Annotated in this window: 51 protein-coding genes, 7 tRNA genes and 1 pseudogene (1 of these 59 running past the window's edge); 40 read left to right on the plus strand and 19 right to left on the minus strand. The window is 73.0% G+C overall.

Annotated features, from left to right (window positions below; genetic code table 11):
- Positions 1-346: the 3' portion of an arginine repressor gene (locus tag ACIBW6_RS18450; RefSeq protein ID WP_399060744.1), read on the plus strand. The gene continues 227 nt to the left of window position 1, outside the view; 346 of the gene's 573 nt are visible here — the last part of the coding sequence; the start codon falls outside the window, past its left edge; the stop codon is at positions 344-346.
- A 74-nt stretch (positions 347-420) separates the two neighbouring features.
- Here the strand turns inward: ACIBW6_RS18450 and ACIBW6_RS18455 are convergent, their stop codons facing one another.
- Positions 421-1,449, minus strand: a complete 1,029-nt coding sequence (locus ACIBW6_RS18455; protein WP_399060746.1) for a bile acid:sodium symporter family protein — start codon at positions 1,447-1,449, stop codon at positions 421-423.
- 91 nt (positions 1,450-1,540) lie between these two features.
- A complete protein-coding gene (locus tag ACIBW6_RS18460) occupies positions 1,541-2,275 on the minus strand; it encodes a L,D-transpeptidase (RefSeq protein WP_399060748.1) in 735 nt (244 codons plus the stop codon).
- A 165-nt stretch (positions 2,276-2,440) separates the two neighbouring features.
- Between ACIBW6_RS18460 and argH the strand changes: the two genes are divergently transcribed.
- Positions 2,441-3,868, plus strand: a complete 1,428-nt coding sequence (gene argH, locus ACIBW6_RS18465) for an argininosuccinate lyase (RefSeq protein WP_399060749.1) — start codon at positions 2,441-2,443, stop codon at positions 3,866-3,868.
- Positions 3,869-3,941: 73 nt separating this feature from the next.
- Here the strand turns inward: argH and ACIBW6_RS18470 are convergent, their stop codons facing one another.
- On the minus strand, positions 3,942-4,211 hold the full coding sequence (locus tag ACIBW6_RS18470) for a hypothetical protein (RefSeq protein WP_399060751.1): 270 nt from the start codon (positions 4,209-4,211) through the stop codon (positions 3,942-3,944).
- A gap of 124 nt (positions 4,212-4,335) precedes the next feature.
- Between ACIBW6_RS18470 and ACIBW6_RS18475 the strand changes: the two genes are divergently transcribed.
- Positions 4,336-4,887, plus strand: coding sequence for a TetR/AcrR family transcriptional regulator (locus ACIBW6_RS18475; RefSeq protein ID WP_399060753.1), 552 nt, complete (start codon positions 4,336-4,338; stop codon positions 4,885-4,887).
- The gene (locus ACIBW6_RS18480; protein ID WP_399060755.1) at positions 4,884-6,413 is read left to right on the plus strand and encodes an MFS transporter; all 1,530 of its coding nucleotides are present in this window, start codon (positions 4,884-4,886) and stop codon (positions 6,411-6,413) included. The genes ACIBW6_RS18475 and ACIBW6_RS18480 overlap by 4 nt, the downstream gene beginning before the upstream one ends.
- A gap of 75 nt (positions 6,414-6,488) precedes the next feature.
- Here the strand turns inward: ACIBW6_RS18480 and ACIBW6_RS18485 are convergent, their stop codons facing one another.
- Complete coding sequence (locus ACIBW6_RS18485; protein WP_399061070.1) at positions 6,489-7,241, minus strand: lysophospholipid acyltransferase family protein; 753 nt, start codon at positions 7,239-7,241, stop codon at positions 6,489-6,491.
- A 186-nt stretch (positions 7,242-7,427) separates the two neighbouring features.
- On the opposite strand from ACIBW6_RS18485, the gene ACIBW6_RS18490 reads away from it, so the two are divergent.
- From ACIBW6_RS18490 to ACIBW6_RS18500, 3 genes are all read left to right on the plus strand, one after another.
- Entirely contained in the window at positions 7,428-8,630 is a 1,203-nt protein-coding gene (locus ACIBW6_RS18490; RefSeq protein WP_399060757.1) for a glycerophosphodiester phosphodiesterase, read from the plus strand.
- Between the two features lie 74 nt (positions 8,631-8,704).
- Entirely contained in the window at positions 8,705-9,220 is a 516-nt protein-coding gene (locus ACIBW6_RS18495; protein WP_399060759.1) for an RNA polymerase sigma factor, read from the plus strand.
- 39 nt (positions 9,221-9,259) lie between these two features.
- On the plus strand, positions 9,260-9,790 hold the full coding sequence (locus tag ACIBW6_RS18500) for a GNAT family N-acetyltransferase (RefSeq protein ID WP_399060761.1): 531 nt from the start codon (positions 9,260-9,262) through the stop codon (positions 9,788-9,790).
- Here ACIBW6_RS18500 and ACIBW6_RS18505 read toward each other — a convergent pair.
- Together ACIBW6_RS18505 and ACIBW6_RS18510 are read right to left on the minus strand one after the other, a co-directional pair.
- The gene (locus tag ACIBW6_RS18505; protein WP_399061071.1) at positions 9,780-10,205 is read right to left on the minus strand and encodes a hypothetical protein; all 426 of its coding nucleotides are present in this window, start codon (positions 10,203-10,205) and stop codon (positions 9,780-9,782) included. The two genes, ACIBW6_RS18500 and ACIBW6_RS18505, sit on opposite strands and share 11 nt — an antisense overlap.
- Before the next feature lie 70 nt (positions 10,206-10,275).
- Positions 10,276-10,635 carry a hypothetical protein gene (locus ACIBW6_RS18510; protein WP_399060763.1) on the minus strand — a complete coding sequence of 120 codons (360 nt, stop codon included), beginning with the start codon at positions 10,633-10,635 and terminating at the stop codon, positions 10,276-10,278.
- Between the two features lie 70 nt (positions 10,636-10,705).
- Here ACIBW6_RS18510 and ACIBW6_RS18515 point away from each other — a divergent pair, with 70 nt between their 5' ends.
- From ACIBW6_RS18515 to ACIBW6_RS18555, 9 genes are all read left to right on the plus strand, one after another.
- Complete coding sequence (locus ACIBW6_RS18515) at positions 10,706-11,356, plus strand: HAD-IA family hydrolase (RefSeq protein WP_399060765.1); 651 nt, start codon at positions 10,706-10,708, stop codon at positions 11,354-11,356.
- Positions 11,357-11,784: 428 nt separating this feature from the next.
- A complete protein-coding gene (locus tag ACIBW6_RS18520; protein WP_399060767.1) occupies positions 11,785-12,840 on the plus strand; it encodes a methionine ABC transporter ATP-binding protein in 1,056 nt (351 codons plus the stop codon).
- Positions 12,837-13,604: a methionine ABC transporter permease gene (locus tag ACIBW6_RS18525; RefSeq protein WP_399060769.1), complete on the plus strand. Its 768-nt coding sequence runs from the start codon at positions 12,837-12,839 to the stop codon at positions 13,602-13,604. Before ACIBW6_RS18520 ends, ACIBW6_RS18525 begins: the two co-directional genes overlap by 4 nt.
- A gap of 77 nt (positions 13,605-13,681) precedes the next feature.
- Entirely contained in the window at positions 13,682-14,512 is an 831-nt protein-coding gene (locus ACIBW6_RS18530) for a MetQ/NlpA family ABC transporter substrate-binding protein (protein ID WP_399060771.1), read from the plus strand.
- Positions 14,513-14,664: 152 nt separating this feature from the next.
- The gene (locus ACIBW6_RS18535) at positions 14,665-15,303 is read left to right on the plus strand and encodes a GNAT family N-acetyltransferase (protein ID WP_399060775.1); all 639 of its coding nucleotides are present in this window, start codon (positions 14,665-14,667) and stop codon (positions 15,301-15,303) included.
- Between the two features lie 139 nt (positions 15,304-15,442).
- Positions 15,443-16,687, plus strand: coding sequence for a precorrin-6y C5,15-methyltransferase (decarboxylating) subunit CbiE (gene cbiE, locus ACIBW6_RS18540; RefSeq protein ID WP_399060777.1), 1,245 nt, complete (start codon positions 15,443-15,445; stop codon positions 16,685-16,687).
- A 374-nt stretch (positions 16,688-17,061) separates the two neighbouring features.
- Positions 17,062-20,400: a nicotinate-nucleotide--dimethylbenzimidazole phosphoribosyltransferase gene (gene cobT, locus ACIBW6_RS18545; protein ID WP_399060779.1), complete on the plus strand. Its 3,339-nt coding sequence runs from the start codon at positions 17,062-17,064 to the stop codon at positions 20,398-20,400.
- 218 nt (positions 20,401-20,618) lie between these two features.
- Positions 20,619-21,854: a uroporphyrinogen-III C-methyltransferase gene (cobA, locus tag ACIBW6_RS18550; protein WP_399060781.1), complete on the plus strand. Its 1,236-nt coding sequence runs from the start codon at positions 20,619-20,621 to the stop codon at positions 21,852-21,854.
- 54 nt (positions 21,855-21,908) lie between these two features.
- On the plus strand, positions 21,909-22,736 hold the full coding sequence (locus tag ACIBW6_RS18555) for a TrmH family RNA methyltransferase (protein WP_399060782.1): 828 nt from the start codon (positions 21,909-21,911) through the stop codon (positions 22,734-22,736).
- Positions 22,737-22,751: 15 nt separating this feature from the next.
- On the opposite strand, the gene ACIBW6_RS18560 is transcribed toward ACIBW6_RS18555, so the two are convergent.
- Positions 22,752-23,951 carry a serine/threonine-protein kinase gene (locus tag ACIBW6_RS18560; RefSeq protein WP_399060784.1) on the minus strand — a complete coding sequence of 400 codons (1,200 nt, stop codon included), beginning with the start codon at positions 23,949-23,951 and terminating at the stop codon, positions 22,752-22,754.
- A 589-nt stretch (positions 23,952-24,540) separates the two neighbouring features.
- Between ACIBW6_RS18560 and ACIBW6_RS18565 the strand changes: the two genes are divergently transcribed.
- From ACIBW6_RS18565 to ACIBW6_RS18575, 3 genes are all read left to right on the plus strand, one after another.
- Entirely contained in the window at positions 24,541-24,750 is a 210-nt protein-coding gene (locus ACIBW6_RS18565) for a hypothetical protein (protein ID WP_399060786.1), read from the plus strand.
- 126 nt (positions 24,751-24,876) lie between these two features.
- On the plus strand, positions 24,877-25,863 hold the full coding sequence (locus ACIBW6_RS18570; protein ID WP_399060788.1) for a phosphotransferase: 987 nt from the start codon (positions 24,877-24,879) through the stop codon (positions 25,861-25,863).
- A gap of 69 nt (positions 25,864-25,932) precedes the next feature.
- On the plus strand, positions 25,933-26,217 hold the full coding sequence (locus tag ACIBW6_RS18575; protein ID WP_356494376.1) for a zf-TFIIB domain-containing protein: 285 nt from the start codon (positions 25,933-25,935) through the stop codon (positions 26,215-26,217).
- A gap of 68 nt (positions 26,218-26,285) precedes the next feature.
- Here ACIBW6_RS18575 and ACIBW6_RS18580 read toward each other — a convergent pair.
- The 5 genes from ACIBW6_RS18580 to ACIBW6_RS18600 all read right to left on the minus strand — a co-directional run bounded on the left by ACIBW6_RS18580 (position 26,286) and on the right by ACIBW6_RS18600 (position 26,787).
- Positions 26,286-26,357: transfer RNA gene (locus ACIBW6_RS18580), tRNA-Val, on the minus strand.
- 63 nt (positions 26,358-26,420) lie between these two features.
- Positions 26,421-26,492, minus strand: a tRNA-Val gene (locus ACIBW6_RS18585).
- 38 nt (positions 26,493-26,530) lie between these two features.
- Positions 26,531-26,602: transfer RNA gene (locus tag ACIBW6_RS18590), tRNA-Val, on the minus strand.
- A gap of 1 nt (position 26,603) precedes the next feature.
- Positions 26,604-26,677: transfer RNA gene (locus ACIBW6_RS18595), tRNA-Cys, on the minus strand.
- A 37-nt stretch (positions 26,678-26,714) separates the two neighbouring features.
- Positions 26,715-26,787 (minus strand) — tRNA-Gly (locus ACIBW6_RS18600).
- A gap of 167 nt (positions 26,788-26,954) precedes the next feature.
- Here ACIBW6_RS18600 and ACIBW6_RS18605 point away from each other — a divergent pair.
- The 3 genes from ACIBW6_RS18605 (at position 26,955) to ACIBW6_RS18615 (ending at position 29,756) form a co-directional block, all read left to right on the plus strand.
- Positions 26,955-28,001, plus strand: coding sequence for a chorismate-binding protein (locus tag ACIBW6_RS18605; protein WP_399060790.1), 1,047 nt, complete (start codon positions 26,955-26,957; stop codon positions 27,999-28,001).
- Between the two features lie 44 nt (positions 28,002-28,045).
- Entirely contained in the window at positions 28,046-28,867 is an 822-nt protein-coding gene (locus tag ACIBW6_RS18610; protein WP_399060792.1) for an aminotransferase class IV, read from the plus strand.
- 64 nt (positions 28,868-28,931) lie between these two features.
- The gene (locus ACIBW6_RS18615) at positions 28,932-29,756 is read left to right on the plus strand and encodes a GNAT family N-acetyltransferase (RefSeq protein WP_399060794.1); all 825 of its coding nucleotides are present in this window, start codon (positions 28,932-28,934) and stop codon (positions 29,754-29,756) included.
- 110 nt (positions 29,757-29,866) lie between these two features.
- On the opposite strand, the gene ACIBW6_RS18620 is transcribed toward ACIBW6_RS18615, so the two are convergent.
- Complete coding sequence (locus ACIBW6_RS18620; RefSeq protein ID WP_399060796.1) at positions 29,867-30,379, minus strand: DsbA family protein; 513 nt, start codon at positions 30,377-30,379, stop codon at positions 29,867-29,869.
- Between the two features lie 180 nt (positions 30,380-30,559).
- On the opposite strand from ACIBW6_RS18620, the gene ACIBW6_RS18625 reads away from it, so the two are divergent.
- Positions 30,560-31,024, plus strand: a complete 465-nt coding sequence (locus ACIBW6_RS18625; protein ID WP_399060798.1) for a hypothetical protein — start codon at positions 30,560-30,562, stop codon at positions 31,022-31,024.
- A 170-nt stretch (positions 31,025-31,194) separates the two neighbouring features.
- Positions 31,195-31,401, plus strand: coding sequence for a hypothetical protein (locus tag ACIBW6_RS18630; RefSeq protein WP_399060800.1), 207 nt, complete (start codon positions 31,195-31,197; stop codon positions 31,399-31,401).
- 52 nt (positions 31,402-31,453) lie between these two features.
- Here the strand turns inward: ACIBW6_RS18630 and ACIBW6_RS18635 are convergent, their stop codons facing one another.
- Both ACIBW6_RS18635 and ACIBW6_RS18640 read right to left on the minus strand, forming a co-directional pair.
- Positions 31,454-32,023 (minus strand): CGNR zinc finger domain-containing protein, encoded by a 570-nt coding sequence (locus ACIBW6_RS18635; RefSeq protein ID WP_399060802.1) that lies wholly within the window; start codon positions 32,021-32,023, stop codon positions 31,454-31,456.
- A 253-nt stretch (positions 32,024-32,276) separates the two neighbouring features.
- Positions 32,277-32,690, minus strand: a complete 414-nt coding sequence (locus ACIBW6_RS18640) for an SsgA family sporulation/cell division regulator (protein WP_004002642.1) — start codon at positions 32,688-32,690, stop codon at positions 32,277-32,279.
- A gap of 190 nt (positions 32,691-32,880) precedes the next feature.
- Here ACIBW6_RS18640 and ACIBW6_RS18645 point away from each other — a divergent pair, with 190 nt between their 5' ends.
- From ACIBW6_RS18645 to ACIBW6_RS18665, 5 genes and pseudogenes are all read left to right on the plus strand, one after another.
- Complete coding sequence (locus ACIBW6_RS18645; RefSeq protein ID WP_399060804.1) at positions 32,881-33,318, plus strand: TIGR02611 family protein; 438 nt, start codon at positions 32,881-32,883, stop codon at positions 33,316-33,318.
- Between the two features lie 60 nt (positions 33,319-33,378).
- Positions 33,379-33,450 (plus strand) — tRNA-Val (locus tag ACIBW6_RS18650).
- Between the two features lie 91 nt (positions 33,451-33,541).
- Positions 33,542-33,758, plus strand: a pseudogene (locus ACIBW6_RS18655) (sugar ABC transporter substrate-binding protein); the annotation flags it as partial.
- A gap of 70 nt (positions 33,759-33,828) precedes the next feature.
- Positions 33,829-34,284 carry an SRPBCC family protein gene (locus tag ACIBW6_RS18660; RefSeq protein ID WP_399060807.1) on the plus strand — a complete coding sequence of 152 codons (456 nt, stop codon included), beginning with the start codon at positions 33,829-33,831 and terminating at the stop codon, positions 34,282-34,284.
- A gap of 39 nt (positions 34,285-34,323) precedes the next feature.
- A tRNA-Val gene (locus ACIBW6_RS18665) sits at positions 34,324-34,395 on the plus strand.
- A gap of 75 nt (positions 34,396-34,470) precedes the next feature.
- Here the strand turns inward: ACIBW6_RS18665 and ACIBW6_RS18670 are convergent.
- Positions 34,471-35,196 carry a 3'-5' exonuclease gene (locus ACIBW6_RS18670; protein WP_399060809.1) on the minus strand — a complete coding sequence of 242 codons (726 nt, stop codon included), beginning with the start codon at positions 35,194-35,196 and terminating at the stop codon, positions 34,471-34,473.
- Positions 35,197-35,409: 213 nt separating this feature from the next.
- On the opposite strand from ACIBW6_RS18670, the gene ACIBW6_RS18675 reads away from it, so the two are divergent.
- The 3 genes from ACIBW6_RS18675 (at position 35,410) to thrS (ending at position 39,351) form a co-directional block, all read left to right on the plus strand.
- Complete coding sequence (locus ACIBW6_RS18675) at positions 35,410-35,976, plus strand: DUF4365 domain-containing protein (protein ID WP_399060811.1); 567 nt, start codon at positions 35,410-35,412, stop codon at positions 35,974-35,976.
- A 50-nt stretch (positions 35,977-36,026) separates the two neighbouring features.
- Entirely contained in the window at positions 36,027-37,250 is a 1,224-nt protein-coding gene (locus ACIBW6_RS18680) for a hypothetical protein (RefSeq protein ID WP_399060813.1), read from the plus strand.
- 121 nt (positions 37,251-37,371) lie between these two features.
- Positions 37,372-39,351: a threonine--tRNA ligase gene (thrS, locus tag ACIBW6_RS18685; RefSeq protein WP_399060815.1), complete on the plus strand. Its 1,980-nt coding sequence runs from the start codon at positions 37,372-37,374 to the stop codon at positions 39,349-39,351.
- Positions 39,352-39,356: 5 nt separating this feature from the next.
- Here thrS and ACIBW6_RS18690 read toward each other — a convergent pair whose 3' ends face one another.
- Positions 39,357-40,040, minus strand: a complete 684-nt coding sequence (locus ACIBW6_RS18690; protein ID WP_399060817.1) for a potassium channel family protein — start codon at positions 40,038-40,040, stop codon at positions 39,357-39,359.
- A 66-nt stretch (positions 40,041-40,106) separates the two neighbouring features.
- Between ACIBW6_RS18690 and ACIBW6_RS18695 the strand changes: the two genes are divergently transcribed.
- Positions 40,107-40,670, plus strand: coding sequence for an HIT family protein (locus ACIBW6_RS18695; protein WP_399060819.1), 564 nt, complete (start codon positions 40,107-40,109; stop codon positions 40,668-40,670).
- 48 nt (positions 40,671-40,718) lie between these two features.
- Here the strand turns inward: ACIBW6_RS18695 and ACIBW6_RS18700 are convergent, their stop codons facing one another.
- Both ACIBW6_RS18700 and ACIBW6_RS18705 read right to left on the minus strand, forming a co-directional pair.
- On the minus strand, positions 40,719-42,467 hold the full coding sequence (locus ACIBW6_RS18700; RefSeq protein ID WP_399060820.1) for a hypothetical protein: 1,749 nt from the start codon (positions 42,465-42,467) through the stop codon (positions 40,719-40,721).
- Between the two features lie 178 nt (positions 42,468-42,645).
- Entirely contained in the window at positions 42,646-44,862 is a 2,217-nt protein-coding gene (locus ACIBW6_RS18705) for an elongation factor G-like protein EF-G2 (protein ID WP_399060822.1), read from the minus strand.
- 201 nt (positions 44,863-45,063) lie between these two features.
- On the opposite strand from ACIBW6_RS18705, the gene pgsA reads away from it, so the two are divergent.
- The 7 genes from pgsA (at position 45,064) to ACIBW6_RS18740 (ending at position 51,032) form a co-directional block, all read left to right on the plus strand.
- Positions 45,064-45,786, plus strand: a complete 723-nt coding sequence (gene pgsA / locus ACIBW6_RS18710) for a phosphatidylinositol phosphate synthase (RefSeq protein WP_399061073.1) — start codon at positions 45,064-45,066, stop codon at positions 45,784-45,786.
- On the plus strand, positions 45,783-46,697 hold the full coding sequence (locus ACIBW6_RS18715) for a phosphatidylinositol mannoside acyltransferase (protein ID WP_399060824.1): 915 nt from the start codon (positions 45,783-45,785) through the stop codon (positions 46,695-46,697). The genes pgsA and ACIBW6_RS18715 overlap by 4 nt, the downstream gene beginning before the upstream one ends.
- Positions 46,694-47,887: a glycosyltransferase family 4 protein gene (locus ACIBW6_RS18720; RefSeq protein WP_399060826.1), complete on the plus strand. Its 1,194-nt coding sequence runs from the start codon at positions 46,694-46,696 to the stop codon at positions 47,885-47,887. The genes ACIBW6_RS18715 and ACIBW6_RS18720 overlap by 4 nt, the downstream gene beginning before the upstream one ends.
- 136 nt (positions 47,888-48,023) lie before the next feature.
- A complete protein-coding gene (locus tag ACIBW6_RS18725) occupies positions 48,024-48,569 on the plus strand; it encodes a hypothetical protein (protein WP_399060828.1) in 546 nt (181 codons plus the stop codon).
- Positions 48,570-48,703: 134 nt separating this feature from the next.
- Positions 48,704-49,618, plus strand: coding sequence for a pyridoxal 5'-phosphate synthase lyase subunit PdxS (pdxS, locus tag ACIBW6_RS18730; RefSeq protein ID WP_399060830.1), 915 nt, complete (start codon positions 48,704-48,706; stop codon positions 49,616-49,618).
- 5 nt (positions 49,619-49,623) lie between these two features.
- A complete protein-coding gene (gene pdxT / locus ACIBW6_RS18735) occupies positions 49,624-50,232 on the plus strand; it encodes a pyridoxal 5'-phosphate synthase glutaminase subunit PdxT (RefSeq protein WP_399060832.1) in 609 nt (202 codons plus the stop codon).
- 47 nt (positions 50,233-50,279) lie between these two features.
- Entirely contained in the window at positions 50,280-51,032 is a 753-nt protein-coding gene (locus tag ACIBW6_RS18740; RefSeq protein ID WP_399060834.1) for a YebC/PmpR family DNA-binding transcriptional regulator, read from the plus strand.
- The last annotated feature ends 137 nt before the right edge of the window (positions 51,033-51,169 follow it).

Genomic DNA, 51,169 nt, shown 5'->3' on the forward strand with positions numbered 1-51,169 from the left:
CGCGGTCAAGATCCGCAACACCGGCGGCGAGCTGATCTACGCCGTGCCCAGCGAGGGCGGCTACCGCACTCCGCAGGCGCCCCTCGGGGAGTCCGCCAAGGAGGAGCGGATGCGCCGACTGGCGGGCGAGCTGCTCATCTCGGCGGAGGCCTCGGCCAACCTCGTGGTGCTCCGTACGCCGCCGGGCGCCGCCCAGTTCCTCGCCTCGGCCATCGACCAGGCCGAACTGCACGTCATCCTCGGCACGATCGCCGGCGACGACACGCTGATGCTGATCAGCCGGGACCCGGCGGGCGGCCAGGCCCTGGCGGAACATCTGCTGCGGCTGGCCCAGAACGACCACTGACCGCGGGGGACCGGGGGAGCAGGGCCGACGAGACGACGGCCCGACCGGTCGCGTACCGGACCGGCCGCCGGGGCTCAGGCCTCGGCGGCCCCGGCCTTCTCGGCGGCCGCGCTCTTCTCGGCGGCCCTGGCCCGATACGACATCCACGCCGCGACGAGCGCGCCCGACACGTTGTGCCACACGGAGAAGACCGCGGCGGGCAGCGCCGCCAGCGGACTGAAGTGCGCCGTCGCCAGCGACGCGGCGAGCCCCGAGTTCTGCATGCCGACCTCGAACGCCATCGCGCGCGACGCGGGCGGCCCCAGCCGCGCCACCTTGCCGGCCCCGTACCCGAGGGCGAGCCCCAGGCCGTTGTGGAGCACCACGGCCAGCAGCACCAGCGCCGCCGCCGACTTGATGGTCTCGGCGCTCCCCGCCACCACCACCGCCACGATCACCGCGATGGTCAGCGCCGACAGCCACGGCAGCACCCCGAGCAGCCGGTCCACGTAGCGGCCCAGCACCAGCCGCACCACCAGCCCGCCGATGACCGGCAGCAGCACCGTCTTGAGGATGTCCGTCATCATCGACCCGGCGTCCACCGGCAGGTACTCACCCGCGAGGAGCAGCGTCAGCGGCGGGGTGACCAGCGGGGCGAGCACGGTGGAGACCGTGGCCACGGAGACCGACAGGGCGACGTCGCCGCGCGCCAGATAGGTCACCACGTTGGACGCCGTGCCGCTCGGCGCGCAGCCGACGAGGATGACCCCGGCCGCCAGCTGCGGCGAGAGGCCGAGCGCGTGGGCGATGAGCCAGCCGAGCCCCGGCATGATCACGTAGTGCGCGACGAGCCCGAGCCCCACCGCCCACGGACGCTGGGCGACCCCCTTGAAATCGCCGAGGGTCATGGTCAGACCCATGCAGAACATGACGACGCCCAGCAGATACGGCACGTCGGTGCCCCAGCCGGCGAAGGTGTCCGGGGTGGCGAGCCCCAGGCCGCCCGCGACGAGGACGAGGACGGGGAAGACGGTGACCGCGAGCCGGGCCGCGCGGTCGGCGGACCCGGCCGGTCCTGGCTGCTCGGGCGGGTGGGAGATCGTCTGTTCGGTTTCGCTCTGCACCGGGCGATGCAACGCCGTCGCCGCAGGTGGCCGCAACCGCGTCTCGATATGTGGTCGCTACACGCGTATCGGCGCCGGCTCCGGTTCCGGCTCAGTAGCGGCTCAGTGCCGTCGCCCCGCCCGACGTCCCGATCGCCATGTGCGGGTCCCGGCCGGGCCGTACCCACGCGAGGATCCGCCGCATGTCCGCCTTCGGCACGGAGACACAGCCGGCCGTGGCCGCCCGGCCGTGCACATGGAGGAAGATCCCGGCGCCCCGGCCGCGCACCGGCCGGTGGTAGTTGAAGCCGATCACCAGCGCGTGCGCGTACTGCGCCGGGTAGTCGGCGAGGCGCTCGGACTCGGCGGCGCGGCAGTCGCGCGGACGCGGCTCGGCCCAGCGGTTGTAGGCGCGCGCGTCGTTGTCCTGGCACCACCAGGAGGCGCGGTGCACCCGGCGGTACGGCATCGTGGTGCCGCCGGGCGGCGCCTTGACGCCGAACGCGAAGGGCAGGTCGTACAGGCCGGTCGGCGTCGTGTTCGTGCCCTGCTTGCGCCGGGCCCCCTCGACCAGCCCCTTCGCGCCGAACCGCGCCGCCGCCGAGCCCGCCTTCACCCAGCGCCCGTCGGCCCGCCGGTCCCACCAGGTCACGGTGCCGCGGGTGGCGGAGGCCCGCGGGGCCTCCGCCGTGATCAGCTGACCGCCCCCGCCGGTGTCGGCCATCCGGACCGGCAGCGGGGCGGTCGCGGACGCGCCCGGCGCGGCGGTGGCGCCGAGCACGCACAGCGCGGCGGCGGACACGATGATCCCGGTGTGGCGGGGCCCTGGGCGGTGAGGAAGGCGCATGAAGCCGAACGTAGGGCCCGGCCGCGCCACCGGCAGCCCCAATGGTCCGTCCGGCGGGATTGACGATTCATGCGGAACTCTGCATAATCATGCAGAGCGATACTGTGGTCCCGGCAGGCGGTCGGTGCAGGGGCCGCACACCATCCGGCTTGAGGAGCAGAGCACGTGAGCAGCAATCCCGGCGATGTCCGCCTCTGGGGCGGCCGGTTCGCCGACGGCCCCGCCGAGGCCCTGGCGAAACTCTCCGCCTCCGTCCACTTCGACTGGCGCCTCGCCCCGTACGACATCGCGGGCTCCCGTGCCCACGCGCGCGTGCTGCACAAGGCCGGGCTGCTCACCCAGGACGAGCTGACCCGCATGACCGAGGGTCTGGACCGGCTCGAAGTCGATGTCGCGGCCGGGTCGTTCGTCGGCACGATCGCCGACGAGGACGTGCACACCGCCCTGGAGCGGGGCCTCCTGGAGCGCCTCGGCCCGGACCTGGGCGGCAAGCTGCGCGCGGGCCGCTCGCGCAACGACCAGGTGGCGACGCTCTTCCGGATGTACCTGCGCGACCACGCCCGGATCATCGGCGGCCTGATCGCCGACCTCCAGGAGGCCCTCGTCGGCCTCGCCGAGGCGCACCCGGACACCGCCATGCCGGGCCGCACCCACCTCCAGCACGCCCAGCCGGTGCTCTTCGCGCACCACGTCCTGGCCCACGTGCAGTCCCTGTCCCGGGACGCGGAGCGGCTGCGGCAGTGGGACGAGCGCACGGCGGTCTCGCCGTACGGCTCGGGCGCGCTGGCCGGCTCCTCGCTCGGCCTCGACCCGGAGGCCGTCGCGGCGGACCTGGGCTTCGAGCACGGCTCGGCGGCCAACTCCATCGACGGCACGGCCTCGCGGGACTTCGTCGCCGAGTTCGCGTTCATCACCGCGATGATCGGGGTGAACCTCTCCCGGATCGCGGAGGAGGTCATCCTCTGGAACACGAAGGAGTTCTCCTTCGTCACCCTGCACGACGCCTTCTCCACCGGCTCCTCGATCATGCCGCAGAAGAAGAACCCGGACATCGCCGAGCTGGCGCGCGGCAAGTCGGGCCGGCTCATCGGCAATCTGACGGGTCTGCTGGCGACGCTCAAGGCGCTGCCGCTCGCGTACAACCGCGACCTCCAGGAGGACAAGGAGCCGGTCTTCGACTCCTGCGACCAGCTGGAGATCCTGCTCCCCGCCTTCACCGGCATGATGGCCACGCTCACGGTGAACCGGGAGCGGATGGAGGAGCTGGCCCCGGCCGGATTCTCGCTGGCCACGGACATCGCCGAGTGGCTGGTGAAGCAGGGCGTGCCGTTCCGCGTGGCGCACGAGGTGGCCGGCGAGTGCGTGAAGGTCGCCGAGTCCGAGGACAAGGAGCTGGACGCGCTCACCGACGACCAGTTCGCGAAGATCTCCGAGCACCTCACCCCCGAGGTCCGCTCGGTGCTGAACGTGCCGGGGGCGCTGGCCTCCCGCTCCGGCCGGGGCGGCACCGCGCCGAGCGCGGTCGCGGTCCAGCTCGCCGAGGTCAAGCAGGACCTGACGGTCCAGCGCGCCTGGGCCGACGCGAAGAAGTAGCCCGGCCGGAAGAAAGGGCCCGGTTCGTCCGTACGTGGACGGGCCGGGCCCTTCGGTGTGCGCGCGGCGCGGTTCAGCGCCGGGAGCGCGCCCCGCCCCCGTAGCTCGACAGGTCGAGCAGCAGTCCGATCAGCACCACCAGCCAGCCGATGTTCTGCACCCCGACGACCGGCGCGTACGCGAAGACGTACGCCAGCGTCGTCCACGGCAGGAAGAGCAGCCCGAGGAAGGGCAGCAACCGGCCGGTGAAGGCGCGATCCACGACGTTCGTCAGCAGCCAGGCGAGGACGAGCGCGACCCGCGGCCCGATCGCCGCCATCGCCGCGACAATGCAGCACCCCATGCCCGTACCTCCCGAGAGCCGGCCGTGGACCCAGTCGTAACACTGGGTGAGTGGACGGGCCACCGGAGTGGCGACCACGGGAATGCGTGAGACATTTATGTCTCACCTGGGCTACTCTCGTCTCATGACGGTCGATCGCGAACAGGTGCTGCGCAGCGCCGCAGCCCTGCTCACCCGCAAGTCCACGGCCACGATGGACGAGGTGGCGCGGGCCGCCGGCATCAGCCGCGCGACCCTGCACCGGCAGTTCGCCGGCCGGGACGCCCTGGTGCGCGCCCTGGAGGAGCTCGGGATCCGCGAGTGCGAGACCGCGCTCGACCGGGCCCGGCTCGACGAGGGCCCGGCCGAGGACGCGCTGCGCCGGCTCATCGCCGAGACGGAAGGGGCGGCGCCGCTGCTCGCCTTCCTCGTCACCGAGAACCAGCTCTTCGAGGGCGACGGGCAGCACGCGGGCTGGGCCCGCCTGGACTCCCGGATCGCGGCGCTCTTCCGGCGCGGCCAGGAAGCGGGCGAGTTCCGGATCGACCTGACGCCCGCGTGGCTGACCGAGGCGCTCTACGGGCTCATCGGCAGCGGCGCCTGGGCCGTGCAGGACGGCCGCGTGGCGGCCAAGGACTTCTCATACATGATCGCCGAGTTGCTGCTCGGCGGCGCACGACGGAGCGTGGAACCATGATCAGCACCAAACCCGACAGCCCCGAGGCGGAGGTGGTGTCGCGCCCCGGCCGGTGGCTGGCCCTCTGCGTCCTCGTGCTCGCGGTGCTGCTCGTCGCCGTGGACGCGACGGTCCTCGGCCTCGCGACCCCCTACATCAGCGAGGACCTCGAACCCTCCGGCACCCAGCTGCTGTGGATCGGCGACGTCTACTCCTTCGTCATCGCCGGACTCCTCGTCTCCATGGGCAGCCTCGGCGACCGCATCGGCCGCAAGAAGCTGCTGCTGCTCGGCGCCGTCGCGTTCGGCGCCGTCTCGGTCCTCAACGCGTACGCGACCTCGCCCGAACTGATGATCCTGGCGCGCGCCCTGCTGGGCGTGGCGGGCGCGACGCTCATGCCCTCGACGCTGGCCCTGATCCGCAACATCTTCCACGACCCGCGCGAGCGCTCGCTCGCCGTCGGCATCTGGGGCGCCATGGCCTCGGCGGGCGCGGCGGTCGGCCCGGTGGTCGGCGGCTTCCTGCTCGAACACTTCTGGTGGGGCTCGGTCTTCCTCATCAACCTGCCCGTCATGGCGGTCCTGGTCGTGGTCGGGATCAAGCTGATCCCCGAGTCGAAGAACCCGGTCCCGGGCCCCTGGGACCTGGTCAGCGTCGGACTGTCGCTGGTCGGCATGGTCGGTGTCGTCTACGCGGTGAAGGAGGCGGCGGCCCACGGCTTCCGCTGGGACGTGGCGGTCTCCGCGGTCCTCGGCGTCGCGGCCCTCACCTGGTTCGTCCGGCGCCAGCTCACCCTGGCCTCCCCCCTGCTGGACATGCGCCTCTTCCGGCACCGGGGCTTCTCCGGCGCGGTCCTCGCCGACCTGCTGACCATCCTCGGCCTGTCCGGGCTCGTCTTCTTCCTCTCCCAGTTCCTGCAACTGGTGCAGGGGCGGCAGCCGTTCGAGGCCGGGCTCGCCGAACTGCCCGCCGCCGTGGGCGCGGTGGTCGCCGGCCTCATCGCGGGGACGGTGGCGCGCCGCTTCTCGGTCCGCTCCGTCGTCGCCGGCGGCCTCGCGGCCGTGGGGCTCGCCCTGGCCGCGCTGACCGCACTGAGCCAGAGCACGGGCTACCCGCTGCTCGGCACGGTGCTCCTGGTCGTCGGCGTCGGCGCCGGGTTCTCGTTCACGGTCACCGCCGACGTGATCCTCTCCAGCGTCCCCAAGGAGCAGGCGGGCGCCGCGTCCGCGGTCTCCGAGACGGCGTACGAACTCGGCGCGGCCCTCGGCATCGCCCTGCTCGGCTCCATCGTCACGGGCGTCTACGCGGGCTTCACCGCACCTCCGGGGACCCCGGCGGACGTGGCGTCGGCGGCGCACGAGTCGCTGGGCGGCGCGGTCGAGGCGGCCGCCGACCTGCCGGCCGCGCAGGCGCAGACGCTGTTGACCTCGGCTCAGACCGCCTTCGTGGACGGCCTCCAGGTGGCGGCGGGCATCGGCGCGGCGGTCCTGCTGGCCACGGCCGTCGCGGCCTGGTTCCTGCTCAAGGGCCAGCACCTGGAGAAGTAGCCCCCCCCGGCACATGCGTGGGCCCCGGCCACCGGAGACGTCCGGCGACCGGGGCCCACGCCCGGTTCCAGGCGCTTACGCGGCCTTCGCCTTGGTGGCGTACATGTCCACGTACTCCTGACCCGACAGGCGCATGACCTCGGCCATCACGGAGTCGGTCACGGCGCGCAGCACATAGCGGTCGCGGCCCATGCCGTCGTAGCGGGAGAACTCCATCGGCTCACCGAAGCGCACGGTCACGCGGCCGGGCCGCGGCATGCCCGAACCGCCGGGCTGCAGCTTGTCCGTGCCGATCATCGCGAAGGGGACGACGGGCGCGCCCGTCATCAGGGTGAGGCGCGCGATGCCGGTGCGGCCGCGGTAGAGCCGGCCGTCGGGGGAGCGCGTGCCCTCGGGGTAGATCCCGAAGATCCGGCCCTCCTCCAGGATCCGGCGGCCGGTCATCAGCGCCGCCACGCCGCCGTTCGCGCCGTCCCGGTCGACCGGGATCATGCCGACGCCGGTGAAGAACCACGCCATCAGGCGGCCTTTGAGGCTCTTGCCGGTGACGTACTCGTCCTTGCCGATGAAGCACACCTGCCGGTCACAGACGATCGGCAGGATCATCGAGTCGATGAACGTCAGGTGATTGCCCGCCAGGATGACGGGGCCGGTGCCCGGAATGTTCTCGGCGCCTTCCACACGCGTGGGGAACATCAGGCGCATGATCGGTCCGAGCACTGCCTTGATGAACGCGAAGCGGGACAACGGGCCCTCCGGTGTCAAGGAATGGATGGTGGGTTCTGTGCAGGTGAGGACGATACTCGCGGGCGGGTGCCCCGCGCACATCGGGTTCACGCGCCTGATACGCGGAGTTGACAGGAAGGAACACTCCCGCGGGGCCCTGACGACCCCGAGGAGTCACCCCGCCCCACCCTGACGTTCGGTCCGGGGTCTCCCTCCCGTCACTCCCGCCCACCTACGATCGACCCGCTTCGTCAGGTGCGGGGCGGGACTCGGCGGGAGGAGTGCTTCATGGGGAACGAGAAGTCACACACGGCGCAGGACGCACACGGGACACGGGCCGAGGGGGCGCTCGGCCGCCGCTCGCTGCTCGGCGCCGCGGTGCTGGGCGCGGGCGCCGCCGCCCTCGCGGCACCCGGCGCCGCCGCGGCGACCGGCCACGGCAGTGGCGGGAATCACTCCGGACGGGGGTACCGGAGCCTGCCGGTGCCGACGGTCGTCGCCCACCGCGGCACCTCCGGCTACCGCCCCGAGCACACCCTCGGCTCCTACCAGTTGGCGCTCGACATGGGAGCGCACGTCATCGAGGCGGGCGACCTCGTCCCCACCAAGGACGGCCACCTCGTCTGCCGGCACGAACCGGAGATCGGCGGCACCACGGACGTGTCCGCGCACCCCGGGTTCGCCGGCCGCAAGACCACCAAGGTGATCGACGGGGTCTCCACGACCGGCTGGTTCACCGAGGACTTCACGCTCGCCGAGCTGAAGACGCTGCGCGCCACGGAGCGCATCCCCGGCACCCGCCAGCGCAACACCCTCTACGACGGCCGCTGGGAGATCCCCACCTTCGAAGAGGTCCTCCAGTGGCGCGCCGCCCAGAGCAAGAAGCGCGGGCGCGAGGTGTGGATCCACGTCGAGACCAAGCACCCCACCTACTTCCGCAAGCTGGGCCTGGGCCTGGAGGAGCGCCTCGCCAGGCTGCTGCGCGCCTACCGGCTCGACAAGCAGGACTCACCCGCGTTCCTGCAGTCCTTCGAGCCGACGAGCATCCAGCGTCTGAACAAGCTGGTCGGCAACCCGCTGGTGGTCCTGCTCTCCACGGCCGGCTCCCGCCCGGCGGACTTCGTCGAGACCGGTGACCCGCGCACCGTCGCCGACCTGATCACGCCCAAGGGGCTCAAGGAGATCGCGTCGTACGCCCAGGGCATCGGCCCGACCCTGGACCTGGTCATCCCCAAGGACGCGGCGGGCAAGCTGCTGGAGCCGACCACCCTCGTGCGGGACGCGCACCGGGCCGGGCTGATCCTGCACCCGTACACGATGCGCAACGAGAACACCTTCCTGCCCGCCGACTTCAGGAAGGGCACCGACCCGAACGCCTACGGCGACGCGTTCGGCGCCTTCCAGGCGTACTTCGCCACCGGCATCGACGGGATCTTCTCCGACAACTGCGACACCGCCCTGCTGGCCCGCGAGGACTTCGTCAACGGCTGACCCGCGGCAGCCGGTTGGAGTGAGCCGCGGCGGCCCCGGCAACCGGCGCCCGGGGCCGCCGCGTCCCGCCGGGCATGACGTACGAGACGGTGATCGACTCCCTGCGCCCCCTCCTCGCGGCCGAGGTCCGCGCCGAGCTCCCGGCCGCCGCCGAACCGCGCGACCTCGAACAGGCCGTCTGGGTCCGGCTGCTGGAGCGGCTCGGCGCGCAGGGGCCGCCGCCGGACCCCGCGGCCTGGCTCACGGCGGCCGTGCGCGCCGAGGCGAGCCGCCAGCGGCGCGCGGACCGGCGCGAGGGGCCCTACCTCACCGAACCCGCGGCCGAGCGGGCCGCGTCCGACCCCGAGCACCTGGCGCTCGACCGCGAACGCGCCCGCGCCCTGCACGCCGCGGTCCGCCGACTCCCCGGCCGCTGCCGGCGCCTCATGAGTGCGCTGCTGTCCCCACACGACCCGACGTACCGTGAAATCGCAGGTGAGTTGGGTATCTCACAGGGCAGTCTTGGGCCAAAACGTGCCAGATGTCTGGGATGCCTGCGCAGAATCCTCGCGTCCGAGGTTGCGCCCGCACCCCGCAGGGGAAAAGGGTGAGGGACAACCAGCGGACAGGTGAGCGGGAGGCATGCACACATGGGCATGAGCGTGACCATCTCTGCGGCGACCGAAGCGGACAGCGAGCAGATCCTCAAACTGCAGTACCTCTGCTACCAGAGCGAGGCACAGCTCTACGGCGACTACTCGATCGAGCCGCTCACCCAGTCCCTGGACTCGGTCAGGGCCGACCTGACGGGCGGCACCGTCCTGGTGGCCCGCCTCGGGGACGAAGTGGTCGCGTCGGTGCGCGGCACGGTCGGCCCCGACGGGACCGCCCGGATCGGCAAGCTCATCGTGCACCCGCGCATGCAGCGGCACGGTCTGGGCGGCCGGCTGCTCGCCGCCGTGGAGTCCGCGCTCGGCGCCGGCGGCACCGCCAAGCGCTTCGAACTCCTCACGGGCCACCGCAGCGAACACAACCTGCGCCTGTACCGCAAGCACGGCTACACCGCGGTGGCGACGGAGCGGGTGGACGAGCGGCTGACCGTGGTGACGCTCGCCAAGAGCGCCGAGGCCGCCGAGGCCCCGAAGGAGGCAGCGGCGGCCGCGTTCGCGGCTAGCGCGTAGCGGTCCGCGCCCGGCGCAGCCAGAACAGCGCGGAGACGGGCAGCAGCACCGGGATGAACAGGTACTCCATCCCGTAGTCGGACCAGACGGTGGAGTCCGCGAACGCCGAGGGCTCCACCAGCGTCCAGGTCCCGACCGCGAGGACGCCCACCAGCTCGGCGGCGCAGCACACCCGCGCCGCCCGGCGCGCCGTCTCTCCGCCGCGCACCAGCGAGTACGTGATGAAGCCGTAGACGACACCGGCCACGGCGGAGAGCGTGTACGCGAGCGGGGCCTTGTCGAAGTCCGTCGCGATCTGGAAGACCGAGCGCGACACCGCGCCCACGACCATCACGCCGTACAGCCACACCAGCAGCGTGCCCGGCCCGCTCGTCAGCCGCCGGGACCCGCCGCCCGCCTCGGGCTCGGCGTTCACAGCATTCTCGGTGTTCTTGGCGTTCTCGGCGTTCTCGGCGTTCGCAGCGTTCTCTGAGGACGCGCTCACCTCAGCCTCCCCAGATGTCGTAGAGCCGCACTTCGAGCACGGCGAGGACCACGCCGCCCGCGGCGGCCGTGACCGAACCCCAGCGGGTCCGCTCCGCCAGCGACATGAAGCCGGCCGCCGGCACGCACGCGAACGCCCCGATCAGATACGCGACGAAGATCGTCGTGCCCTGCTCCGGCTGCTGCCCGCGGGCCAGCTGCACGATCCCGACGACCAGTTGGGCCAGCGCGAGGACCGACACCACGGCCATGCCGATGAAGTGCCAGTCCTTGGTCGGCTGGTCCCGCGAGGCGGCGAAGGCGCACCACACGGCGAGCGCGAGCGCGGCGATCCCCGTCACCAGGGTCAGGGCAGAGAGCATGGGCAGACTTTATTACGGCGGTCGCGACCCGCCGCGGTCGGCCCCGGCCCGCCCCGTAGCCTTGGCAGACATGAAGATCACCGCTGACGCCCTGCTGTTCGACAACGACGGGACCCTGCTCTCGTCCATGGAGTCGGTGTACCGCTGCTGGACCCGCTGGGCGCAGGAGTACGGGATCACCGCCGAGCAGTTCGCCGCCGTGGAGCTGCACGGCCGCCCGGCCGCCGAGATCGCGGCCGACCTGCTGCCCGCGGAGCAGGTCGGCGCGGCCGTCGCCCGCATCGAGCAGCTGGAGGTCGAGGACGTGCCGAACGGCGGCACCCGCCTGCTGCCCGGCACCAGGGAACTGCTCGACACGCTGCCCGCGGGCCGCTGGGCCGTCGTCACCTCCGCCACCCGCCGCCTCGCCGAGGCCCGGCTCGCCGCGGTAGGCATCGTGCCGCCGCTGCTCATCGCCGCCGACGACATCACGCGCGGCAAGCCCGACCCCGAGCCGTTCCTGCTCGCCGCGGCGAAGCTGGGCGCGGACCCGGCGCGCTGCGTGGTCTTCGAGGACGCCCCCGCCGGACTCGCCGCGGGCCGGGCGGGCGGCATGACCACCGTGGCGTTGACCACAACGCACCCGGCGCACGAGCTGACCGCGGACGTGGTGGTGCCGGACCTGTCGGCCGTGGCAGCACTGGCCACCGAGGGCGGCGTGGAGATCTCCGCCGGGGCCTGAGCGCCGCCGGGAGCCCGTCCAGCACTGTCCGCCATCCGGACAGTGCGGGCGGTCCGGCTCCTCACTTCTGCTTTACTTGCCCGCATGACCACGACGAGCAGCCGCACCCTTGCGACCGAGGCGACGATGACGCCCGGTGCTCGTTGTATGTGTCGAATGTGCGCCTTCTGAGGGCCCCCGCACCAGCCGCACCCGCGCCCCGAAGCGAGTGCCCGCGCGCCCCGTTCCGTAGGGAGTGACTCCGCCAGGAGAAGCCAGTCCGCCTACATGACCGGGCCCGCCCCGCGCACAGATTCTCCGTACCGAGCCAGTACCGCTCCGGCTCCGGAGCGAGAGCCTGCCGCGCCCGGGAACTGCGCAAGTCCCGAGATGTATGCCCCGTGCCCGGCGCCACCCGTGCCGCGCACTCGACAGTGACGGAAACCCACGTGATCACCACCCAGGGCCTCACCAAGGTCTACCGCTCGCGCGGTCGCGAGATCACCGCTCTCGACGGCGTCGATCTGCACGTGCGCGAAGGTGAGGTGTACGGCGTCATCGGCCAGTCCGGCGCCGGCAAGTCCTCGCTGATCCGCTGCGTGAACCTGCTCGAGCGTCCCACCTCCGGCACCGTGACGGTGGCCGGCCAGGACCTCACCGCCCTCGCCGGGCGCGGACCGCGCGCGGGCAAGGAGCTGCGCGAGGCGCGCAGCCGCATCGGCATGGTCTTCCAGCACTTCAACCTCCTCTCCTCGCGCACCGTCCAGGACAACATCGAGCTGCCGCTCGAAATCCTCGGCAAGTCGGGGAAGGAACGTTCCGCCAAGGCGCTCGCCCTGCTCGACCTCGTCGGCCTCGCCGACAAGGCGAAGTCCTACCCGGCCCAGCTCTCCGGCGGCCAGAAGCAGCGCGTCGGCATCGCCCGCGCCCTCGCCGGCGACCCGAAGGTGCTCCTCTCCGACGAGGCGACCAGCGCCCTCGACCCGGAGACCACCCGCTCCATCCTCCAGCTGCTGCGCGACCTCAACCGGCAGCTCGGCCTGACCGTCCTGCTCATCACGCACGAGATGGACGTCGTCAAGAGCGTCTGCGACTCCGCCGCCCTGATGGAGGGCGGCCGGATCGTCGAGTCCGGCACGGTCGGCGAACTGCTCGCGACCCCCGGCTCGGAACTGGCCGCCGCGCTCTTCCCGGTCAGCGGGGACGCCTCCGGCGCGGACCGCACGGTCATCGACGTCACCTTCCACGGGGAGTCGACGACCCAGCCGGTCATCTCCCAGCTCTCCCGCACGTACAACATCGACATCTCGATCCTCGGCGCCGCGATGGACACCATCGCGGGCCGCCAGGTCGGCCGGATGCGCATCGAGCTGCCCGGCCCCTACGAGGAGAACGTCGTCCCCGTCGGCTTCCTGCGTGAACAGGGGCTCCAGGTCGAGATCGTCGACGGCGCGGCCCCCGCCGGCCGCGCGCCCGCAACCCTGAAGGAAGGTGTCACCAAGTGACCTGGTCGGAGATGCAGCCCCTGCTGTCGCAGGCCTGTTGGGACACCTTCTACATGGTCGGCTGGTCCACGCTGATCGCCGTCGTCGCCGGACTGCCGCTCGGCGTCCTGCTGGTCCTCACCGACCGCGGCGGACTGCTCCAGAACGTCGTGGCGAACAAGGTCATCGGGCAGATCGTGAACATCGTCCGCTCGATGCCCTTCATCATCCTGATGGTCGCCCTGATGACCTTCACCCGCTGGATCGTCGGCACCACCATCGGCCGTGAGGCCGCCATCGTGCCGCTCGCCGTCGGCGCCGTCCCGTTCTTCGCGCGGCTCGTCGAGACCTCGGTGCGCGAGGTCGACGGCGGGCTCGTCGAGGCCGTGCAGGCGATGGGCGGCAACACCTGGACCGTCGTGCGCAAGGCGCTCGTCCCCGAGTCGCTGCCCTCGCTCATCTCCGCGACCACCACCACGATCGTCGCCATCATCGGCTACTCCGCGATGGCCGGCACCGTCGGCGCGGGCGGCCTCGGCGACCTCGCCATCCGCTACGGCTACCAGCGGTTCGAGACCGAGATGATGTGGATCATCGTGGCGGTCCTCGCGGTCGCCATCGCCCTCATCCAGTTCGCCGGCGACAGCGGCGCCCGCGTCCTGCACCGCCGCGCGGGCAAGGGCGGCGAACCGCTGCGCTTCCGCGCCCTCGGCGGCTTCCTGCCCGGCGGCCCGGCCGCGGCCACGTCCACGGCGCAGGACCCCGGGCCGGTGAAGAAGCTCTGAACGAGCGCCCCGCACCCGCCCCTTGACTCCCCGCCCCACCCGGCGGGTTGCACCACCCCTGGAGAAAGGCACTTTTCGTGCGTAACACCACCAAGATCACCGCAGCCGTCCTCGCCACCGGCGCCCTCACCCTGGGCCTGACCGCCTGCGGCTCCGACAAGGGCGACACCAAGGCCAAGGCCTCCGACAAGCTCGTAGTCGCTGCGACGCCCGTCCCGCACGCCGAGATCCTCGACTACATCAAGAAGAACCTGGCGAAGAAGGAAGGCCTCAACCTGGAGGTCAAGGAGTTCACCGACTACGTCACGCCGAACACGGCGACCGAGGACGGGTCCGTGGACGCCAACTACTTCCAGACCACGCCCTACCTCAAGGACTTCAACAAGAAGCAGGGCACGCACCTGACCTCGGTCGCCACGGTCCACCTGGAGCCGCTCGGCCTCTACTCCGAGAAGGCCGACAAGCTCGACGGCATCAAGAAGGGCGGCACCATCGCCCTGCCCAACGACGCCGACAACGAGAGCCGCGCCCTGCGCTTCCTCGCCAAGAGCGGTCTCATCACGCTCAAGCCTGGCTCCGAGGCCACCGCGACGCCGCAGGACGTCGCGAAGAACCCCAAGGACCTGGAGTTCAAGGAGGTCGAGGCGGCCCAGACGCCGCGCTCCCTCAAGGACGTCGACGGCGCGGTCATCAACGGCAACTACGCGATCGGCGCGGGCCTCAACCCCGCCAAGGACACGCTCGCCCTGGAGTCCACCAAGAACAACGAGTACAACAACGTGCTCGCGGTCAAGGAGGGCAACGAGGACGACCCGCGCGTCAAGAAGCTCGCCAAGCTGCTGACGTCGCCCGAGGTCAAGAAGTTCATCCAGGACAAGTACAAGGGCTCGGTCCTGCCATCCTTCTGACGGTTTCCGACCCCGCTCCACTCGGGGGGCCGCACCCGGCAACGGGAGCGGCCCCCATGTGCAGTTACGTGCCTGCATGCTGCATGCTGGGCACTTCACCCGACGGCCGGCGCGACGTTGTGCGGGCCGCCACGAAGGTTACGGAGCGGCGTATGACGAACACCTTCCCCGACATCTCCATCAGTACGGAGCGACTGGTGCTGCGTCCGCTCGAGGACGACGACGCCCCCGCCCTCGCCGAGATGATGAACGACGAACTCGTCGCCGCCTGGACGTCCGTACCGCAGCCCTTCACCGAGGACGGTGCCCGCACCTGGATCACCCGGTACGCGCCCGAGGAGCGGGCCGCCGGCACCGGACTCGACCTCGCCGTCACCGAGTTCCTCACCCAGCGGCTCGTCGGCGTCATCCAGCTGACCAAGACCAACTGGCACGTCCGCGCCACCGAACTGTCGTACATCATCGCCCCCTGGGCCCGCGGCGAGGGCTACGCCTCCGAGGCCGCGCTCGCCATGGCCCAGTGGCTCTTCCGCGACCAGGGCATGGAGCGCATCGAACTGCGCACCGCCGCCGACAACACCGCCTCCCAGCAGGTCGCCCAGAAGATCGGCTGCATCAGCGAGGGCGTCCTGCGGGGCGCCTGCATAGCGCGTACGCGCACCGAGGACGGCTCCCTGGCCGAGGTCCGCACCGACTTCATCGTGTGGAGCCTGCTGCCCGAGGACATCGAGGGCGTCACCGAGCAGCTCGCCGAGGCCGGGGGCTTCACCGCCTTCTCGGACTGGAACTGACCGCTCGCGCGGCCTCCCCCGACCCAGCAGGTACGCTCTCGGTGCCCCGCCCGGCCCCGCGCCGCACGGCGGTTCCCCTGACCCGTGTACGCGGCACGCCCCGCGCACGCACCCGAGCCCACTTGGGAGACTGACGACGATGGCCGACCGGGTCACGGTGATCGGCTGGGACGGCTCCGCGCCGACCGCGGCGGCCCGCTCCGCGCTCGCCGCGGCCACGCTCGTGGCCGGCGCCGCCCACCACCTGGCGCTCCCCGAGGTACCCGAGCGCGCCGAGCGCATCCGCCTGGGCAGCGTGGCCCTCGCCGCCCGCCGCATCGCCGGACACCGCGGCACCGCCGTGGTCCTCGCCGACGGCGACCCCGGTTTCTTCGGCGTCGTCCGCACCCTGCGCGCCCCCCAGTACGGCCTGGAGGTCGAGGTCGTGCCCGCCGTCTCCGCCGTCGCCCAGGCCTTCGCCCGCGCCGGCATGCCCTGGGACGACGCCCAGGTCACCGTCGCCCACCGCCGCACCCTGCGCCGCGCCGTCAACGTCTGCCGCGCCCACACCAAGGTCGCCGTCCTCACCTCGCCCGGCGCGGGCCCCGCCGAACTCGGCCTGCTCCTCGACGGCGTCCACCGCACCTTCGTCATCTGCGAGGAGCTCGGCACCGCGCGCGAGCAGGTCTCCGTCGTCACCTCCGACAAGGCCGCCGACCACACCTGGCGCGACCCGAACGTCGTCATCGTCATCGGCGGCCCGGTCACCGCCCGCGCCCCGGAGGGCGGCGGCCCGCACTCCCCGCCCGAGGCCGGCGGCTGGCTGGCCGGCGGCGACCCAGACGCGGGGCCCCGCGGCTGGGCCCTGCCCGCCACCGCGTACGCGGGCCCGCTCGGCGAGGGCGAGAGCGAGCAACTGCGCGCCGCCCAACTCGCCCGGCTGGGGCCGCGCACCGGCGACCTGGTGTGGGACATCGGCTGCGGCAGCGGCGCGTTCACCGCGGAGGCGGGCCGCTTCGGCGCGGCCGTCATCGCCGTCGACCGCGACGCCGACGCCTGCGCCCGCACCCTCGCCACCGCCCGCCACTTCGGCGTCCAGACCCAGATCGTGCACGGCACCGCCCCGCACGTCCTGGAGGACCTGCCCGAACCCGACGTCGTGCGGGTGGGCGGCGGGGGAGCGGCGGTCGTCTCCGCCGTCGCCGACCGGCGGCCCGCCCGCATCGTCACGCACGCCGCGACCCGCGACGCCGCCGAACTCGTCGGCCGGGACCTCACCGAACACGGGTACGACGTCGAGTGCGCCCTGCTGCAATCCGTCGAACTGGACACGCGGGCCTGGACGGAGAAGGAGCGGACCGTGGGGTTCCTGCTCTCCGGGCGGCTCCAGGACCGCCACCCATGACCCGTTCGGCCCAACGCGCGCGGTAGGCTGGCCGATCGTTGTACCGCATCCGGACGTGCGCCGATACGTCGGCCAATGCCCGGGAAACGCACCACTTTTGGAGCGCGTGTGGTACGGCAGCGACCGCGGGACGCGCAACGTGGCGCAGTCCACAGCAGGCCGTGGCGGATCCGGGTGCCACGGGCGCCGTTCGCCCGGGACAATACCTGTGGTCGGGGGCGGTTCGTGCCGCGCGGCGCGTGTGCTCGTTCTTCATGACGACATGAAGAGCGGACGACGTGTGCCACTCCGGTCAGCGGCTTGAAGGGGCTCGTTATCTCCGGCGGACGGCCGGGAGCGGCCAGGAAGTTCTCATCGATGGGCGAGGGGTAGGCATGACCGACACCGGTCAGGTTCCGGGCGAAGGGCTGCCGGAGAACGCAGGCGCGGTGGGACAGCCGGGCGCTGGAGCCCCGGGGGCCTACACCTACCTCGGTCCCGCCGACGGCGCAGACGGCGCCGTTGAGGACGACGAGATGCTCCTCATGCCCGGTTCGCAGGGCGCGTGGGGCGAGCCGCCGCAGGCCCCGGCGCCCGCGCCGCAGCAGTACCAGGAGTACGGGCAGGAGTACCCGCAGCAGCCCGCCGTCCACGAGCCGGGCCCGCACGAGATGGCCGGCCGCGACAGCGGCCACCACGACCTCGGCGCGATGCAGGCGCCCGGCCCGGCCCAGGCCGGCCAGGCCCCCGGGACCGGCGCCCGCCGCCCGCTGCACCTGGGCCCGCCCACCCCCGACACCGGCGCGGGCCCCGTGCGCTCGCTGGCCGACCGCGGCCCCGCGCAGACCCCGCCCCACCCGATGCCGGTCCGGCAGGCGGGCCCGCCCACCACCGGCCCCGAGTACCTCGACATCCCGCCGCAGGGCGGCGCCCCGTGGCAGCCGGCCGGGGCCGGGCAGCCGCAGCCGGTCGCCGCCGCGCCCGTGGACGCGGCCGCGGGCGAGCCGTACGGCCAGGCCCCGCAGTACCCGCACCCGCAGCACGCGCTCGCCGCCCAGGAGTTCGCGCCCCACGCCGGTCAGGCGCCGGCCGCGTACGGGGAGCAGGCCGAGCCGTCCGGCGCGTACGCGATGCCCGAGCCGGGGGCGTACGAGCTGCCGCAGCAGCCCGCGCCCGAGCCGTCGCTCGGCCGGTTCGTGCCGGTCGAGGGCACGGTGCCCACGACGCCGCACCTGGCGCCGACGCCGCCGCAGGCGATGGCGGTCCCGCCGCTGCCCGAGCCCGCCGGGGACCCGGAGGGAACCGAGCAGTCCGCGGTGGCCCAGGAGCCGGCCGCCGTCGCCGAGCAGCCCGTCCTCGTCGAGGAGCAGCCCGTCGCGGGGCCCGCGCAGCCGCTCGGGGAGCCCGGCCTCGCGGCCCCCGCGGAAGCGCCGCCCGTGGCCGAGCCGGTGGCCGCCGCCCAGCCGGAGCCCGCGCCGGAGCCGATGCCCGCCGAGGAGTCCGCCGCCCCGCACCCCGCCGAGCAGCCCGTCGCCGAGCAGCCGGTCGTCGAGCAGCCCGTCGTCGAGCCGACCGAGCAGCTCATCGCGCCCGAGCCCGCCGAGGCCGAGCCGGTCGCCGACCCCGCCGGACCTGCGGACCCCTCCGAACTCGCAAGCCCAGCCGACCTCGTGGCACCCGCCGCACCCCTCGCGGCCGAGGCGCCGCTGCCCGTCGAGGAGCCGGCGCAGGAGCTGTCGCCCGGCGGGGTCCTCGACGCTCAGGGCGCCGAGGGCCCGGCCGACGAGCCGGCCGAGGCTGAGGCCGTCGTGCCCGCGCCCCGGGACGGCGACCTCGCCGAGGCGCCCGCGCCGGAGCCCGCCGAGCCCTTCGCGGCCGAGGACCCCGAGCTGATCGAGGTCGCGCCCGAGCCCGGGCACCGGCCGGTGGAACCGCAGAGCACCGACGAACTGCTCCTGACCGAGCCCGAGCCGCTCCCGGCCGCGGACCTCCACCCCGGAGTGCCCGCCGCCTCCGGGTACGAGGACGCCGAGCGCGAGGCCGTCCTGCGCGTCATGCGCGAGCGCCGCGACATCCGCAACGGCTTCCGCCCCGACCCCATCCCGCACGAGGTGCTGCTGCGCGTCCTGGAGGCCGCGCACACCGCCCCGTCGGTGGGCCACTCCCAGCCCTGGGACTTCGTCGTCATCCGCTCCGCGGAGACCCGGCGCACCATGCACGAACTGGCGATGCGGCAGAAGGACGCGTACGCCAAGTCCCTGCCCAAGGGCCGCGCGAAGCAGTTCAAGGAACTGAAGATCGAGGCCATCCTCGACACCCCGGTGAACATCGTGGTCACCGCCGACCCGACCCGCGGCGGCCGCCACACCCTGGGCCGGCACACCCAGCCGCAGATGGCCCCCTACTCCTCCGCCCTCGCCGTCGAGAACCTGTGGCTCGCCGCCCGCGCCGAAGGCCTCGGCGTCGGCTGGGTCTCCTTCTTCGACGAGCGCGAGATGGTCCGCACCCTCGGCCTGCCCGAGCACCTCGAAGTCGTCGCGTACCTGTGCGTGGGCTACGTCGACGAGTTCCCGGAGGAGCCCGAGCTGATGCAGGCGGGCTGGTCCAAGCGGCGCCCGCTCTCCTGGGTCGTGCACGAGGAGACGTACGGCCGCCGCGCGCTGCCCGGCGAGGACCCGCACGACCTGCTCGCCGAGACCGTCTCCAACATCCGCCCGCTCGACGCCAAGGCGCTCGGCGAGGCGTGGGAGCGGCAGAAGCGGATGACCAAGCCCGCGGGCGCGCTCGGCATGCTGGAGATCATCTCCGCGCAGCTGTCGGGGCTCTCCCGGATGTGCCCGCCGCCGGTCCCCGAGCCCGCCGCCGTCGCGATCTTCGCGGGGGACCACGGCGTGCACGCCCAGGGCGTCACCCCGTGGCCGCAGGAGGTCACCGGACAGATGGTCGCGAACTTCCTGGGCGGCGGCGCGGTCTGCAACGCGTTCGCCAACCAGGTCGGCGCCGAGGTCTGCGTCATCGACGTCGGCGTCGCCGGCGAACTCCCGGCCACCCCGGGGCTGCTGCCCCGCAAGGTCCGCGCGGGCACCGCCGACATGACGACCGGCCCGGCCCTGACCCGCGACGAGGTCAAGGCCGCCATCGAGGTCGGCATCGAGACGGCCCGCGACCTCGTCGCGGCGGGGAACAAGGCGCTGCTCACCGGCGAGATGGGCATCGCCAACACCACCGCGTCCGCCGCGCTGATCTCCGTCTACACCGACGCCGACCCCGCCGAGGTCACCGGCCGCGGCACCGGCATCAACGACGAGACGCACGCCCGCAAGGTGGAGGTCGTCCGCCGGGCCCTGGAGCTGCACCAGCCCGACCCGGCCGACCCGGTCGGCACCCTCGCGGCGGTCGGCGGCCTGGAGCACGCGGCCCTGGTCGGCCTGCTCCTGGGCGGTGCCTCGCTGCGCACGCCGGTCATCCTGGACGGCGTCAGCGCCGGCGCCGCCGCCCTGGTGGCCCGCGCCGTCGCCCCCGAGGTGCTGGCCGCCTGCATCGCGGGCCACCGCAGCGCCGAGCCGGGCCACGTCGCCGCGCTCAACAAGCTCGGCCTGCGGCCCCTGGTCGACCTCGACCTCCGCCTCGGCGAGGGCACCGGCGCCCTGCTCGCCCTGCCGATCGTGCAGAGCGCGGCCCGCGCGATGCACGAGGTGGCGACATTCGACTCGGCGGGCGTCACCGAGAAGTAGCCCCCACCATGGCGGAGCGCCCGCTGACGCGAAGGGGCAGGCGCTCCGCCTCTCGCTGTGGGCAGGCGTTCCGCATGGCGGAACGGGTGGGCACGGCAGTCCGGCGCCGGGCAACCCTCTCCCCGGGCCAGGACATAAGCTGACCGCACCCGGAAACCGCACGTCACAGGGCTCCAACGTCGCAGCCCACGAGCCCAGCCGCCAGGAGCCGATCAGACATGCCCCCAGCTCAGCATCCCGCGTACCCCGTAGGACTCCGCCTCACCGACCGCAGGACGATAGTGATCGGCGGCGGCCAGGTCGCCCAGCGCCGTCTGCCCGCGCTGATCGCGGCCGGCGCGGACCTCACGCTCATCTCGCCGTCGGCGACCCCCTCCGTGGAGGCCATGGCGGACGCGGGCGAGCTGACCTGGATCAGGCGCCCCTACGAGCAGGGCGACCTCGACGGCGCCTGGTACGTCCTGATCGCCACCGGCGACCGTGCCGCGAACGAGCAGGCCTCGGCCGAGGCCGAAGCGGCCCGCGTCTGGTGCGTCCGCTCCGACGACGCGGAGGCGGCCACCGCCTGGACCCCGGCCACCGGGCGCACCGAGGGCGTGACCGTCGCCGTGCTGTCCGCCGAGGCCGCCGACCGCGACCCGCGCCGCACCGCCGCCGTCCGCGACGCCCTCGTGGAGGCCCTGCGCGACGGCACCGTCACCGCCGAGCGGACCCGCACCCCGGGCGTCGCCCTGGTCGGCGGCGGCCCCGGCGACCCGGACCTGATCACCGTGCGCGGCCGGCGCCTCCTCGCCGAGGCCGACGTCGTCATCGCCGACCGCCTCGGCCCGCGCGACCTCCTCGACGAACTCCCGCCGCACGTCGAGGTGGTCGACGCCGCGAAGATCCCCTACGGCCGTTTCATGGCGCAGGAGGCGATCAACAACGCGCTGATCGACCACGCCAAGCAGGGCAAGGCCGTCGTCCGGCTCAAGGGCGGCGACCCGTTCGTCTTCGGACGCGGCATGGAGGAGGCCCAGGCGCTGGCCGCCGAGGGCATCCCGGTCACCGTCGTCCCCGGCATCTCCAGCTCGATCTCCGTGCCGGGCGCGGCCGGCATCCCGGTCACCCACCGCGGCGTGGCGCACGAGTTCACGGTGGTCAGCGGCCATGTGACACCGGACGACCCGCGCTCCCTGGTCGACTGGGCCGCGCTCGCCCGGCTGACCGGCACCCTCGTGATCCTGATGGGCGTCGACAAGATCGACAAGATCGCCGCGGCGCTCGTCGCGCACGGCAAGGCCCCCGAGACCCCCGTCGCCCTGGTCCAGGAGGGCACCACCGCCGCCCAGCGCCGGGTCGACGCGACGCTCGCGACGGTCGGCGAGCGGGTCACGGCCGAGGGCGTCAAGCCGCCGGCCGTCATCGTCATCGGCCCCGTGGTGCACGAGGGCCCCACCCGTCACCAGCACTGACAAGTGCGCCGCTCCACCGTTGGCACCACTCCCAGGACAAGGCAGTATCGACCCGTGGCTGAACCCCAAGGTCTCCTCACCATCGAGGACCCCGACGACCCCCGCCTGCGCGACTACACGGGCCTGACCGACGTCGAGCTGCGCCGCAAGCGGGAACCGGCCGAGGGGCTGTTCATCGCCGAGGGCGAGAAGGTGATCCGCCGCGCCAAGCTGGCGGGCTACGAGATGCGCTCGATGCTGCTCTCCGCGAAGTGGGTCGACGTCATGCGCGACGTCATCGACGAGGTCCCGGCCCCGGTCTACGCCGTCGCCCCGGACCTCGCCGAACAGGTCACCGGCTACCACGTGCACCGCGGCGCCCTCGCCTCCATGCAGCGCAAACCGCTGCCGACCGCCGACGAGCTGCTCACCACCGCCCGCCGGATCGTGGTCATGGAGTCGGTCAACGACCACACGAACATCGGGGCGATCTTCCGCTCGGCCGCCGCCCTCGGCATGGACGCGGTCCTGCTCTCGCCCGACTGCGCCGACCCGCTCTACCGCCGCTCGGTGAAGGTCTCCATGGGCGCGGTCTTCTCCGTGCCCTACGCCCGCCTGGAATCCTGGCCGAAGTCGCTGCAGACGGTGCGCGAGGCGGGCTTCAACCTGCTCGCGCTCACCCCCGCCGAGAAGGCCAGGTCCCTGGACGAGGTGGCCCCGCACCGCATGGACCGCGTCGCCCTGCTCCTCGGCGCGGAGGGCGAGGGCCTGTCGACCAAGGCCCTGATGGCGGCCGACGAGTGGGTCCGCATCCCGATGGCCCACGGCGTCGACTCGCTCAACGTGGGCGCGGCGGCCGCCGTCGCGTTCTACGCGGTGGCGACGGGCCGCCCCGAACTCTGACCGACTTCCGCGGCGCTACAGGCTCTGCGCGGCGGCGATCACCAGCGCCACGAGCAGCGTCACCACGACGAACACGAACAGCCGCTGCCGCAGCAGCCGCGGGTTGGCGGGCCGCAGCTTCTTGCCCGGGCCCGTCCCGTTCGTCCGCGGTGCCGGACGCCCGGCACCACTGCGCGGCGCGGGCCGCCGGCCCGACCGGGACGTGGTGGAGCGCGGGCCCGACCCGCCGCCCGTCCGGCCGCCACCGGTCCGCGACGCGGGCGGCCCGGCCGGCGTACGACGCTGGGTGCTGCGCTGCGTGCGCTGCTCGGCGTAGCTCTCCGCGAGCCGGCCCGTCGGGCGGTCCGCCTCGGAGCGCTGCGCCGGCGGCCGGGCCTCGCCCAGGCCCTGGGCCTCGCGGGCCGCGATCTCCTTGAGCCGCAGCGACAGCTGGAGCGTGCTCGGCCGCTCCTCCGGGTCCTTGGCAAGGCAGGCGCGCAGCAGGGGTGCGAGCGCGTCCGGCACACCGTGCAGCTGCGCCTCCTCGTGCACCACGCGGTAGAGCATGACCTCGGAGCTGCCGTGCCCGAAGGGCGAGTCACCCGTGGCCGTGTAGGCGAGGGTGGCGCCGAGCGAGAACACGTCGGTGGCCGGGGTGACGGCCGCGCCGCGCACCTGCTCCGGCGCGAGGAAGCCGGGGGAGCCGACCGCGGTCCCGACGTGGGTCAGCGTGGAGGCGCCGGTGGCCCAGGCGATACCGAAGTCGATGATCCGCGGCCCCTTCGGGGACAGCAGGATGTTCGACGGCTTGAGGTCGCGGTGGACGACCCCCGCCTCGTGCACGGCGACGAGCCCCTCGGACAGCGCGGCGCCGACGGCCGCCACGTCCGATGCGGCCAGCGGGCCCTCCTCGGCGACCTTGTCGTGCAGCGAGGGGCCGGGCACGTACTGCGTGGCGAACCACGGCCGGTCCGCCTCCAGGTCCGCCGCGACGAGGCGCGCGGTGCAGCCGCCGCGGATCCGGCGCGCGGCGGAGACCTCGCGCGCGAAACGCGAGCGGAACTCCTGATCCTCCGCCAGATCGGGCCGGATCACCTTGAGCGCGACCCGCTGCCCGCGCCGGTCGGAGCCCAGGTAGACGACGCCCATCCCGCCGGCGCCGAGCCGTCTGTGAAGCCTGAACGAGCCGACGACGCGCGGGTCCTCGCGCCTCAGGCGCATCATCGCCATGTTCATCCCCGCTGCTGCCCGGTCTCGTCTGACGAGCGACAGCTTACGTTTACGTGGCCGAGTGTGTGCTCAGGCCGCGCCCTCACACCGCATCGGATTGCCGTCGCCCGGTACCGGAGGTGAAAGTCGGTCAGGGAGCCTGGCGGCAAAGCGCCTTGACCCGGGAGGGGGGAGCAATCCCGTTACGGGCCACAGGTGTTGGGTCCCTGCGTGCGGCCGGTCCCGGGCCGCCGGGGCGGGTCGCACCCCTGGGCCGGAGGGACGAGGAGGGCACCGGGTCGGCGGGCGCCCGAGCGGGGCACCACGGGCCCGGGAGGGGCACGGAAGTGAGGGAGATCACCCCGCGCCTGCCGCTGGGGCCGGGCGGGGAGCCCCTGGGGGAAGACCCCGAGACGCCGGACCCCGTCTCCACCCAGGGGAGTACGTGGCAGGGGAGCGGTCATCCTCCTGGAGGCCCGGCAATCGGTACGAGGGCATGACGCCCCCGGTGGCCGCCGCCCATAGATTTGAGGTCAAGCGGCGGGTGCAGCACTCGTCCCCCGAGGTCAGGTACCCGCCGCTGCCCGTACCTCACGAACGCGACCGGGAGAGGACCATGGCGGACACGACACCGCGGACCACAGTGTTCCGCAGCACGTGGGCCCGCAGGACCGCCGGCTTCGGCGGCCCCGCGACCGGCCGCCGGCACCCGCTGGTGGCCACGGCCATGGTCCTCCCTCTCGCGGCCCTGCTCGTCGTCGTCTTCGGCGGCTGGGACGCAATGGTCACACAAGCGTCGTCCGTGGGCGTGATGCTGGGGCGCTGAGCGGCGCCCCCAGGCCCGGATGAGCGGTCCGGGCGGGGACATCCGACCATGAAACCCCGTGGGGACGGGGGTGCGGCGGACGGCACAGATGCCGCGTGCGGCTGGGGAGCCGCACGCGGCATTGCCATGTCCGGGCCCGCGGACCGTACCCTCACGGACGTGACCCCGTCCCTCGCCCCCGCCGCGCTCCAGGCCGCGGCCCGCGGTGCGCTCCACCCGGGCCCGGACGGCTGCGGGGGCTGCGCCGCGGCGACCCTCGCGGACCGGCCCGACGGCACCGTCGTGCGGCACGGCGCCACGGTCGCCAAGGCACACGCCCCGGACACTGACGCCGCTCGACTGCGCCAGCGGCTTGCCGTCGCCGCCGCCCCCGCGCTCGCCGGGGTGCTCCTGCCGCCCCTGCGCCCCGAGGCCACCCGCCTGCACGGCCGGCTCGTCACCTTCTGGCCGCACGGCACGCCCGTCGACCCGGACCGACCGCAGGACGCCCCCTGGGAGGCCGCCGCCACGCTCCTGGCCCGGCTGCACGCCACACCGGCCGACGGCCTGACGGACGCCCCGCTGCCGCCGATGCGCGGGCCGGTCAAAGCGGCCCGCGCGCTGGCCCGGCTGGACGCGAGCGCCCCGGACCACCCCGCCGCCCGGCCCGTCCGCCGGGCCTGGCGCACGCTCCCGCCGTGGGCCCGCGCCGAAGCGCCCTGCGACCACGCCCGCGCCCTGTGCCACGGCGACCTGCACCTCGGCCAGCTGGTCCGCGGCCCGGCCGGGCCCTGGCTCCTCATCGACATCGACGACCTCGGCCTCGGCGACCCGGCCTGGGACCTGGCCCGCCCGGCCGCCTGGTTCGCCTGCGGCCTGCTCGCCCCCGACGACTGGACCCGCTTCCTCACGGCGTACCGGGGGGCGGGCGGCGCCCGGCAGCTGTGTGCCCCGGACCCCTGGCCCGCCCTGGACGTCCCCGCCCGCGCCCTGACCGTGCAGACGGCCGCCCTCGCTGTCGCGAAGGCCGCCGAGGCCGGCCGGTCCCTCGACGAGGTGGAGGTCGCCGTCGTCGACGCCTGTGACCGAATGGTGGGCGTACCGGCCCCGTTGGGTTCCGCCGCCGCCAAGTAGGGTGCGCAGGACGGAAGCCGGGCAGTGTTCCGGCGAAGCAGTGCCGAACGGCGAGGAGTTGATCCGACCATGCAGTGCCCCAAGTGTCACGCACCGATGCACACGTACAACCGCAATGGCGTCCAGATCGAGCAGTGCAGCGGTTGCCGCGGGATCTTCCTCGACTACGGCGAGCTGGAGTCGCTGACCCGCCTGGAGTCACAGTGGCAGCAGCAGGCCCCGCCGCCGCCCGCCCCGCAGGCCTATCCGGCGGCCCCGGCCCCCGCCTGGGGAGCCCCGCACCACGGCGGCCACCACGGTGGTCACCACGGCCACCACAACCGGGGCTTCGGCCGGATGCTCTTCTCGTCCTGAACCGGCCGTGCCCGCGGCACCACGGGCACGAAGAAGCCCCCGGTCCGAGGACCGGGGGCTTCAGTCGGTGCGCGATACTGGGATTGAACCAGTGACCTCTTCCGTGTCAGGGAAGCGCTCTCCCGCTGAGCTAATCGCGCGGGAACGGGCCAGACTCTATCAGGCGCCGCGAGGGGTGCTGCCGGGTACTGCGTGGTGCTGCGTGCGCGATACTGGGATTGAACCAGTGACCTCTTCCGTGTCAGGGAAGCGCTCTCCCGCTGAGCTAATCGCGCGGGGTGGATGGCATACGGACCGGAATCCGAAGATCCAGTGCGCGATACTGGGATTGAACCAGTGACCTCTTCCGTGTCAGGGAAGCGCTCTCCCGCTGAGCTAATCGCGCATGGAGGTGGAGACGGGATTTGAACCCGTGTAGACGGCTTTGCAGGCCGTTGCCTCGCCTCTCGGCCACTCCACCAGGAGCGTGGGGGTTCGGGAAGATCCCCCACATCCTGAGCGAACGACCGGGTTCGAACCGGCGACCTCAACCTTGGCAAGGTTGCGCTCTACCAACTGAGCTACGTTCGCGTGTCATTCCGATCCGCTTGCGCGTCCCGGCGACGTGTTGAACTCTAGCGGATTCCCGGGCCAGCACAAAAACGCGTTTGCGCAGCGTGCTGAGGTGCGACCGGCGGAGCGACGCCGAAACCTCCACCCCAGGTCACCGCCCCGTCACCCGCCATAGACTCGACACCGTGCCCGACTTCCCGCCTCTCGCCCGCTTCGGTGAACTCCTCGCGACCGACCTCCGCGACGTGACCAGCGACCCCGCGGCCCTGGACTCCACCGGCTTCTGGGCGGTCGCCGCCGACTTCGAGGGACGGCTGACCTGTGCCCGCTTCGGCCACGTCCGCAGCGAGCCGGTGCCCGCCCCGCGCCCCGGAGCCTGGCCCGCGCCCGCGCCCGCCGACTGGACGTCCTCGCTCGGTCACGCCGCGTACACCGACGGCGTCCGCCGCATCCGCGCCCACATCGCGGCCGGCGAGGTCTACCAGGCCAACCTCTGCCGCGTCCTGTCCGCGCCGGTCCCGGACGGCGCCGACGTCGACGCGCTCACCGCGCTGCTCGCCCGCGGCAACCCGGCGCCGTACGCCGGCACCGTCCGGCTGCCCGGCCACGGCGTGGAGATCGCGACGGCCTCGCCCGAGCTGTTCCTGCGCCGCCACGGCACCCTCGTCGAATCGGGACCCATCAAGGGCACCGGCCGCACCGAGGCGGACCTCCTGGAGAAGGACCGCACCGAGAACGTGATGATCGTGGACCTCGTCCGCAACGACCTGGGCCGCGTCTGCGCCACCGGCACCGTGACCGTCCCCGACCTGTGCGTCGTCGAGAAGCACCCCGGCCTCGTCCACCTCGTCTCGCTCGTCCGCGGCGAACTGCGCGCGGGGGCCGGCTGGCGCGAGCTGCTCGGCGCCTGCTTCCCGCCCGGGTCCGTGACCGGGGCGCCGAAATCCAGCGCCCTGCGCGTCATCGACGCGCTGGAGACGGCGCCGCGCGGCCCCTACTGCGGCGGCGTCGGCTGGGTCGACGCGGACCGCGGCACCGGCGAACTCGCCGTCGGCATCCGTACCTTCTGGATCGACCGGAGCGCGGCGGGAGCCGTCCTGCGGTTCGGGACGGGCGCCGGGATCACCTGGGGCTCGGACCCGGAGGGGGAGTGGCGGGAGACCGAGCTGAAGGCGGCGCGGCTGCTGGCGGTAGCGTCGCAGGGGTACGACGAGCCGGCGAGCGGTTCGTAGCCCGGACCATCCCGGCGCGACCGGGAAAGACGGAGGAACCTCACGTGAAGATCTGGCTCGACGGCAGGCTGCAGGAGACCGCGGAGGCACGCGTGTCCGTCTTCGACCACGGGCTGACCGTGGGCGACGGCATCTTCGAGACCGTCAAGACGATCGACGGCGCGCCGTTCGCGCTCACCCGCCACCTCGACCGGCTGGCCCGCTCGGCCCGCGGCCTCGGGCTGCCCGAGCCGGACCTCGACGAGGTGCGCCGCGCCTGCGCCGCCGTTCTCGAGGCCAACCCGCTGGCGCTGGGTCGCCTGCGCATCACGTACACCGGCGGCCTCTCCCCGCTCGGCTCGGACCGCGGCGACGCGGGCACCACACTCGTCGTCGCGCTCGGCGAGGCCGCCCGGCGCCCCGACACCACCGCGGTGGTCACCGTGCCCTGGACCCGCAACGAGCGCAGCGCCCTCGCGGGCCTGAAGACCACCTCGTACGCGGAGAACGTCGTGGCGCTCGCCCGCGCCCGCGAACTCGGCGCCTCCGAGGCGCTCTTCGCGAACACCCTGGGCCGGCTGTGCGAGGGCACCGGCTCGAACGTCTTCGTCGTCCTGGACGGCGAGATCCACACCCCGCCGCTCGCCTCCGGTTGCCTGGCGGGCATCACGCGCGACCTCGCCGTCGAGTGGACCGGAGCCAAGGAGACGGACCTGCCCCTGTCGGTGCTGGCCGACGCCGACGAGGTGTTCCTCACCTCGTCGCTGCGCGACATCCAGGCCGTGCACCGGATCGACGACCGCGACCTGCCGGACGCGCCCGGCCCGGTCACCACGAAGGCGATGCGTGTCTGGGACGAGCGGGCCGGGGACCGGCTCGACCCCTGAGACGGGCGGCACCGCCGGGAAAACCGCTGGGGTCCACGGGGTGCGGCCGGGTAGAACACCGGTGATGACCACGACCCTGCGGCCGACCGAGCCGCTCCAGCGCACGGCCGACGGGTCGCGCTCGCGCCACTACGCGGTGTGCGTCAACAGCCGCCCCGTCGGCACGCTCCACCTCGCCACGCACCCCGTCTTCGGGCCGGCCGTCGCCCAGCTCCTGGACCTGCGCGTCCAGGGACCGGACCGGGGGCGCGGCCGCGGCACCGTCGCCGCGCTCGCCGCGGAGGAGGTGGCCCGCTCCTGGAACTGCCGCCGGATCGAGGCCACCGTCCCCGCCGAGGAGCACGCCCTGCTGCGGCTCGCGGGCGCGCTCGGCTACGTCGAACGCAACCGGAACCTGGCCAAGGCCCTGCCCGAGCGGCCCCCGGAGCTGCCCGCGGGCAGCCGCGGCCGCCGGATGACCGAGGCCGAGTTCGGGCCGTGGCTGGTCCAGGCCGAGGAGCGGTACGCGCGCACCGTGGTCGAGCGCGGGGCGAGCCCGCAGGAGGCCCGGGCCAAGGCCGCGCGTGATCACGCCGCCCTGCTGCCCGAGGGCATCGCGACCCCGGACGTCCTGATCAGCGTCCTGGAGCACGACGCCCGGCAGGTCGGCACCCTGTGGGTGGCCCAGCGCCACGACGGCGCGTACGTCTACGACGTGGAGGTGGCCCCCGACCACCGGGGCCGGGGCCACGGACGCACCCTGATGCTGGTCGCCGAGGGCGACGCGATCGCCGCGGGCGCCACCCGCATCGGCCTCAACGTGTTCGCGGGCAACACGCCCGCACTGAGCCTGTACGCGTCACTGGGCTACGCACCGACGCGCATCCACCTCTACAAACACCTGCTCTGAGGCGCCTGGGCTACCAGCACCTGCTCCGAGGCGCCTGGGCTACCGGCACCTGCTCCGAGGCGCCTGGGCTACCGGCACCTGCTCCGAGGCGCCCGGCCGCCCGCGCCGCGTCAGCCCTGCTCCGCCTGCTCGGCGAGGAGCCGGTCAGCGATCTCCTCGATGCGCGCGCGCAGCCCGTCCTGGCTCTTGCCGCCGTCGAGCCGCTCCCCGCCGATGACGTACGTGGGCGTGCCCGTGACCCCGATCGCCTTGCCCTCGGCCTGGTCGGCGTCGACGATCAGGATGTGCCGGCCGTCGACCAGCGCGGTGTCGAACTCCTCGGCGTCCAGGCCCAGTTCGCGCGCCACCTCGACGAGGAGGGGCTCGCCCGCGCGGTCGAGCTCCGCGACGCGGTCCAGCACCGCCTCGACGTAGGGCCACCCCTTGCCCTGCTCGAACGCCTCCTCGGCGGCCTGCGCCCCGGCGAACGCGTGCTTGTGCTTCTCCAGCGGGAAGTGCCGCAGCCGCACCTCGATGCGGTCGCCGTACCGCTCGCGCAGGGCGCGCACGTCGTCCAGGGCGGAGTGGCAGTCGGGGCACTGCAGCTCGCACCACACGTCAAGAATCGGGTTCAGGGCGTTCATGGCAGCCAGTCTTCCAGGCCGGGGCGCCGCCCCCGACCCGGGACCTGCGGAGGAGGGGCGACCCCGAGATGTCCCTGAGGTCCGTCGGGGCCGTGGCCCCGGGCCGTCCGTGCGGTGCAGGATGGAGGGGGACGGACAAGACCCGCCCGCGACCGTGACGCCCGAGCCCAGGAGGACCGGATGATTGCCGAGACCGTCTGCTCCGTCGTCTCCGTCGCGGGCCTGGGCATCGCCGCGGTGACCGCCTACCGCAAGCGTTTCCTCGCCGCCGCCCGCACCGCGGCCTACTCCCTGGTGCCGCTGGGCCTGGTGATGACCGGCGCGGTCGGCTGGGTGGCGGACACCGCGTTCAGCCCGACCGCCTGGGCCGGTTTCGGCGTGCTCGGGGCGGCCTGGCTGCTCTTCGCCGCGACCCGCGCCGTCGAGCGGCGCGGCGGCGGCAGCCGGAAGGAGCGCAGGGCGGCGGCGAAGGCGGCGCGGCGGGAAGCCGTGGCCCCGGCCGCCTCCGCCCCCTCCCTCGGCGGGAGTACGCGCCCCGCCCCGGCGGACCGGCCGGCGCCCCGGACGCAGCCGCGGCAGAAGGCCGCCGGCGGCGCCGACGACTTCAGCGACATCGAGGCGATCCTGAAGAAGCACGGCATCTGACTCCGGGCCGGTGCCGCGGACGACGGTCCTCCGGTTGCACCACATGTTCGACCGGCACCGTTCCGTTCGCGCAGGTGCCCGGGTGAAAGTCACGTAATCCGGCGAACTCCCGCCGGTGAGGGCGCTGTTGGTCATCGGCCCGGCGGGATCTGCGCCATCATCACGACGACATGCTGGACACACCAAAGCTGGCCGACCAGCTGGACGCCGACCAGGGGCAGGCGCCGACCGGCGAGCCCGCGCCGCCCACGCCCGCACCCGCCGACACCCCCCGAGGCTGCCTCTTCGCCCTCTCCCAGCCACCGTTGATGATCTTCCTGGGGGTGATCGGCTGTCTCTTCCTGATGGCCGCGCTGCACGACCTGCTGTTGTTGTGAGCGGCGCGCGCCGCTCTCCGCGGGAAGCCGGAGCCCGCCGTCGCGCGGGCTCTCAGCCCGCGGCCCCCTTGCGGCGCGCGCGGTAGGCGGCCACATGGAGCCGGTTCCCGCACGTGCGGCTGTCGCAGTAGCGGCGCGAGCGGTTGCGGGACAGATCCACGAACGCGTACCGGCAGTCCGGGGCCTCGCAGCGGCGCAGCCGCTCCTGCTCGCCGGCGACCACGAAGAACGCCAGGGCCATGCCGCAGTCCGCCGCCAGGTGGTCCGCGACCGAGGCGCCGGGCGCGAAGTAGTGGATGTGCCAGTCGTAACCGTCGTGATCGGTGAGGCGGGGCGTCGTGCCGGCGGCCGCCACCAGGTCGTTGATCACCGTCGCCGCGCCCTGCGGATCGGCGGCGGCGAACACCTGTGCGAACTGAGTCCGGACCGCCCGCACCGCGCTCAGGTCACGGTCCGTGAGCGAGCCGACATCGCTGATCTCGTGCGCCGCCACGAACTCGGTCAGCGCCGGGACGTCGGCGAGGGCGTCGGCCCTCCCGGCGGCGTCCTGGCTGTCCGGCGCGGTGTTCACCAGATCGACCACGGTGTCGAGCGCGCACCGGGTGTCGTGGGTGATCAGCACGATTCGCTCCCTCGCTAAGGCCCGCCGTCGGCCGAGCCGGTGGGCAGACCGACCCTAGCGCCCCCGCCGGCGCGGGGAGCCGCGCGCACGCAACGGCGCCGCCTCCGTGGAAGGTCCCACGGCGGCGACGCCGGTGTCCGCGCTGTGCGGTTGTCCTGCCCTTGGTGCGCCGCGCCGTCTCCCCGAGTGGACGGCGTGAGGCGCTCTCGCTCCGCTCACGCCGGCTGGCTGCCGGCGCGGGCCTCCCGCGCGTTCAGCTTTCCGCGAGGATGTGCGAGAGCTCCTGATCGAGGTCGAAGTGACGGTGTTCCGTACCGGGTGGCACGGCGGCGTCCGTCCGCTTCAGGAAGGACTCGAGGGCCCGCGCCGGGGCCTCGAGCAGAGCCTCGCCCTCCGGGGAGCTCAGGGCGATGCAGACGACGCCCTGACCGTGGCTGCGCGACGGCCATACTCGGACGTCGCCGGTGCCGGTCGGCCGGTGAAGGCCTTCGGCGAGGAGATCGCGGGCGAAAACCCACTCGACCGTCTCCTCGGCTCCGGTGTGGAAGGTGGCGTGCACGGCATACGGATCGGCCGTGTCATACCGCAGTCCTGCGGGTACAGGCAGTGAGGACTCGCTCGACACAACGAGGCGCAGGTGCAGCTCGCAGCTGACCGTGGTGTTCATAAGCGCCAGGGCCTTTCGCTCAGTGTGCGCTCGGGGATTCGCACGTCGGCGAAATCGACATGCCACCTACGGTGCCGTTGTAAACCCCTCTGAGTGTTTTGGGCGGCTTTACGTAGCTCGTACGGCCGAGTCCTATCTGGTGGGTAACGGCCATTCCGGTGACGCGAATGCGTCCGGTAGGTTTGGTGCCATGAATACGGGGAGTGACGAGGCGACCGGGCCGGTCGCGGGTGTCGACGACGACGCGTCCGGGGCGAAGCCGCTGGGCTCGCGGGCGCCGGAGTTCATCCAGGAGCGCAGGGTGCTGCACCTGAGCTGGCAGGTCGGCGTCTTCGTCGTCGGCCTCGCCGTGGTGGGGGCGGGCATCGTGATGCTGCCGCTGCCGGGCCCCGGCTGGCTGGTGATCTTCGGTGGCATGGCGATCTGGGCGACCGAGTTCGTCTGGGCCCAGCTGGTGCTGCGCTGGACGAAGCGCAAGGTCACGGAGGCCACGCAGCGCGCGCTCGACCCCAAGGTGCGGCGGCGGAACATCATCCTGACCACCGTCGGCCTGGTGATCATCGCGGTGCTGGTCGCGGTCTACGTGTGGAAGTTCGGCTTCGAGATGCCCTGGAAGATCAAGCAGTGAGTGCGCCGCGCGGGGTGGTCATCGGCCCCTCTGACATGGGGTAATGTTCTTCCTGCGCCCGGGCGATTAGCTCAGTGGGAGAGCGCTTCGTTCACACCGAAGAGGTCACTGGTTCGAACCCAGTATCGCCCACCCGGACCGAGGGCCCCGGAGACATCACGTCTCCGGGGCTTTCGGCGTTCCCGCTTCCGGCCGGCAAGGAGTGCCGACCGGCACGACCACGAAGAGGAAGCCCGAATTCACCCGACTACGAGTCGTTCTGGGAGAAGTTCAAGGCCCGGGCACCGGGGAAATCCGGCGGACGTTTTCCAGAATTCGGTTGCCTTTCTGCGCAAGTATGACAAGCGCGGCGTCCTGATGGATCTCAACTCCCCCGCGGCAGGGGGAATCTGAGCCTCCGCAACTTCCGCGACGGCGTGCTGACGGCCGGTCAGGCGGACAGGAGCGCCTCGGCCTCCTCGCCGCAGCGGCCGGCGCCGTGAAAAGCGCGCGAACGGGCAGACTCGGCGCATGGACCTGAACGCCCTGAGCCGGTACCGCTTCCGCAGCGTCTGGGACCTGCCCGCGCCGCCGACGGCCGTGTACGCGGCCCTGGAGCGGGTCGCGGAGTATCCGCTGTGGTGGCCGCAGGTGCGCTCCGTGACATCGCTGGACGGCACCAGCGGCGTCGCCGTCTTCCGCTCCTTCCTGCCCTACGAGCTCACGGTCACGGGCCGGGAACGGCGGCGCGACCCGGCCGCGGGGATCCTGGAGATCGCCCTGAGCGGGGACCTCGACGGCTGGGCCCGGTGGACCCTGACGGCCCGGGACGGCGGCACCCGCGCCGTCTACGACCAGCAGGTCGAGGTGCGCAAGGCGCTGATGCGCCGCTTCGCCCTGCTGGGCAGGCCGGTGTTCGTCGCCAACCACGCCTGGATGATGCGGAGCGGACGGCGGGGTCTCGCCGCCCACCTGCGACCGGTTTGAACACAGCCCACCGGGCCCTGTATGGTTCAACCCGTTCCCGGGCGATTAGCTCAGTGGGAGAGCGCTTCGTTCACACCGAAGAGGTCACTGGTTCGAACCCAGTATCGCCCACCCCGGGAGAGCCGGTCCGTCGGTCGACGGGCCGGTTTTTCGTTTCTGCATGTCGGGCCCCCAGCGGGGGAACGGTCAGGCCGCCGCCGGTAGTTCCGGTCGCAGGGGCCAGGCCGGATCGACCACCTCCGGGTTGCCGCTGCGGGCGAACCACGCCTGGAGGCCGCGCGCCTGCGCCGCGTGCCAGAACGCCTGAAGGGTGTGGAGTTCGGCCGCCGAGAGCCGCTCCAGGCGGCTGGCGAAGCGTCGGCCCACCGCCCGGACGAGGTCGAGCGAGGCCTGCGCGTCCGCCGCCGCGTCATGCGCCTCCGCCAGCTCCACCTCGTAGTGCGCGCACAGATCCGTCAGCGTGCGGCGGCCCTTGCGGTAGCGGTCCAGATGCTTGTCGAGGACCCGCGGATCCAGCACGCGCAGCGCCGAACCGTCCAGATAGCGGTCGAGCGACGACGCGCGGTGCCGGCGCAACTCCCGGTCCAGCAACGTCAGATCGAACGGCGCGTTCATGACCACCAGCGGCCGGCCCGCCGCGGCCTGGTCCGCGAGCGCGTAACCGATCTCCTCCATCACGGGCGCGGGCCAGCGCCCGTTGCGTTGCAGATGCAGATCGGTCAGACCGTGCACCTCCGTCGCCCCCGGCGGCACCGGCACCCCCGGGTTGACCAGCCAGCGCGTCACCCGCGCCCGCATCCCCGGCGCGTCCTGCACCACGATCGCCGCCGACACGATGCGGTCGCTCTCCACGTCCACACCGGTCGTCTCCGTGTCGAAGGCGGCAAGCGGGCCTTCGTACCAGCACGTCATGTCAATACAACTCCCTTGTCGCGCCCGGCAGCTGACGTCCCGTCGCTATGCGCCCGCTGCCCCATCCGGTGATACCCGGGCCGTTTGCGTCGTACGCGGAGCGGTGACAACACAGTTACGAGTCATGGCAGTTCAGCGGGGTGCCATTGACCTGTCCTCGACCACGCCCTTGCACTCAGCGGGGTTCCACCGTCTCGAAAGGCCCGGCGCACCATGGCGCTCGCGCAGCCCGAACAGGGCGGGCTGCTGCACGGGCGGAACGCACCGCCGCGCGGCACACTCGCCACCACCGCCTGCATGGAGACACTCCAGGTGGGCTACCTGCACGCGGTGGCCGCGGCGGCCGGCTGCTCGCTCTCGCAGCCCTTCCCCGACAACGGCATCGACTGGCACGTCAGCCACAGCGCCCCCGGGCACACGGTCGACGACGAGGTCACCATCAAGGTGCAGCTCAAGGCGACGTACCAGATCCCGCCGCACCCACCGGGCCCTTCCTTCTCCTTCACGCTCGACAACGCCCATCTGGTGAAGCTGGCCAGGACCCCGGTGTCGGTGCACAAGATCCTCGTCGTGATGCTCGTCCCGCGCTCCCAGGACGACTGGCTGCGCGCCGGACACGACCGCCTCGACCTGCGGCACTGCTGCTACTGGACCAACCTCGCCGGCCACCCGGTCACCGGCCGGCACCGGACCACCGTGCGCGTGCCCACCGCGCGGATCTTCGACGACCGCGCGCTCTGCGAGATCATGACCCGCGTCGGGACGGGCGGGCGGCCCTGACGGGACGCCGGAGACCGCACCCCCCGGCCGGCCCGGAAGGGAGCCACGAGATGGAGCACCGTTCGAGCGACGAGCCCCTGCGTCTCCTCGGCGCGGCCCGCGCCGCGGAACTCACCGGGCCCGAACCGTCCCGGGTCGACCCGGCGGTCCTCACCGCGCTGCTCGCCCGGCACGGCTGGCGGCGGCGGGGCGGCGCCGCGGGCCGGTACACGCGATGGACCCCGCCCGGGCCCGGGAGCAGGCCGAGCCTTCTCGTGCCCGACAGCCCGGCCTTCCCCGACAGCGAGGAACTGCTCGGCGAGGCGCTCGTCGCGCTGGAGCGCAGCGGCACCCCCGCCGCCCGGGAGATCCTCGTCTCGCTCGCCGTGCCGAGCGACGAGATCCGCTGGTGGCGCGACGGCCCCGAAGGACCGGCCGGCGCCGCCACCTGGACCGCCGAGGAGGATCTGCGCTCCGCCGCCCGGCGGATGCTGCTCGCCGGGGCCCTCGCGGTGCGCGGCCGCGCCGGGTACCACGGGGCGCGGCACCGCCGGCCCGCCGCCGCGGCCCTGGAGAACGTGCTGGTGCAGCCGGCCCCCGGCGGACACCGGCTCACCGCGTTCGTGCCCGTCGCCACGGGACGCCCGCTCGCCGTCCGGCTGCACCAGGCGCTCTACGCGGCCCGGGAGGCCGTCGACTACCGGCGGGCCACCGGCGGGATGGACGCCTTCGACGGCGCGGTCGAGGCCGGGGTGAGCCACGAGCTGACCGAGGCGCTCGTCGCCCTGGTGCGCGGCACCGAGGGCGCGCGCGTCTGCGTGGCCTGGGCGCCCGCCGCCGGGGTGCCCGAGGAGTGCACCGACGGGGACGCGCCCGTCGAGTTCTCCCCGGGCGACCTGGACGTGCTGCGCGCGGCCGGCGCCCGCTACCGGCACGCCGAGCCCTCCGTGCCCGTCCGCATCACCGGCACCGTCGTGCGGATGCGCAGGTCGGGACCGTCCGGCGCGGGCACGGTGCGGCTGCACGTCATCGCGGGGGCGGACGTGCCGCACGTGCGGGTGGTCCTCGACGAGGAGGGGTACCGCACCGCGGGCCACGCCCACCTCGTCGGCCTGCCGGTCCGGGTGCACGGGCGCCTGGAGAGCAGGGGCGGCTTCCGGCGGCTGACCGGCGCCGGCGGCGTCGTCCCCGTCCAGGTCGAGGAGGCCGAGCGGGACCGGCTGATGAAGTCGCTCCAGGAGAACCTGGACTTCTTCGAGGAGGCCTGCGCGGGGGACGAGGCGGGACAGGGGTAGCGGCCCGGGCCCGCGGCGGCCGGACAACCGCTTCGCGAGCGGGCCCGGTGACTCGGTACGATCCCTACTGCGCGCGTCACAGGTACTGACGTGGCGTACCCCCTTCAGGCAGGAGAGACCGGTGTCAGACGTCCGTGTAGTCATCCAACGCGATTCCGAGCGGGACGAGCGCGTGGTGACGACGGGCACTACGGCCGCCGAGCTCTTCGCCGGTGAGCGCAGCATCGTCGCGGCCCGCGTGGGCGGTGAGCTCAAGGACCTCGCGTACGTGGTGGCCGACGGCGAGACCGTCGAACCCGTGGAGATCTCCTCCGAGGACGGTCTCAGCATCCTGCGGCACTCCACCGCGCACGTGATGGCGCAGGCCGTCCAGGAGCTGTTCCCGGAGGCCAGGCTCGGCATCGGCCCGCCCATCAAGGACGGCTTCTACTACGACTTCGACGTCAAGGAGCCGTTCACCCCCGAGGACGTCAAGCGCATCGAGAAGAAGATGCAGGAGATCCAGAAGCGGGGGCAGCGCTTCTCGCGGCGCCTGACCACCGACGAGGACGCCCGCGTAGAGCTCGCCGACGAGCCCTACAAGCTGGAGCTCATCGGCCTCAAGGGCAACGCGGCGCAGGCCGCCGACGGGGCCGACGCCGAGGTGGGCGGCGGCGAGCTGACCATCTACGACAACCTCGACGCCAAGACCGGCGAGCTGTGCTGGAAGGACCTCTGCCGCGGCCCGCACCTGCCCACCACCCGGAACATCCCGGCGTTCAAGCTGATGCGCTCGGCCGCCGCGTACTGGCGGGGCAGCGAGAAGAACCCGCAGCTCCAGCGGATCTACGGCACCGCGTGGCCGTCGAAGGACGAGCTCAAGGCGTACCTGGACTTCCTCGCCGAGGCCGAGAAGCGCGACCACCGCAAGCTCGGCGCCGAGCTTGACCTGTTCTCCTTCCCCGACGAGCTGGGCCCGGGCCTCGCGGTCTTCCACCCCAAGGGCGGGGTGATCCGCAAGGTCATGGAGGACTACTCGCGCCGCCGCCACGAGGTCTCCGGCTACGAGTTCGTCAACACCCCGCACATCTCGAAGGAGAAGCTCTTCGAGATCTCGGGGCACCTGCCGCACTACTCGGAGGGCATGTTCCCGCCCATCCAGTTCGACGAGCAGAACTACCGCCTCAAGGCGATGAACTGCCCGATGCACAACCTGATCTTCAAGTCGCGCGGCCGCTCCTACCGCGAACTGCCGCTGCGCCTCTTCGAGTTCGGCACCGTCTACCGCTACGAGAAGTCCGGCGTGGTGCACGGTCTGACCCGCTCGCGCGGCTTCACCCAGGACGACTCGCACATCTACTGCACCAAGGAGCAGATGCCGCAGGAGCTCGACACGCTCCTGACCTTCGTGCTCGACCTGCTGCGCGACTACGGCCTCACCGAGTTCGAGCTGGAGCTGTCCACCCGCGACGACTCCGACAAGTTCATCGGCGAGGACGCGGACTGGGAGGAGGCGACCGAGGCGCTGCGCCTGGCCGCCGAGAAGCAGAACCTGCCGCTGGTGCCCGACCCGGGCGGCGCCGCCTACTACGGCCCGAAGATCTCCGTGCAGGCCAAGGACGCCATCGGCCGGTCCTGGCAGATGTCGACCCTCCAGGTCGACTTCAACCAGCCCAAGCGGTTCGGCCTGGAGTACACGGCCGCCGACGGCTCGCGCCAGCAGCCCGTCATGCTGCACCGCGCCCTGTTCGGCTCCATCGAGCGGTTCTTCGGCGTGCTCCTGGAGCACTACGCGGGCGCCTTCCCGGCGTGGCTCGCGCCCGTGCAGGCCGTCGGCATCCCGATCGGCGACGCGCACGTGCAGTACCTGGAGGAGTTCGCCGAGCAGGCGCGCGCCCAGGGCCTGCGCGTCGAGGTCGACTCGTCCTCGGACCGCATGCAGAAGAAGATCCGCAACCAGCAGAAGGCCAAGGTGCCCTTCATGGTCATCGCGGGCGACGAAGACATGAACGCCGGTTCGGTCTCCTTCCGCTACCGCGACGGCTCGCAGGAGAACGGCATCCCGGTCGCCGAGGCCATCGCGAAGATCGCCAAGGTCGTCGAGGAGCGGTCCCAGGTCTGACGGCCTCAGCCGTCCTCACCTGACGCGGCCCCCGGAGCACCTTCCGGGGGCCGCTCGCCGTCCCGGGCGAAGGCCTGTAGCAGCCAGGACGAGAACGTGCCCGTGACCGCGCCCAGCAGCGCCAGGCCGCAGACCATGACGCCGACCGCGACGAGCCGCCCCAGCGGCGTCACCGGCGCCAGGTCCCCGTACCCCACGGTGGACAGGGTCGTACAGGTGAACCAGAGCGCGTCGCCGTACGTGACGATGTCCGCGCCCGGCGCCCCGTGCTCCTGCTGGTACAGGGCGAGCGAGCCCGCGAACCCCAGCAGGGTCACCGCCACCCCCGCATAGGTGATCACCCGGGCGTGCAGCGCGAGCCGCGGCCCGTCGCGGCGGCGCTGCACCCGCTGGTAGGCCTGCACGATCCGGACCGGGCGCAGCAGCGGCAGCAGCAGCACCACGGTGTCCAGCCAGTGGGTGCGCAGGAAGCGCGGCAGGCGCTGTCCGCTGAGTCGCAGCCGCACCACGTAGTCCACGAGGAACACGGCCCACGCCGCGAGCGTCACGGCCAGGCACAGGTCCCGCAGCGCGCCGGGCAGGCCCTCGCCGAGGACCCGGAGCGCGTACGACGCGAGGAAGAGCAGCGACACCGCCGCGAGGCCGGCGCCGGTGCGCCGCTCCCAGCGGGCCAGAGGAGTGTCGGTCATCCGGACAGCATCGCCCTGCCGGGCGAGGGCGGCACCCGCCGACACGCCCCGCCCAGGTGACGCCATATGCTGCACTTCATGACGAGTGAGCCGGAGCAGCAGATCGGTCCAGTGGGTGAGCCGGACGGGTTCGGGCGCCTGTGGACCCCGCACCGCATCGCGTACATCCAGGGCGAGGGCAAGCCGACGGGCCCCGGCGCCGACGACGGCTGTCCCTTCTGCGCCGCTCCCGCCACCTCCGACGAGGACGCCCTGATCGTGGCGCGCGGCGAGCACGTCTTCGCGATCCTCAACCTGTACCCGTACAACGGCGGTCACATGATGGTGCTGCCCTACCGGCACGTCGCCGACTACACGGACCTCGACGAGGCGGAGACCGCCGAACTGGCCGCCTTCACCAAGCGGGCCATGACCGCGCTGCGCTCCGCCTCCGGGGCGCACGGCTTCAACATCGGCATGAACCAGGGCGCCGTCGCCGGCGCCGGGATCGCCGCCCACCTGCACCAGCACATCGTGCCCCGCTGGGGCGGCGACACGAACTTCATGCCGGTCGTCGGCCACACCAAGGTGCTGCCGCAGCTGCTCGGCGACACCCGTACGGCCCTGGCCAAGGCCTGGCCCGCCGCCTGAGCGACGCACGGCACCGCCCGGCCCGGCCGCGCCACCGGCGGGCCGGGCCTACGCGTCGTACACGTCCGCCTTGCGCGGTGCCGCGTCCTGGACCAGGCCGCTGAGCACGCCCGAGCGGGTGCCGAACTTCTCCGTGTCCACGCCGTGGTCGACCAGGACCCGCAGCGCCGCGGCGTGCACCACGCGCAGCACGGGCGTCGCGGTGCGCAGCGCGTCGTCGGCCATGAAGCGGTGGCGCCAGGGCTGGTCCGCCCAGGCGTGCCGCAGACCGAACGGCTCGGGCAGCACGATCTTGCCGCCCAGGTGGTCCAGGATCGGCGGGTACCAGGTGAAGGGGGCGCGGACCGCGACCCGGACGGCCTCGTCCGGGTCGATGAGTGGCAGCGTCTTCTTCGTCGTCTCCCAGAACCGCACCGCCTTGGCGACTTCCTTGGTCTTCGCCTCGGGCTTCGACGTGAACAGCGAGTTGACCGGGCCGAGCGCGTGGCCGGTCACCTCGATGCGCAGAGTCTCGTGCAGCACCGTCACCGTGATCAGCATCGTGATCACCAGCTGGCCGTCCCAGAGCGTGAACTGCACCCCCAGGTAGTGCCGGTCGCCGCTGCCGAACTGCTGCTCGTTGCAGATCCGCTGTATCTCGTGCTGCCTGATCTGGAACGCGTCGACGTCCTCGCCCGTGGGGCGGGCCACCGCCTTCGCGTTCTCCCCGATGGGGGTGACGATCCAGTCCTTCACCGACGGGGTCGGGAACCCGCCCGTGTGCAGCGGGCCGCGCTGGAGCATCCGCAGCTCGTCCTGGATCGCGCGGATGACGTCCCAGCTGCGGAACGGGTGGATCTCCTTGCCCGGCTCGGCGGAGACCAGGTCCTCGGCGAGCTGCCAGCTGCCCCAGCGCGTCCCCATGCCCAGGATGCCCTTGGGGCCCGCGTAGAAGACCGCGTTCGACTGCTGCTCCGCGCTGAGCCTCGCCAGGCTCTGGCGCAGCTGCTCGGCCGCCGTCTCGCCGGGGCTGCCCGGCACCGCCTCGGGGATCTTCGCGCCGATGCCGCCGCCGGAGAGCAGCGCCTCCCAGCGGTCGCGCAAGTCCTTCGCGGTGCGCTCACAGATCCGCCGGGCCCACAGGGCGCCGACGACCGGCGCCACGAACGAGGCCCGCAGGTACCAGGCCCAGAACCCGCCGAACGGGAGCCCGACGAGCAGGATCACGATCCCGATGCCGACGACCGTCATGATCGTGGTCGCCACCGCCGCCCGGCCGCGCGCCTTGCGCTCCAGCTTCTTCGCCTCGCTCTGCTCCTTCGCGGACTTGCCCTCGGTCTCCTTGACGATCTTCTCCGCCGTCTCGATCCGGGCGTTGTTCGTCCGCCGGATCTGGAACGCGCCCAGCCACAGGAGGAACCCCGGCGGGAAGAGGAAGCCGAAGACGGCCGTCACGATGGTCAGCAGGCTGTCGCGCTCGCGCCGGATCCGGTTGGCCGCCAGACAGTGCTCGACGACGACCTGGGGCTCCGTACCGAACGACTGGATGAGCGGCTTGCGCCCCGCGGCGAGCATCCGCAGCTGCACCGCCCGGGAGAACGCCTCACCGAGGTTGGGCGCGAACAGCGACCACCGGCCGGCCTTCGCCTCGGTCTTGTGCCATTCGTTGTTGGCGTCCTCGATCTTCGAGGCCCTGTCGTCGCGGTACGCCGCCGAGGCGATGGCGAACGTCGCCGCGGTCTGGCCCGCCGACCCCTGCAACGGGACCTGCGCGCCCGGCCTGAAATCGAATGCATCGTCCGCCACTGCCGCCCCCATCACCGCACGCCGTCGCTGCTGCGGCTTTTCCCGACTTCCACGCCCCGCACACCTGTTGATCAGTTGATCGTCCTGATCCGCTGATCCGCACCAGCGTAGCGGCCGCCGCCGACATCCACCCCGGGACGGCGAAGCCCGGTGGCGGCCGGACCGGCAGGAGAGGGCGGTCAGGGGCCGATCACGGTGCCGCGCCGGCCTGTTGCCGGATCCGCTCGCTCAACTGCGGTGGCATCGGCTCGTGTCGGGCGTAGCCGCGGTCGAAGCGGGCCGTCCCGTGCGCCAGCGACCGCAGGTCCACCGCGTACCGTCCGATCTCGATCTCCGGCACCTCCGCCCGTACGAGAGTGCGCCCGCCCGGCGCCTGTTCGGTGCCGACGACCCGGCCGCGGCGCCCGGACAGATCGCTCATCACGGCACCCACGTAGTCGTCCCCGACCAGTACCTGCACCTCGGCGACCGGCTCCAGCAGATGGATCGTGGCGCCGGCCGCCGCCTCGCGCAGCGCGAGCGCGCCGGCCGTCTGGAACGCCGCGTCGGAGGAGTCCACCGCGTGCGCCTTGCCGTCCAGGAGCGTCACCCGCACGTCGATCAGCGGATACCCGGCCGCGACGCCGCGCGCCGCCTGCGCCCGTACGCCCTTCTCGACGGAGGGGATGAACTGGCGCGGCACGGCGCCGCCGACGACCTTGTCCACGAACTCGATGCCGGACCCGCCCGGCAGCGGTTCCACCTCGATCGCGCAGATCGCGAACTGCCCGTGCCCGCCGGACTGCTTCACGTGCCGGCCGCGCCCCGCGGACCGGCCCGCGAACGTCTCCCGCAGCGACACCTTGTGCGGCACCACGTCGACCCGCACCCCGTACCGGCTGCGCAGCCGCTCCAGGGCGACGTCCGCGTGCGCCTCGCCCAGGCACCACAGCACCACCTGGTGCGTGTCCTGGTTCTGCTCCAGCCGCATCGTCGGGTCCTCGGCGACGAGCCGCGTCAGGCCCTGCGAGAGCTTGTCCTCGTCCGCCTTGCCGTGGGCCCGGACGGCGAGCGGCAGCAGCGGGTCCGGCATGTCCCACGCCGCCATCAGCAGCGGATCGTCCTTCGCCGAGAGGGTGTCGCCCGTCTCCGCGCGGTGCAGCCCGGCCACGCACGCCAGGTCCCCGGCGACGCAGTGCGTCAGCGTGCGCTGCTGCTTGCCGAAGGGGGCCGACAGCGCGCCGATGCGCTCGTCCGACTCGTGCAGGGCGCGGCCCGCGCGCGCGTGGTCCTCCAGACCGTGCCCCGACACGTGCACCGTCTCGTCCGGACGCAGCGTGCCGGAGAAGACCCGGACCAGCGAGACGCGGCCCACGTACGGGTCGGACGCCGTCTTGACGACCTCCGCCACCAGCGGGCCCCGCGGATCGCAGGACCCGACCGTGCGGGCCGTGCCGCCCGGCGTGCGCACCGCGGGCGCGGCGCGTTCCAGGGGCGAGGGGAAGCCGCCCGTGACCAGTTCGAGCAGCTCGACCGTGCCGAGCCCCTGGCGGGCGCCCTGCGGCGCGTGGGCCGCGGCGAGGACCGGGTGGAAGACACCGCGCGCGACGGCCCGCTCCAGGTCCTCGACCAGGGTCTTGAAGTCGAGCTCCGCGCCGCTCAGATAGCGGTCCATGAGGGTCTCGTCCTCGCTCTCCGCGATGATCCCCTCGATGAGCCGGTTGCGGGCCTCCTCGATCTCCGGAAGCCGCTCCGCGCCGGGTGCGGACTCCTCGCGTTCGCCCGACGCGTAGTCGTACAGACGCTGCGAGAGGAGACCGACCAGACCCGTCACGGCCGCGTGGCCGTCCGCGCCCTGCGGGCCGTGCAGCGGCAGGTAGAGCGGGAGCACCGCGTCCGGGTCGTCGCCCCCGAAGATCCGCGCGCAGGCCCGCGTCACCTCCGCGAAGTCCGCCCGCGCCGCCTCCAGGTGCGTGACGACGATCGCCCGCGGCATGCCGACGGCGGCGCACTCCTCCCACACCATGCGGGTCGCGCCCGCCAGCGTCTGCGGGCTCTCGGCCGCCGAGACGACGAAGAGGGCCGCGTCCGCCGCGCGCAGACCGGCCCGCAACTCCCCGACGAAGTCGGCGTAGCCGGGGGTGTCCAACAGGTTGATCTTGTAGCCGCCCCACTCCAGAGGGACGAGCGAGAGCTGGACCGAGCGCTGCTGACGGTGTTCGATCTCGTCGTGGTCGGAGAGGGTGGTGCCGTCCTCGACCCGCCCGGCCCGGTCGACCGCCCCCGCCGTCAGCGCGAGGGCCTCCACCAGAGTCGTCTTGCCCGAGCCGCTGTGGCCGACCAGCACCACGTTCCGCACGGAGGCGGGGTGGTCGGCCGTCACCGCCCTGCCGGCGGCTCCGGGGTGTCCGTTCGCCTTGTCGCCCATGCCTTGCCTCCCGGTTGTCGCACGGTGAGGTGGTTCGAGTGGGACGTGAGGGCGCGGACGCGCTGGGATCCGCGTGCCAGGAGCTGCGACGCCCGCGGTGCCATCGAGCTTTCCACTCCGGTCACGGTGCGTCCATACGTCGTACGCGGGTCCACGCGCGCGTGGTGGCCCGGCCGTCGTTCTCCCGCGCGCGTGACTACGATGGGCCAGCCGGTGGCCAGAGGGGTCACGCAGGCACCGACCCTCGGGAAGGCCATGCTGAACAAGTACGCGCGTGCATTCTTCACGCGTGTCCTCACACCGTTCGCCGCGTTTCTCATCCGTCGCGGGGTCAGTCCCGACACGGTGACGCTCCTCGGCACCGCCGGAGTGATGGCGGGGGCGCTGGTCTTCTACCCGCGCGGAGAGTTCTTCTGGGGCACGGTCGTCATCACGCTGTTCGTCTTCTCGGACCTCGTGGACGGCAACATGGCGCGCCAGCTCGGCCGCAGCAGCCGCTGGGGGGCGTTCCTCGACTCCACGCTCGACCGCGTCGCCGACAGCGCCATCTTCGGCGGCCTCGCCCTGTGGTACGGCGGTTCCGGGAACGACGACGTGCTGGCCGCGGTCTCCATCTTCTGCCTCGCCAGTGGCCAGGTCGTCTCCTACACCAAGGCGCGCGGTGAGGCGATCGGGCTGCCCGTCGCCGTCAACGGCCTGGTGGAGCGCGCCGAGCGGCTCGTCATCTCGCTGGTCGCCGCCGGCTTCGCGGGCCTGCACAAGTTCGGCGTGCCCGGCATCCAGTACCTGCTGCCGGTCGCCCTGTGGATCGTCGCCGTGGGCAGCCTCGTGACGCTGATCCAGCGGGTGGTGACCGTCCGCCGCGAGTCCGCGGAGGCGGACGCCGCCGCCGCGGCCGCCACCCAGGAGGAGGCCACCTCGTGAGCGGCGTCCAGGAGCGGGTGACGGACGCGCTGTACGGGCTCGGCTGGGCCACCGTCAAGAAGCTGCCCGAACCGGTCGCGCGGCGGCTGGGCCGGGCCATCGCCGACACCGTCTGGAAGCGGCGCGGCAAGGGCGTGCTCCGCCTGGAGGCCAACCTCGCCCGGGTGGTTCCCGACGCGACGCCCCAGAAGCTGGCCCAGCTCTCCCACGCGGGCATGCGCTCCTACCTGCGCTACTGGATGGAGTCCTTCCGGCTGCCCGCGTGGAGCAGGCAGCGCATCGCGGACGGCTTCACGCCCCAGGACCTGCACCACCTCACCGAGGGGCTGGCGGCCGGCAAGGGCGTCGTGCTCGCACTGCCCCACATGGGCAACTACGACCTCGCGGGCGCCTGGGTCACCACCAAGCTGGACACGCCGTTCACCACGGTCGCCGAGCGGCTCAAACCGGAGACCCTGTACGACCGGTTCGTCGCCTACCGCGAGGGGCTCGGCATGGAGGTGCTGCCGCACACCGGCGGCTCCGCCTTCGGGACCCTGGCGCGCCGGCTGCGCGCGGGCGGCCTGGTCTGCCTGGTCGCCGACCGCGACCTGTCGACCTCCGGCGTGGAGGTCAAGTTCTTCGGCGAGACGACGCGGATGCCGGCCGGTCCCGCGATGCTCGCGCAGCAGACGGGCGCGTTGCTCCTGCCCGTCACCCTCTGGTACGACTCCTCGCCCGTCATGCGGGGCCGCGTCCATCCGCCCGTCGACGTCCCCGAGACAGGTACGCGGGCCGAGAAGACGTCCGTCATGACACAGGCGCTGGCCGATGCCTTCGCCACGGGGATCGCGGACCATCCGGAGGACTGGCACATGTTGCAACGGCTGTGGCTCGCCGACCTGGACCACGTCGAGGAGCGGCCCGCGTGAGGATCGGCATCGTCTGCCCCTACTCCTGGGACGTGCCGGGCGGCGTCCAGTTCCACATCCGCGATCTGGCGGAGCACCTCATCGGCCTCGGGCACGAGGTCTCCGTCCTCGCCCCGGCGGACGACGAGACCCCCCTGCCGCCGTACGTCGTGTCGGCGGGCCGCGCCGTGCCGGTGCCCTACAACGGCTCGGTCGCCCGGCTCAACTTCGGCTTCCTGAGCGCCGCGCGGGTGCGCCGCTGGCTGCACGACGGCGCGTTCGACGTCATCCACATCCACGAGCCGGCCTCGCCCTCGCTCGGCCTGCTCACCTGCTGGGCGGCCCAGGGCCCCATCGTCGCGACCTTCCACACCTCCAACCCCCGCTCGCGCGCGATGATCGCCGCGTACCCGATCCTGCAGCCCGCCCTGGAGAAGATCAGCGCCCGCATCGCGGTGAGCGAGTACGCGCGCCGCACGCTCGTCGAACACCTGGGCGGTGACGCGGTGGTCATCCCGAACGGGGTGGACGTCGACTTCTTCGCCCGCGCCGAGCCCAAGGCGGAGTGGCAGAGCCCGCCCGAGACCCCCGAGAAGCACGAGCGCGGCGGCACGATCGGCTTCATCGGCCGCATCGACGAGCCCCGCAAGGGCCTGCCGGTCCTGATGAAGGCGCTGCCGAAGATCCTCGCGGAGCGGCCCGGGACGCGGCTGCTGGTGGCCGGGCGCGGCGACCAGGTGGAGGCCGTCGAGACGCTGCCGAAGGAGATGCGCGAGCGCGTCGAGTTCCTCGGCATGGTCAGCGACGTGGACAAGGCGCGGTTCCTGCGCAGCGTCGACGTGTACGTGGCCCCGAACACCGGCGGCGAGAGCTTCGGGATCATCCTCGTCGAGGCGATGTCGGCGGGCGCCCCAGTCCTCGCCTCCGACCTGGACGCCTTCGCGCAGGTCCTCGACCAGGGCGCGGCGGGCGAGCTCTTCGCGAACGAGGACGCGGACGCGCTGGCGGGCGCCGCGCTGCGCCTGCTGGCCGACCCCGGCCGCCGGGCCGAACTGAGCGACCGCGGCAGCAAGCACGTCCGCCGCTTCGACTGGTCCACGGTCGGCGCGGACATCCTCTCGGTCTACGAGACGGTGACACACGGCGCGGCGGTGGTCGCCACGGACGAACGCACGGGCCTGCGAGCCCGCTTCGGCCTGGCGAGGGACTGAGGGGTATCGGGGGCGGGCCCGGGCGGGGCCCGGCGGCGGCCCAGAGGCGTACCCCGGCCCGATCCACGCCGCCCTGCCCCCTGCCCGTGCCGCGTGAGCGCGGTGGCCCACCCCGGCACCGGTAATCTTGCCGCCCGTGACCGCCACCCTGATCTGGATCGCCGTAGCCCTCTTCGCCATCGGCCTCTACCTGAGCTGGACCGCGGGACGCCTCGACCGGCTGCACGCCCGCATCGACGCGGCCCGCGCCGCCCTCGACGCCCAGCTGCTGCGCCGCGCGTCGGTCGCCCAGGAGCTGGCCACCTCCGGCGTCCTCGACCCGGCCGCGTCGATCGTGCTCTACGAGGCCGCGCACGCCGCCCGGCAGGCCGAGGAGGAGCAGCGGGAGGTCGCCGAGAGTGAGCTCAGCCAGGCGCTGAGAGCGGTCTTCGGCGACGCCGCCCAGCTGGAGACCGTCCGGGAGGCGCCCGGCGGCGAGGAGGCCGCCGAGGAACTGGCCCAGGCGGTGCGCCGCGTCCCCATGGCCCGCCGCTTCCACAACGACGCCGTCCGCGCGGCCCGCGCCCTGCGCCGCCACCGCAAGGTCCGCTGGTTCCGGCTGGCGGGTCACGCCCCGTTCCCGCTGGCCTTCGAGATGGACGACGAACCGCCGGCGACCGTCGCCGACCGCGCCGCCTCCTGAGCCACAAAGGAGACACCGGCACGGAGCCGGGCGGCAAAAGGAGCCACCGGGTACCCATTGGCTCTTGTAGTGGCCTGGGCCCCGGCGGTTTCCTCAGTGCTGCATCAAGCCTTCGTCACCGAGTGAGGTCACCCGTGTCCAGCAGCACCCAGCAGCCCACCGAAGCCCCTGCCACCGGCACCGCCCGCGTCAAGCGCGGCATGGCCGAGCAGCTCAAGGGCGGCGTCATCATGGACGTGGTCAACGCCGAGCAGGCGAAGATCGCCGAGGACGCGGGCGCCGTCGCCGTCATGGCCCTGGAGCGGGTCCCGGCCGACATCCGCAAGGACGGCGGCGTGGCCCGGATGTCCGACCCGAACATGATCGAGGAGATCATCGGCGCGGTCTCCATCCCGGTCATGGCCAAGTCCCGCATCGGCCACTTCGTCGAGGCCCAGGTCCTGCAGTCCCTCGGCGTGGACTACATCGACGAGTCCGAGGTCCTCACCCCGGCCGACGAGGTCAACCACAGCGACAAGTTCGCCTTCACCACGCCGTTCGTCTGCGGCGCCACCAACCTGGGCGAGGCCCTGCGCCGCATCGCCGAGGGCGCGGCCATGATCCGCTCCAAGGGCGAGGCCGGCACCGGCAACGTCGTCGAGGCCGTCCGCCACCTGCGCCAGATCAAGAACGAGATAGCCCGCCTGCGCGGCTTCGACAACAACGAGCTGTACGCCGCCGCCAAGGACCTGCGCGCCCCGTACGAGCTGGTCAAGGAGGTCTCCGAGCTCGGCAGGCTGCCCGTCGTCCTCTTCTCCGCCGGTGGCGTCGCCACCCCGGCCGACGCCGCGCTGATGCGCCAGCTCGGCGCCGAGGGCGTCTTCGTCGGCTCCGGCATCTTCAAGTCGGGCGACCCGGCCAAGCGTGCCGCCGCCATCGTGAAGGCCACGACCTTCTACGACGACCCGAAGATCATCGCGGACGCCTCCCGCAACCTCGGCGAGGCCATGGTCGGCATCAACTGCGACACCCTGCCCGAGACCGAGCGCTACGCGAACCGGGGCTGGTAACCGCCATGAGCACCACCCCCGTCATCGGCGTCCTGGCCCTCCAGGGCGACGTACGGGAGCACCTCATCGCCCTGGCCACGGCCGACGCCGTGGCCAGGCCGGTGCGGCGCCCCGAAGAGCTGGCCGAGGTCGACGGCCTGGTCATCCCCGGCGGCGAGTCGACGACCATCTCCAAGCTGGCCGAGCTGTTCGGGCTGATGGAGCCGCTCCGCGCGCGCGTGCGCGCCGGTCTGCCGGTCTACGGCACCTGCGCCGGAATGATCATGCTCGCCGACAAGATCCTCGACCCGCGCTCGGGCCAGGAGACCGTCGGCGGCATCGACATGATCGTGCGCCGTAACGCCTTCGGGCGACAGAACGAGTCCTTCGAGGCGACCGTCGCCGTCCGGGGCGTCGCGGGCGACCCCGTGGAGGGCGTGTTCATCCGCGCTCCCTGGGTGGAGTCCGTCGGCGCGGCCGTGGAGGTCCTCGCCGAGCACGAGGGCCACATCGTCGCCGTCCGGCAGGGGAACGCGCTCGCGACGTCCTTCCACCCCGAGCTCACGGGGGACCACCGGCTGCACGGTCTCTTCGTCGACATGGTGCGGGCGAAGGACGGCGCGGGTTCCTTGTAGGATCGCTGCGTTCGTACTGAGGTTGGTTACGCGAAGGAGACAGGCAGATGTCCGGCCACTCTAAATGGGCTACGACGAAGCACAAGAAGGCCGTGATCGACGCCAAGCGCGGCAAGCTCTTCGCGAAGATGATCAAGAACATCGAGGTCGCGGCCCGCACGGGCGGCGCCGACGTGTCCGGTAACCCGACACTCTTCGACGCCATCCAGAAGGCCAAGAAGAGCTCGGTCCCGAACAAGAACATCGACTCCGCGGTCAAGCGCGGCGCCGGCCTGGAGGCCGGTGGCGCCGACTACGAGACGATCATGTACGAGGGCTACGGTCCGAACGGCGTCGCGGTGCTCATCGAGTGCCTCACCGACAACCGCAACCGCGCCGCCTCCGACGTGCGCGTGGCCATGACCCGCAACGGCGGCAGTATGGCCGACCCGGGCTCGGTGTCGTACCTGTTCCACCGCAAGGGCGTCGTGGTCGTCCCCAAGGGCGAGCTGGGCGAGGACGACGTGCTGGGCGCCGTCCTCGACGCGGGCGCCGAAGAGGTCAACGACCTGGGCGAGTCCTTCGAGGTGCTCTCCGAGGCCACCGACCTGGTCGCGGTCCGCACCGCGCTCCAGGAGGCCGGCATCGACTACGACTCGGCCGACGCCAACTTCGTCCCGACCATGCAGGTCGAGCTGGACGAGGAGGGCGCGCGCAAGATCTTCAAGCTGATCGACGCCCTCGAGGACAGCGACGACGTGCAGAACGTCTTCGCCAACTTCGACGTCTCCGACGAGGTCATGGAGAAGGTCGACGCCTGACGTGACACCAGCGGCGGGGGGGGGGGGGGGCCCCCCCCCCCCCCCCCCCCGGGGGCGGCGGGGGGGGGGGGGCGGGCCCCGGGCCGCGGGGGGGGGGGGGGGGGGGGGGGGGGGGGGGGGGGGGGCGCGGGGGGGCC

It is taken from the genome of Streptomyces sp. NPDC049813 (assembly GCF_044465085.1).
Lineage (GTDB): Bacteria > Actinomycetota > Actinomycetes > Streptomycetales > Streptomycetaceae > Streptomyces.

Excerpts from the sequence above, each read along its gene's own strand:
- ACIBW6_RS18460 (WP_399060748.1), bottom strand. The coding sequence starts at position 2,275 with ATGCGCCTTCCTCACCGCCCAGGGCCCCGCCACACCGGGATCATCGTG.
- ACIBW6_RS18470 (WP_399060751.1), bottom strand. The coding sequence starts at position 4,211 with ATGGGGTGCTGCATTGTCGCGGCGATGGCGGCGATCGGGCCGCGGGTC.
- ACIBW6_RS18475 (WP_399060753.1), top strand. The coding sequence starts at position 4,336 with ATGACGGTCGATCGCGAACAGGTGCTGCGCAGCGCCGCAGCCCTGCTC.
- ACIBW6_RS18480 (WP_399060755.1), top strand. The coding sequence starts at position 4,884 with ATGATCAGCACCAAACCCGACAGCCCCGAGGCGGAGGTGGTGTCGCGC.
- ACIBW6_RS18485 (WP_399061070.1), bottom strand. The coding sequence starts at position 7,241 with ATGTGCGCGGGGCACCCGCCCGCGAGTATCGTCCTCACCTGCACAGAA.
- ACIBW6_RS18490 (WP_399060757.1), top strand. The coding sequence starts at position 7,428 with ATGGGGAACGAGAAGTCACACACGGCGCAGGACGCACACGGGACACGG.
- ACIBW6_RS18495 (WP_399060759.1), top strand. The coding sequence starts at position 8,705 with ATGACGTACGAGACGGTGATCGACTCCCTGCGCCCCCTCCTCGCGGCC.
- ACIBW6_RS18500 (WP_399060761.1), top strand. The coding sequence starts at position 9,260 with ATGGGCATGAGCGTGACCATCTCTGCGGCGACCGAAGCGGACAGCGAG.
- ACIBW6_RS18510 (WP_399060763.1), bottom strand. The coding sequence starts at position 10,635 with ATGCTCTCTGCCCTGACCCTGGTGACGGGGATCGCCGCGCTCGCGCTC.
- ACIBW6_RS18515 (WP_399060765.1), top strand. The coding sequence starts at position 10,706 with ATGAAGATCACCGCTGACGCCCTGCTGTTCGACAACGACGGGACCCTG.
- ACIBW6_RS18535 (WP_399060775.1), top strand. The coding sequence starts at position 14,665 with ATGACGAACACCTTCCCCGACATCTCCATCAGTACGGAGCGACTGGTG.
- cbiE (WP_399060777.1), top strand. The coding sequence starts at position 15,443 with ATGGCCGACCGGGTCACGGTGATCGGCTGGGACGGCTCCGCGCCGACC.
- cobT (WP_399060779.1), top strand. The coding sequence starts at position 17,062 with ATGACCGACACCGGTCAGGTTCCGGGCGAAGGGCTGCCGGAGAACGCA.
- cobA (WP_399060781.1), top strand. The coding sequence starts at position 20,619 with ATGCCCCCAGCTCAGCATCCCGCGTACCCCGTAGGACTCCGCCTCACC.
- ACIBW6_RS18560 (WP_399060784.1), bottom strand. The coding sequence starts at position 23,951 with ATGAACATGGCGATGATGCGCCTGAGGCGCGAGGACCCGCGCGTCGTC.
- ACIBW6_RS18565 (WP_399060786.1), top strand. The coding sequence starts at position 24,541 with ATGGCGGACACGACACCGCGGACCACAGTGTTCCGCAGCACGTGGGCC.
- ACIBW6_RS18570 (WP_399060788.1), top strand. The coding sequence starts at position 24,877 with ATGTCCGGGCCCGCGGACCGTACCCTCACGGACGTGACCCCGTCCCTC.
- ACIBW6_RS18575 (WP_356494376.1), top strand. The coding sequence starts at position 25,933 with ATGCAGTGCCCCAAGTGTCACGCACCGATGCACACGTACAACCGCAAT.
- ACIBW6_RS18615 (WP_399060794.1), top strand. The coding sequence starts at position 28,932 with ATGACCACGACCCTGCGGCCGACCGAGCCGCTCCAGCGCACGGCCGAC.
- ACIBW6_RS18620 (WP_399060796.1), bottom strand. The coding sequence starts at position 30,379 with ATGAACGCCCTGAACCCGATTCTTGACGTGTGGTGCGAGCTGCAGTGC.
- ACIBW6_RS18625 (WP_399060798.1), top strand. The coding sequence starts at position 30,560 with ATGATTGCCGAGACCGTCTGCTCCGTCGTCTCCGTCGCGGGCCTGGGC.
- ACIBW6_RS18630 (WP_399060800.1), top strand. The coding sequence starts at position 31,195 with ATGCTGGACACACCAAAGCTGGCCGACCAGCTGGACGCCGACCAGGGG.
- ACIBW6_RS18640 (WP_004002642.1), bottom strand. The coding sequence starts at position 32,690 with ATGAACACCACGGTCAGCTGCGAGCTGCACCTGCGCCTCGTTGTGTCG.
- ACIBW6_RS18645 (WP_399060804.1), top strand. The coding sequence starts at position 32,881 with ATGAATACGGGGAGTGACGAGGCGACCGGGCCGGTCGCGGGTGTCGAC.
- ACIBW6_RS18660 (WP_399060807.1), top strand. The coding sequence starts at position 33,829 with ATGGACCTGAACGCCCTGAGCCGGTACCGCTTCCGCAGCGTCTGGGAC.
- ACIBW6_RS18670 (WP_399060809.1), bottom strand. The coding sequence starts at position 35,196 with ATGACGTGCTGGTACGAAGGCCCGCTTGCCGCCTTCGACACGGAGACG.
- ACIBW6_RS18675 (WP_399060811.1), top strand. The coding sequence starts at position 35,410 with ATGGCGCTCGCGCAGCCCGAACAGGGCGGGCTGCTGCACGGGCGGAAC.
- ACIBW6_RS18680 (WP_399060813.1), top strand. The coding sequence starts at position 36,027 with ATGGAGCACCGTTCGAGCGACGAGCCCCTGCGTCTCCTCGGCGCGGCC.
- ACIBW6_RS18690 (WP_399060817.1), bottom strand. The coding sequence starts at position 40,040 with ATGACCGACACTCCTCTGGCCCGCTGGGAGCGGCGCACCGGCGCCGGC.
- ACIBW6_RS18695 (WP_399060819.1), top strand. The coding sequence starts at position 40,107 with ATGCTGCACTTCATGACGAGTGAGCCGGAGCAGCAGATCGGTCCAGTG.
- ACIBW6_RS18700 (WP_399060820.1), bottom strand. The coding sequence starts at position 42,467 with ATGGGGGCGGCAGTGGCGGACGATGCATTCGATTTCAGGCCGGGCGCG.
- ACIBW6_RS18705 (WP_399060822.1), bottom strand. The coding sequence starts at position 44,862 with ATGGGCGACAAGGCGAACGGACACCCCGGAGCCGCCGGCAGGGCGGTG.
- pgsA (WP_399061073.1), top strand. The coding sequence starts at position 45,064 with ATGGGCCAGCCGGTGGCCAGAGGGGTCACGCAGGCACCGACCCTCGGG.
- pdxT (WP_399060832.1), top strand. The coding sequence starts at position 49,624 with ATGAGCACCACCCCCGTCATCGGCGTCCTGGCCCTCCAGGGCGACGTA.
- ACIBW6_RS18740 (WP_399060834.1), top strand. The coding sequence starts at position 50,280 with ATGTCCGGCCACTCTAAATGGGCTACGACGAAGCACAAGAAGGCCGTG.